The sequence below is a fragment of the Micromonospora sp. NPDC048898 genome (assembly GCF_043198035.1).
GTDB lineage: Bacteria > Actinomycetota > Actinomycetes > Mycobacteriales > Micromonosporaceae > Micromonospora.
The window spans coordinates 681,508-739,178 of record NZ_JBICUF010000002.1 but is presented as its reverse complement, the minus strand read 5'-3'; the positions used below and the strand labels follow the sequence as shown (position 1 = coordinate 739,178).

Here is a 57,671-nt window from a genome sequence, read left to right as displayed (position 1 = left end):
GCATCATCGCCTTCGAGTCGAGGCCCTCGGGCAGGGTGGCCCACACGAAGAGACCGCCGGCCGGCGTGGTCCAGCTGGTGCCCTCCGGCATCAGGTCGGCCATCGCGTCGAGCAGGGCGTCCCGGCGCTCCCGGTAGACCTCGCGATAGACCTTGAGTTGCTGCCGCCACGGCATCGTGCCGAGGTAGGTGGCCACCGCGGTCTGGGCGTAGACGCTGGGGCAGAGGATCTGGGCCTCGCTGGCGATGACCAGCTTGTCGCGGACCGCGTGCGGGGCCAGGATCCAGCCGACGCGCAGCCCCGGCGCGAAGGTCTTGGAGAAGGTGCTGAGGTAGAAGACCCCGTCGCGGCGTCGGGCCCGCAGCGGCGCCGGCGCGTCACCCTCGAAACCCAGCTGACCGTACGGGTCGTCCTCGACGACGAGCAGACCGGCGCGCTCGCAGATGTCGAGCACCCGTTCCCGGCGCTCCTCGCTGAGCGTCACACCGGCCGGGTTCTGGTAGGTGGGGATCGTGTAGAGGAACTTCACCCGTCGGCCGGCGCGGGCCAGGTCGGCGATGGCGGTTTCCAGCGCCTCCGGGATCAGCCCGTCCGCATCCATGGGCACGTGCACGACCTGCGCCTGGGCGGCCTGGAACACGCCGAGCGCACCCACGTAGGTCGGACCCTCGGCCAACACCACGTCACCGGGGTCGAGGAAGAGCCGGGCGACCAGGTCCAGGGCCTGCTGCCCGCCCACGGTGACCACGACGTCCTCCGGGGAGGCGCCGCACGCGGCGTCGATGCCGGAGAGCGACATCACCTCGCAGATGCGCTCGCGCAGCTCGAGGGTGCCCTGACCGATGCCGTACTGCAGGGTGGTCACGCCGTGCTCCGAGCCGAGCCGGCCGAGCATCTCACCGACCGCGTCCAGCGGAAGGGCGGCAATGTACGGTGCGCCACCAGCGAGCGAGACGACCTCTGGACGACTGGCGACCGCGAACAGTGCTCGGATCTCCGAGGCGGTCATTCCGCGTACCCGCCGGGCGTACCGGTCGGTGTAGTCGTCAAGAGTCGTGCCGGTCATGACCTCACCTCGATCGCTGCTCGGGTGGTTCCCGCCCCGGATACCCCATTTACCGATGACCATGGCAGTGGGACACCGATTGTCGATCCTAGTCCGCCAGGGCCACGTCGCCGGCCTGCGGAGACGGATCGACCACATGGCGGACCGCCGTCCGGGACGTCCCCCGGTGCGGTGGGCATCTGCGCGTCCCCTCCCGTATCGCCGATCGGCGGCGTACGATCGCTCGTCGGGGGCAGGAAGGCGGCGCTGTCGTTTCGTGCCGATCCTTCCACCGAGCCTATTGTGGGGATGCGCCGTATGTCGCGACGTCTGGTCAGCCTGACCCTCGACACGTTGGAAGACCTTCCTCGCCCGTGTCGGCAGTGCGTCTACTGGGAGCTCGATCCGGTCTCCGCGGATCGCGCCTGCGCCGCCGGTGATCCGGGCCTGGAGAAGGAGGCGTGGGTCTCGCAGACACTGCTGGAGTGGGGTTCCTGCGGCAAACTCGCGTATGTCGACGGCATGCCGGCGGGGTTCGTGACGTACGCACCGCCCGCCTACGTGCCCCGCTCGATGGCGTTCCCGACGTCGCCGGTCTCCGCTGACGCGGCGCTGCTGATGACCGCCAACGTGGTCGCTGCGTTTTCCGGGGGCGGGCTGGGCCGGATGCTGGTGCAGGGCGTCGCCCGAGACCTGACCAAGCGGGGGATCAAGGCCATCGAGGCGTTCGGCGACGCCAAGTTCGGCGACGCGGACGACCCCGCGGGCGGCTGCGTGGCGCCTGTCGACTTCTTCCTCTCGGTGGGGTTCAAGACCGTACGTCCGCATCCGCGTTTCCCCCGGCTGCGCCTTGAGCTGCGGACGGCGCTGAGCTGGAAGTCCGACGTCGAGTACGCGCTGGAGAAACTGCTCGGCTCGATGAGCCCGGAGACCCTGCTTCGTCCGGTGCGTCCCGCTCCGGCGACCCGCTCCACCAACACCTGATCGCCGAGCCGGCGGGTCAGTCGACCACCGTGCCGGCGGCCACGACGGCACGCAGCTCGCTGACGTCCAGCGAACCGGTCGGAACGTCCCTCTCGATCGGGTAGTACATCCGCTGTACCGCGGCCACGATGGCCTCCACCACCCGGTCGCGGAAACGGGGGTCGACCAGTCGGGCGCGGTCCGTGGGTGAGGTGAGGTAGCCGACCTCGACCCGGACGGCCGGCATCCGCGTCAGCCGCAGCAGGTCCCAGGTCTTGGCGTGGGTCCGGCAGTCGCGCAGCCCCGTGCGGGCGACGATCTCCCGCTGCACCAGCCCGGCCAGGCGTTCACCGGTCGCCGACGTCACGCCGTTGTCGGTGCCGTAGTGGTAGGTGGCGACGCCCTCCGCATCCGGGTTGGCGTGGCCGTCCACGTGCAGCGAGATGAACACGTCAGCGCCCAGCGAGTTGGCCAGCAGGGCCCGGTCGGTGTCCGGCAGGCATCTGTCGGGCGACGGGCCGCGGGTGAGCTGCACCCGCACCCCGGTCGCGGCGAGTCGCCCCTCCAGCCGGCTGGCCAGGTCATGCATCAGGTCGGCCTCCGTCCAGCGCAGCGACCCGTCGGGCACCACCATCCCCGGGTCGGTGCCGCCGTGCCCGGGGTCGATGACCACCGTCTTGCCGACCAACGCCGGCCCGGACTGCCGGATGGCGTCGGACTCGCGTAGCCACTGCGGTCGGCCACCGACCACCTTGCGGCCGATCCGGCGCAACGCGTTCATCGTGTGCGGGCCGCAGGAACCGTCGGGGGTGAGGCCGACCTCGCGTTGGAACTGGGCCACCGCCCGGGACGTCCGGATTCCGTAGATGGCGTCCGCCCGGCCTACGTCGTACCCCATTTCCAGTAGCCGCTCCTGCAGCGACCGGACATCCTCGCCGGTGAGTGGGTCGGGGACCGCGTGGTAGAGGGTGCGGGCGCCGAGCCGCCAGCGGGCGGCGTCCAGGGCGCGCCAGGTTTCCGCCCCGACCCGGCCGTCCACGCTGAGGCCCCGGGACTGCTGGAACGCGCGGACCGCCCGCTCGGTGGCGAGGTCGAACTCGTCGGCGTGCGGCCCGGCGATGGTGAGCAGGTCGAGGCCGGTCAGGATGCTGCGGATCTCCGTGACCGCGGGTCCCCGGTCACCGGATCGGATCGGACGCACGGCACGACCCCCTCTGCACGACGCTGGCTGGCCGGGCGGCCCAGGGTTGAGGCTATGCGTTCCGGGGCGGCGAGGTGGCCTGGCCGGGAAAAACGTCGACGGCGCGGCCGGAAGGACACCGAACCCCGCACCCGACGAGCGGGTACGGGGTTCGGTGGATGTTTCTGCTGGTCAGAGAGCCGACTCGATGAGCCGGACCAGCTCGCCCTTCGGCTTGGCACCGGCGATCGACTGCACCGGCTGGCCGTTCTTGAAGACGGTGAGCGTCGGCACCGACATGACCCGGTAGGCGCGGGCGGTCTCCGGGTTCTCGTCGATGTTGAGCTTGACGATGCTGACCCGGTCGCCCATCTCGCCGGCGATCTCCTCGAGCAGTGGCGACACCTTGCGGCAGGGGCCGCACCACTCGGCCCAGAAGTCCACCAGAACCGGCTTGTCGGCCTGCAGTACGTCAGCGACGAAGCTCTTGTCGGTGACCGCCTTGGTATTTCCCACTGTGCCCCTCCTCCGGGATGTGTTACTTGTTTCAGCTGAGCGTCGCGATGAACCGTTCGGCGTCGAGCGCGGCGGCACAGCCGGTGCCGGCCGCGGTGATCGCCTGACGGTAGGTGTGGTCGACCAGGTCACCGGCGGCGAAGACGCCGGGCACGTTGGTGCGGGTGCCGGGGGCCTGGACCTTCACGTAGCCCTCGTCGTCCATCTCGACCTGACCACGGAAGAGCTCGCTGCGGGGATCGTGACCGATGGCCACGAACACACCTGTCACGTCCAGCACCTTGGTGTCACCGGTGTGCACGTTGCGGACCCGTACGCCGGTGACCTTGCCGTCGTCGCCGAGGATCTCCTCGACGGCGCTGTTCCACTCGACCTTGATCTTCTCGTTGCTCAACGCCCGCTCAGCCATGATCTTGCTGGCCCGGAACGAGTCGCGGCGGTGGATGATCGTGACCGACTCCGCGAAGCGGGTGAGGAAGCTGGCCTCCTCCATCGCCGAGTCGCCGCCGCCGACGACCACGATGTGCTGGTTGCGGAAGAAGAAGCCGTCGCAGGTGGCACAGGAGGAGACGCCGTGGCCGAGGAACTCCTGCTCGCCGGGCACGCCCAGCGGACGCCAGGCCGAACCGGTGGAGAGGATGATGGATCGGGCCCGGTAGGCGGTCTCGCCGACCCAGACGGTGCTCACCGCGCCGGAACCAGCGTCGCCGGTGTCCACCAGCTCGACCCGGGTCACGTCGTCGGTGAGAAACTCCGCACCGAACCGCTCGGCCTGCTTGCGCATGTTGTCCATCAGCTCGGGGCCGAGGATGCCGTCGGCGAAGCCGGGGAAGTTTTCCACCTCGGTCGTGGTCATCAGCGCACCACCGGACTGCACGCCCTCGATGATCAGCGGCTTCAGGTTGGCGCGTGCGGCATAGACCGCCGCTGTGTAGCCGGCCGGACCGGAGCCGATGATGATCAGGTTGCGGACCTCGTCCACTGCCGTCTCCCGATTGTGTGTGTTTCAGCGTCGGTGTGAGCGCCGGTGCTGATCCGAGTTGCCGACGCCTGGATGGGGCCGACAGCTGACTTCCAGAACGTCATCGTACGAACCGGGGATTCCCGAAACCGGCATCTGGTGGGTCAGGTCACGTGGGTGCTCATCGTGCCATCGACCGTGGATTCACCCTACCCGCGCCGAATACCGGTTGTCCGAGCCGGACCCCGGCACTCCGCACTCCGGGCCGCTCACCCAGGCCCAGCGGGCCCCGGTCGCGTCGGTGAAACGGATGACGAGTGTCTGCTCGCCCTGGAACCGCGCGTAGTCGATCAACTCGACCGCCAGGGGGGCGGATCCGTGTTCCGCCGCCACGCTGGCCAGGCAGGTGGTCAGCGCGCTCTCGGTGGTCAGCCGGGCCAACTGGTCCGAGCCGTCGGGCGACGGACGTCGGTCCTCCTCGGCTTCCACCCCCGGCTGGGTGCCGGGCGTGTTACTGGTCGCCCGACCGGGAGACGATGCGGTCTGCGCGTCGCCGAAGGTCTGCGGGGTGTAGTTCGTACCGCTGTGCAGTGCCGGCCCGGTGGTGCGGACCGGTACGGGCGCCGCGACGATGTCGGGCGCGTTCATGGCGGTGGTGCCGGAGTCGTCGCTCGCGCGCATCGACAGCTGGTTGAGGCCCAGGACGAGCGCGCCGACGGCGAACGCGGCGGCGGCCACCGGTGCGCCACGGCGCATCCAGCCGCGCCGGCGACCCGGGCCGGTGGGCTCGCGACGACCAGCACCTGCCGGTACGCGGGCGGCTGGCCGACGACCGGCGCCGCCCTGCATCGGCACGACGGGCGGTGGCGCGGTGTCGCCGGGTCGGTCGGCCTCGAAACTTGCGGAGGAAACCTCGTCGGCCGAGGCGGCTGTCGGTGTCGGCCCCGCATCTGCCAGCGCGGCGCCGAGACGGTCGGCGATCGCCTGCGGCATCCGCGGCGACGGCTCAGCCCAGCGGCCCAGATCGGCACGGACCTCCGCGAGCGCGGGAGCCAGCAGCGCGTACGCCTCGGCCCAGGCCGGGTCCGTGGACACCAGTTCGGCGACCTCCTCCTGCCGCGGGGTGCCGTCCAACGCCCCGCCGAGGTAGTCAGCGAGGAGGTCGTCGTCGACCTCCCGGAACCCCTCGGTCGTCACGTGTCCTCCTGGTTGGCGTCCCGCCGGTACCGCCCCGACCCCGATCCGACGCCCTCGGCCGGGCTCGGGTTCCCCGGCGTGACGCCCGGCACCTCCCTGGTCGGACCGTTTGCGTGCGGGCGGGCAGACGGCGTCGGGGCGACGGCGGGGCGAAGATGCCCGAGCAGCACCGCCAGCCGGGCCCGGCCCCGGGCGCACCGGCTCTTCACCGTCCCCTCGGCGATGCCGAGGATCCGGGCGACCTCGGCGACCGGGTAGCCCTGGACGTCCACCAGCACCAGCGCGGCACGTTGCTCGACGGGCAGCGCGGCCAGCGCCTCGCGGACCACCAGCGCGGTGTCGTGGTCCGGTGCGGGTGCGACAGGTTCGATCCCGCCGATGCCCGAGCCGTCCCCCGCGCGGTTGCCGTCCGGCAGCGGCACGGTCGGGTGCGCCTGCCGGCGACGCATCCGGTCCAGGCAGGCATTTACCACGATGCGGTGCAGCCACGTGGTGACGGCGGAGTCACCACGGAACCGGGCGGCTGCCCGGTGCGCGGAGAGCAGCGCGTCCTGGAGCGCGTCGGCGGCCTCTTCACGGTCACCGAGCGTACGCAGGGCGACCGCCCAGAGCCGGTCGCGGTGCCGGTGGAACAGCTCGGCGAAAGCATGCCGGTCACCATCGACGTGGGCACGCAGCAGCTCCAGATCCGAAGCCGCGGCGTGCCCGTCCATCACCACGTCCTGCGAATGCGGCGCCACGGTGGGGGTACCAGGCTCACGACCCCTGGACCGTGATCTCCTGGACGTCGACCTGGAAGCCCCCCTCGGCGGGCGGCAACTCGGTGACCCAGAACAGCAGGTACTGGTATTTCCGGTCGGCGTCGAAGCCGTCGAACGCCATGGTGGTGCCGTCATGGTCCTCGAATGGCTGCCCGATGGCGTTCTTCGGGGTCCTGTAGTTGGCGATCACCTGCTTGTCGCCGTTGGAGGTCGACGGCGGATTGACGGTGCCGGTGAGAAGCTGGGCGGAGGCACCACGGGCCGAGAGCACCGCCTGCACCGACTTGACGGTGTGCGGCGCGCCGAGATCCAGCCAGATCCCCATGCCCTGCTTCGTGTTGCCGAACTTGGCGGTCGTGTACGTGTCGGTGCCCCAGCCCTTGTCCGGGTCGCCGTCGACCGCCTTGATGGCGCCGTCCAGCTCATCGCGCACCTTGCTGTCCGGGTCGATGATCCGGACGTCCTTCACGGGCAGCTTGCGGACCACGGCGGCGGCCGGGGTGGCAGCGCCGGCCGAGGCGCTCGCCGACGGAGTGGGGTTGGGGCTGGCCTGCGGGTCCTTGTCGCCAAGCGTGCTGATCCCGATCAGCAGACCGACCAGGGCGACCGCCAGCAGGCCGGCGATGCCCACGGCGACCTTGCGACCACCGGCCGCGGCCAGCGGCGACGGCTCTTCACCGGTCTCGGCGGCGAAGCGCAACGGGCCGCTGTTTTCGAGGTAGTGCTCCTCCTCGGCCGGCACGTCCAGTCGGGCCAGCTCGGCGGCGAGCACATCGGACGACGGCGGCGCGATCTCGGCGTCGAGCAGATCCATGGTCAGGTCGTCCAGGTAGGCGGGCACGCCCGCCCGGACCTGACGTGGCGCCGCGATGCCACCCCCGGCGTCCCGAACGGCGTCCGGGATGGCGGCACGGCCGTGACCGGCGGTGGCACCGTGCAGGGGTGCTTCGGCGTGCGGCCAGGAGCCGGTCAGGGCGAAGTAGAGGACGCCGCCGACCGCCCGGATGTCGTTCTCCTGGCTGTCGGCACCATCGGTGCGCGCGTCGGCCAGGACCACGCGACCCTCGTCGCTGATCATGACGGTGCCGGGGTGGACGTTGCCGTGCACCATGCCGGTGGCGTGCACCGCGGCGAGCGCGCTCGCGACGGCGTTGCCGATGGCGGTGGCGCGGGCCGGATCCAGTGGGCCGTCGGTCGCGAGGTCGCGCAGGGACTGCCCGTCGACCCACTCGCGCACCACGTACGCCCGCTCGGCCTCGTCGATCGCGTCGTAGACGCCGACCAGGTTGGGGTGGATGACCCGGCTCGCCGCGACGGCGGCCTGGAGCATCTCGGTGGCGGAGTCGCCACCCGGGTAACGCAGCACGACCGCGACGGGACGGCGCAGGATGACGTCGACCCCGCGCCAGACCAGCCGACCCGCGCTGTCGTTGTTGATGTGCTCAACCAGTTCGTAACGCTCGGCGAGGACTTCACCGGCCGTGGGAGCACCGAAGGTCATAACCGGAGGAGCGCTCTCGTCTGCCTCCTGACCCTCGCCGACCTGGGTCACCCGTCCTCCCTCGGTGATCGTGTCGATCGATGGACCCGAACTGCTGGGCATGTGGCTTCCCGCTCTGCCGTTGAAGGAACCGGCCGACGGTGTCGACGCGCCGCGTCGGCCCCTGCCGTACCCGTCGAGAGCGACCTTACCTGGGTTGCCCGTCTCCCCGACATGTCATCTTCCCGCCGTACCCGGCGGGTTCCCGGCAGTCGAGGAGCTCGTCCGGTTACGACCGTTGTCAGCCACGTTGCTGGCACATGTACTAGCTAATCTACGGCTTCACCGCAAGTGACCTACGCCGGGGCTGGGCTGGCGCAGCCCCTCCCCACACCTGGCATGTTCCCACCGATCGGCCCGGCACCCTCAGCCTTACGGTTGGTTATCCACAGGCTGATGCGGTGGTTGACCGGCGAATCGCGGAGTTATCCACAGGTGCATCCCCAGCCTGGTGATCCGCGGTCACGGTCCGTGTGGGTGTCAACTTTTTGTGACCAACCGCTGGCGGTCAGCGACCGAGGCGGCGGCGGACCATGCCGACCACCTCGGTGATCTCGCTGATCCGCAGCAGCATGGCCAGGCCCAGGTAGGTCCCGCCGATCACCGCACCACCGATCACGAGCTGCACCACTGCTTCCAGCCGGCTGGGCGTGTCGTCACCGGGCAGCAGCTTCACCACCAGCAGGCCGACAAGTGCCGAACCGAGCGCCGCGACCGCGACCCGGCCGCCGGTGCGCATGATGCCGCCGAGGCCGATCCGACCGACACGTGGCCGGAGCAGCCAGGCAGAGCCGATCGCGGCAGCCAGATAGGACACCGCGTTACCGATCATCATTCCGGCGCCGGCGAAGCTCGCCGAGAAGGCCACGAAGAGCACGATCTGCACCCCGATCCGGAGCGCCACCACCGGGATGTTGATCAACGCCGGGGTACGCGTGTCCGGCAGCGCGTAGAACGCGAAGGTGAAGAGCTGGCTGATCGCGAACGGGACCAGCGCGAGCGCCGCCGCGAGCAGCACGACGGCGGTGGCGGTGGCGTTGTCCTCGGTGAAGGCACCCACCCGGAACAGCGTGAACGCGATCGGGGTGGACAGGACGGCGTAGCAGACCGCGATCGGCGCGAGCACCGCGGTGACCGTGCGGGTGCCCCGGGACAGGTCGGCGGCGAGGTCGCCGTAGCGGCCGTCGGCCGCGGCCGCGCTCATCCGGGGCATCAACGCGGTGATGATCGAGACGGCGATGATGCCGTGTGCCGTCATCAGCAGCAGGAAGACGTTGTTGTAGATCAGCGGGCCGGCGGCGTTCTCCTTACCGGCCCGGTTGAGCAGGTTGATCAGCACGATCAGGCCGACCTGGCTGACCGCGACGTAGCAGATCATCCAGGCGCCGAGCCGGCCCAGCTCGCGCAGCCCGAGCGCTCGGAAGTCGAAGCGCATCTTCCAGCGGAAGCCGACCTTGCGCAGCGCCGGCAGCAGGCCGGTCGCCTGGACCGCCACGCCGACCAGGGTGCCCCCACCGATCAGGATGATCCGGCCGGCCGTCATGTCCTCCGGCTGGACTATCTTCGCGCCGAAGATGGCGATGTAGAGGCCGGCGGTGCCGATCACCACCAGGTTGTTGAGGATCGGCGCCCACATCGGGGCGGCGAAGTGACCCCGGGTGTTGAGCACCGCGCTGATCAACGCGGAGAGGCCGGAGAAGAAGATCATCGGCAACATCAGGTACGACAGGTGCCGGACCAGCTCGGAATAGTCCTTGGTCGACTCACTGCTGCCGTACAACCAGGTCAACGGCCAGGCCAGGGCCACCGCCAGGAGAGCCGCCGCGCCGAGGGCGAACACGGCGAGGGTCAGCAACCGCTGTGCGTACGCCTGCCCGCCATCCGGGTCGCTCTTGCGTCGGCGGACCAGCACCGGGATCAGCACGCTGGTGAGGACGCCACCGAGCAGGAACTCGTAGACCATGCCGGGCAGGATCTGGGCGGTCGTGTACGCGTCACCGACCAGTGCGCCACCGAGCGCCGCGCCGATCACCAGGTTGCGGAGGAAGCCGGTGCCGCGGCTGACCAGGCTGCCAACCGCCATCACCGCGCTGTTGGTCGCCGCGCTCGCCTCGGCCACCTGCTCCTGCGGCGGCGCGGTCGACTCCAGGGCCGGCTGGTTCAGCGGCTCGGCGGAGATGAATGTGGCGCCGTCACCCGGACGCGCGCCGGCCCCGGGCCCGCCGCCGTGCGCGGCGTTGGCGCTGCGGTAGAGCCCGCCGCTCATCTCCAGCCTCCCAGGGGTACGTCGGGCCGGACACCGACCCGCACGCCACAGACCATAGTCAACCCCCACCCGTTACCCACGCCCGGCGGATCGGATCACACCCCGGCCCGATAGGCTGGCGATCCCATGTCCGAAGCCTCCGCTCCTCACGCCGCCGACCGCCGCGAACTCACCGCCGCGCAGCGCAACGCCGTCGCCGAACTGCTCCGGGTCTCCCCGGTCGCCGACGAGTTGGGCCGCCGGTTCGTCCGCGCCGGTCACGAGTTGCACCTGGTGGGCGGTTCGGTGCGGGACGCGCTGCTCGGCCGGCTCGGTGACGACCTCGACTTCTGCACCGACGCGCACCCCGACGAGACGCTGCGGATCGTCAAGGGCTGGGCCGAGTCGATCTGGGAGACCGGTCGGGAGTTCGGCACCATCGGCGCTCAGCGCGACGGCCTCCGACTGGAGATCACCACCTTCCGCGCCGAGTCGTACGACCAGGTCAGCCGAAACCCGGTGGTGGTGTACGGCACCAGCCTCGACGAGGATCTCAAGCGGCGCGACTTCACGATCAACGCGATGGCGGTCAGCCTGCCGGAGCACCGGTTCACCGACCCGCACGGCGGGCTGGACGACCTCTCCGCCAAGGTGATCCGCACTCCGAGCACCCCGGGTGAGTCGTTCGGCGACGACCCGCTGCGGATGCTGCGGGCCGCCCGGTTCGCCGCGCAGTTGCGCTTCGCCGTCCACCCGGACGTGCACCGGGCGATGAGCGAGATGGCCGCCGACCTGGACCGGATCACCGCCGAGCGGATCCGCGACGAGTTCACCAAGCTGCTCTGCGGCGCGGACCCGATCACCGGGCTTCGGCTGCTCGTCGACACCGGCCTGGCCGACCGGTTCCTGCCGGAGCTGACCGGTCTGAAGCTGGAGATCGACGAGCACGCGCAGCACAAGGACGTCTACGAGCACACCCTGACGGTCGTCGAGAACGCGGTCTCCTACGAGGAGGAGGGCTGCGACTTCGTCCTGCGGATGGCCGCCCTCCTGCACGACGCGGGCAAGCCGGCGACGAAGGCGGTCGGGCCGGACGGTCGGGTCAGCTTCCACCACCACGAGGTGGTCGGCGCCCGGCTGACCAAGGCCCGGATGAAGGCGATGCGCTACCCCAAGGACGTCACCGCGCAGGTGACCGCGCTTGTCGCGCTGCACCTGCGCTTCTACGGGTACGGGCGGGGCGAGTGGACCGACTCGGCGGTGCGTCGTTACGTGGCCGATGCCGGTGACCTGTTGCCTCGGCTGCACAAGCTCACCCGTTCCGACTGCACGACCCGTAACCGGCGCAAGGCCGCCCAACTCGCGGCGGACTACGACGCGCTGGAGGACCGGATCGCCCGGATCGCGGCCGAGGAGGATCTGGCCCGGGTCCGCCCCGACCTGGACGGCAACGCGATCATGGAGTTGCTCGGCGTACCGCCGGGGCCGGTGGTCGGACGAGCCTGGAAGCACCTCAAGGAGCAGCGCCTCGAACACGGTCCGCTGGACCGCGACGCGGCCGAGGCGGAGTTGCTGCGCTGGGCTCGTGCCGAGGGCCTGATTCCCTGACGTCCGTTCCGCCCCGGCGGCTGCGGGCTAACGGGGTGCAAAATGCGCCCCGAATACCTTCGGAACCGTCGTCCTGATCTCTCTGTCGCTCTTTTTACAGCACCGAAGAATGTCGTTGCTGTCTGTTGTTACGAGTCTCCAGCCTGACCTACCGTGGTGTCCGGCCTGTCGGTCACCTCTATGGGGGCAGAATGGACGTCTCAGAGATCGCCCAACTAAGTGCTGCGGCACTGATTAGCGCAATGGCCAGTGATTCCTGGCATTTGGTCAGGTCCCGCCTCGCCGAAATGTTCACTCCGAGCGACATGATGCTGTCCCGCATCGACGACGTCCGGGCCGAGATCGTCGCGGACGTCCCTCGGGCGCGGTCCCGGCGCGATCTGCTGCAGGGCGATCTTGAGGATCGCCTGTTGGCGGACCTGGAGCTGCGTAACCGACTGAGCACGCTGCTGGCGGAGGTCCAGCCGTCCGTGACGCAGGACAGTCGGCGCACCATTCAGCACGCCACCGCGGATCGGGGCGGGACGACGATTCAGGCGGGCCGCGACGTCGTCTACCACTCCAGGTCCACGGCACCGGACAGATGAGTGACGACAGCCCGCAGACGGACTGGCCTCGACAGACCATGCTCGGCCGTCTACACGGTCACGCCCTCACCGAGATCTGCGCGGCGGGCACCCGGGTCGACATCGCGAGTGGGCGAGTGGTGTTCCGACAGGGCGACCAGTCCCGACACGTGCTGGTGCTGCTGAGCGGCTCGGTCAAGGTCGTCGCGCTCACCGAGGGCGGGTACGAGGCGCTGCTCGCCGTGCGGGTGGGCGGGGAGATCATCGGCGAGATGGCCGCCGTGGACGGAGAGCCACGTTCGGCGACGGTGATCGCCTGCGGCGCGGTGACCGGACGACGGATCGAGCCGGCCGAACTACACCGGATCGGCAAGCTGCACCCGGAGATCGACGCGGAGATACACCGTACGTTCAGCCGGAGACTGCGCTGGGCGAACCGACAACGTATCGACCTCCGCGCGTACGACGCGCCGACCCGAGTCGGCCGAATCCTCGTCTGGTTGGCGGAGATGCACGGCACGCCGAGCCCTCTTGGCCTGGAGTTGGGCTTTCCCCTTCGGCAGGGCGAGTTGGCGTCGATGGCCGGAGTGGCCCTCCCGACGGCCGAGAAAGCACTCCTCGGCCTCGATCAGCAAGGGCTGATCAGCCGTGGTTATCGGCAATTGGTGATCAGGGATCTGCCGGGTCTGCGCAAGGTCAGTCAGATGACAGACCAGATCCCGTACTAATACGGGATTCTCATCGCGCCCGCATCGCAGGGTAGAGATGTTGTCGTTTGTAGGGAGAGGTCGGTCAATTGATGTCTGCTGGATCCTTTGACCGCAGATTGTGCGTGTCTGTGGACGCGGAGAGTTACGGAAGACGGGACGACTGGGCGCAGGCGGAGCTACAGGGGCTCCTCGTCGGACTACTCGCTCGTGCCGCGGAAGCCGCTGGTGTGGACCGATCGAGGTGGGTCACCCAGCCCACCGGCGACGGAGAGTTGGCTCTGGTGCCGCCGGGCAGGAACGAGCCCAGAGTCGTCGACGACTTCGTCCGCCACGTCGACGCCGAGCTTGCTCGGCTCAATCGTCGGCGGGCCGACGCTGAGCGACTCCGGTTGCGGATCGCCTTTCACCAGGGGGTGGCCTATCCCAGCGCGAATGGCTTCGCCGGGCAGGGCGTGGTGACGGTCAGTCGGCTGCTCAACTCGGCTCCCCTGCACCGGGCCCTCACCGCCGCGCCGGCGGCCAACGTGGCGGTCGCCCTCTCCGACGACGTCTTCCGGACACTCGTACTCGGTGATCACACCACTCTCACCGAGCGGGATTTTCGCCCCGTCACGGTCGCGGAGAAGGAGTATCAGGCCACCGCCTGGGTGCGGGTGCCCGGCACCGACATGCGTCTCCTGGACCTGGGTGAGCACGGGGGGCACTCGGGCCAGGAGTCGCTGGCCACCAATGGCTCGACCGTCAACCAGGCGGGACGGGACATCGTGTTCGCTGGCGAGGAACGGCCGGTTCGCCGTGAGCCCGGTGTCATGAACGTGTTCCACGGCGCGGTCGACGCGAGCCAGGCGACCTTCGGGTTCTCCGGTGGCACCCGTGACTGAGGCGAATGGCACACAGACTGAGCCTTCCCCGGCGGGGACTTCGGAGCCCGATGTTTCGACGCCGGATCCGGCCATGCCCCCGGCAGCGCCGGCGGCGGAGCCGACCTCCGATCCGGACGAGCCGGATGCGAGCGATCAGCGACGTGACGCATGGGTCATCAACCAGTTCTACGGGCAGGTGCATGCCACCAGCGCGACATTCGGGGTGTCCGGCGCGGCGGTCGGCGGCGGACACGCATCGGTGGGGCGGCTCCCGGGCATCAACGTGGATCACGCTCTGCGCTACTTCGCCCCGCCGGACGGGTACGTCCGCGCCGCTGCTCTGCTGCGGGAACAGTGCCTCGTCTTCCTCACCGGGGACGAGGGCACAGGGCGGCGAGCCTCCGCCTTCGCCCTGTTGCGCGACCGGATAGGCACCGACGGCCGCATCAACGGGCTCTCACCCGCGGTCTCCCTCGCCCAACTGGTGGAGTCCGAATTCGTCAGCGGGCGTGGCTACGTGGTTCTCGACTGGCTCGGCGAAAAACGTGACGGCGTGGTGCAGGCGTTCGACGCGGGACGCCTCGCTGACCGGCTGAAGAGAGCCGGCGCTCACCTGGTCGTGACCACCGATCAGCGCGCCACCGCCCGGCGCGACCTGGGAAACTTTACGGTCCAGTGGTCCCCGCCAGATCCTTCGTCCATCTTCCAGGTCTATCTGGAGCGTGTGGGCACCCTCGACGAGGCGGAGATCGATCTCGTCGGGGCCAGGATCGCCGAGCTTCGCCTTCCCGGGGAGGTCGCCCGCCTGCTGGACCGTCTGCCGCAAGGTGTCGACGCCGCGCTGGCCGAGGTCGAGCACACGGAGCAGATCCGGGTGTCGAAGTGGTTCGCCACGACATCGTCGTGGGACGACCTGCTGTGGGTGGGGGCCCTGGCCTTTGCCCACGAGCTCCCCGAACGCACGTTTGAGGAGAAGCACGCTCGTCTGCGCGAGATCGAGCACGCCGAAGACCTCCGTCGGTCCACTCTCGGCGAGGCGGGCACGACAGTCGAGCCGTTGCAGGGACGGCGGACCCTCTACCGCGACGGCGGTCTGGTGGCACGTCGATACGGCGACGATCCCGTTGGCAACGTCGGCTGGGAGGAACGACGGGTCGTGTTCGTGGCCGACGGCATGCGGGAGCACGTGCTGCGCGAACTCTACGAATGTGACTATCGGCTCTGGCGCCCACTCCGAATCTGGATCAACGAGCTGGCCGGCAGTAGCAGCGTCGAGGTGCGGCTGCAACTGGCCCTCGCGGTGACGTTGCTGGCCCGCGACCGCAGTGCCGCCCCGGAGGTTTGGGACATGCTCGGGCAGTGGAGCAGGGGCCGAGCCGCCGAACGTTTCACCGCCGTGTCGGCGTTGTCCTTCATGGCCGGCGAAGACGCCCTGGCGCCGGCCGCGCTACGGCTGGTCCTCGACTGGACCGACGGGGCTGGACAGAGCCCGGCAGTGACAGCCGCGATGGCCCTGGGCGGGCCGCTCGGCATGCGTTACCCCACCGAGGCCGAGCGCTGGCTGTGGCACCTCTCCACCCGTGGACGGCCGATCCGCCTCCTCGCCGCCCGATCGCTGGGCCTGCTGTTCTGCACCGTCGCCGACGAGTTGGACTCCGCGACACTGCTGCTCAAGCGCCTTGTGCTGCGTCTGCGGCGCACGCTGGAGCAGGCGCCGGACCCACGGTGGGTGAGTTACGCCGTCGAGACAGTCCTGGAAGTGCTCTCCGCAGAACAGCTGGAACATTCGGAACCGGTGGTGGCCCGCCTTCTGCGGCTGTGCCCGAGCGCGGTCGAGCCGGTCGGGGTGCTCTGGGCGGAGGTTCTCCGTAGCCTGCCGCACCGCTCCACCGCCATGGACACGCTCAGCGCCACCCTGGAGTCGCTCGCGAAGCACGACGGCACCGAGAACGCGGTCCGCGCCCTCGGTGACGTCCTGTGCCGAGAGCTGACGAGCGCCGAGTGCGTACTCCTGCGACGAGAACTGAGCTGGGCACTGTCGTCGCCGGTAGATCCCTCCATCTCTCGCCCGGTCGTCGCCGCCCTGCTGGCGGCGCTGGCCGGAAAGGGCGCTCGTCCGGCCCTGGGCTGATTCCTTGTGCGCAGATCCGAAAGAAGGAAACGAATGGGATACCCCGTACTCCTGGAGAAGACCTTGCCGCCGGCGCCCCGTCGCCTGCTCGGACGGCGGAGGAACGTCACCGATCTGCCGCCGCTGCCCCCGGGTGCGGTGTACGTGTTCAAGGTCGACGGCCATCAACGGCTCTACGGCGATCGGCACATCGACTACGGCGACGAGATCGTGGTCGACGCGGTTGCGGTCAGCGTGGTGCAGCGACGCACCGCGACCCTGACCAGCCAGCTGCCAATTCCGTCGATCAGTGCGGCGGACGAGTTCACCGTGGTCACCACGTTCCGCTGCCAGGTGCTTGCTCCGGAGGTGGTCGCGGAGACCGGGTTGACGGATCTCGCCACGGTGCTCACCAACCACCTCTGGCAGGACCGCGAGCTGAAGAACCTCGGCCTGGACTACCGGATCGACGACATAAACGACGTCCGCCGGCTGGTGGACGCCCGGATAACCGCCTACTGCACCCTGGTGCCCCCGTCGGTTCCCGGAATGGCGATCGAGCTGACCTCGGTGATGGCACACCCCTCCACTGATCTGCGCGACCACGGGCGCAAACTGCGGGACAAACAGTGGGATCAGCAGTTGGGCCGGCTGGACGTGGCGTGGCAGAACGAGGACGTCGAGCGTGTGGCGTCCTTCCTCTCCGCCGGGCCCACGTACGCCGACGCGCTCGGCGTCAGCCGCAACGAGATCAACGTCGGCCAGGTCGCCGAGCGGATGCACGACGCGGAGTCGCTGCGCCGACAGCAGCTCAACGAGACTCTCCAGGAGATGGTCAAGCGTGGCTTCTTCGACCGGGTGTCGATAGACCCGGTGCGCCTGATGGACGAGGTGGTCGGGCTTGGCGCCGCCGCGGAGCCTCGTTCGGTTCCGGCCGCCGACGAGCCCGCCCAGCTGCCGCACCGTCGACGGAGCGTTTCTCAGCTGGGTGAGGACGCTGAGCCGGACTTCATCCCGAACGAGGCCGACATTGACTGACGAGGACATGCGAGCGCCGCGTCACCAGCCCGGCGAGGGCTCGCGGCGCTCGGTCCGGGATCCGTCCCGGCTCCTACGGGCGCTGGCGGGCGTGGACGAGGCGCTGCTGCGGAAGGTTTGGCACGAGCGGGCCCGACACACCGCGCTCGGTGGGGTTCTGGTCGGCACGTCGTTGATCGCCGGCTTTTCCATGTTCATAGCGATCAACCAGGCGATGGGGCGGACGTCGGCGCTGCACCTGATCCCCGCTCTGCTCTGGTCGCTGTTCATCCTCAACCTGGACCGCCTGCTGGTGACCAGCATGGCCGGCAACGCCAGGCGAATCGGCCCGTTGTTGATGCGGCTGGGCGTCGCCCTGATGTTCGGATTCATCATCGCGGAGCCACTCGTCATGCGGATCTTCGAGACGGCCATCGAGGAGCACATCAAGGCCGACCGCAGCAAGCAGATCGACACGCTGCGGAGCCGTCTCATGGCCTGCAACGGTGAGCAGAGCGCCACCGCCGCCAACACCACGATCACGCCGGAGTGCCGGGAGTACACCCTGTCGTTCCAGACGACCCCGGCATCGACGAGCCGGGAACTTGCCGGTACCCGGGCCGAGGCGGCAAGCCTCCAGGACATCATCAATCGGGATGGGGCGCAGCTCAACCGCCTGCGGGACAACGCGGCCAAGGAGTGTGCCGGTGGTCGCGGCACCGGTTTCACCGGGCGGCCCGGCGACGGACCACGTTGCAGGCAACGCACCGCGGACGCGAACGAGTTCGCCCGCACCCACCCCATCGCCGAACAGGGGCAGAAACTCAGCGAGTTGCGCGGTCGAATCGCGGAGTTGGAGCGCGGGCTCGGTAGCGCGGTGCTCACCTTCGAACAGGCACGAAACGGTCTCGTCGAGGCCCGGATCGAAGAGGAACGCAGTCATCAGGGGCCCATCGGGTTCCTTGAGCGGATGGATGCCCTGCACGTACTGGCGGGAAGCAGTTCCGCGCTCTTCGTGGGCACCTGGGCGGTCCGGCTGTTCTTCGTCGCCATCGACTGCCTGCCCGTCGTGATCAAGTTCTTCGGCGGCAGCAGCACCTACGACAACCTCTACCGGATCAAGAGCGAAAGTTCCCATCGGGTCTTCGCCGACCAGGTGAACACCGAGGAACGCAGAGTCACCGACGCGTACGCTGCCGAGCGCGACGGCATCGACAACCAGGCGAGGATGCGGCGTGCGGAGCACGACCTGCACCTCCAGGAACACCAGGTCGAGCTCAAGGCACGCCTAGGAGCCGCGGTCAGCGCGTACGCCGCCGACCTGCTCCGCGAGCCGACCTCCCCTTCGGCGAAGGCACCACCAAGGACGGCCGAGGAGGCCACTGCCGGTACGGGCTCGGCTGGCGTCAACGGGCGTTCGCTGATCTGACCCGTACCGACGTGACGGGTGCCGCCCACGAGAGGGGCGGCACCCGTTGTCGGAGGAGACGGGTCAGCGGGTCTCGACGGCCGTCCCGTCCACGGACGCGCCCTTGCCGGACGCGGCGCCGTTGCCGGCGGAAGGCGACGCGGAGCCGAGCCGGGCCAGCAGACCGGCCAGGTCGATCCCGGTCAGGTCGCTGCCGAGCTGGAGCCCCTGGGCCACGTTGCCGGCCACCGACTTGGTCAGCGACGACGCACCGTCGGTCGAGATGACAGTCATCTTGTCGATCGCCCCGATCGGCGCGCTGGCCGCCTCCACCACCTGCGGCAGCACCTTCACCAGGAGGTCCAGGACCGCTGCCTCCCCGTACGCGGCGAACGCCTCGGCCTTGCGCGCCATCGCGTCCGCCTCGGCCTCGCCCCGGGCCAGGATGGCCGCCGCCTCGGCCTGACCCTCGCGCTCCACCGCCTCGGCGATCGCGGAACGGCGGCGCTGCTCGGCCTCGCCTTCCTTGGCGCCCTCGATCGCGTTCGCCTCGGCCAGTGCGGCACGTCGGGCCCGCTCACCCTCACCGGTGAGCCGCGCCTGCTCGGCGGAGGCCTGTGCGGCGGCGATCACGGACTGCCGCTGCGCGTCGGCGTGCAGCACCGCCGCGGCGCGGGACGCCTCGGCCTCCTGCTCCACCTTGTACCGGGCCGCGTCGGCGGGCTTGCGTACCTCGGTGTCGAGTTGGCGCTGCTTGAGTTCGGCGTTGCGCTCGGCGACCTTCTGCTGCTCGGAGAGGATCGCCTGGTCCCGCTCCGCCTGGGCGAGCGGCCCGGCGGCGGCGGACTTCGCCTTCGCCGCGTCGATCTCGGCCTGGATGCCGGCCTGCTTGAGGGCCAGGTTGCGGTTGGCCTCGGCGATGGCCTCCTCGGCGAGCAGTCGTTCCTGCTCGGCCTGCTGTCGGGCCCGCGCCTCGGCGATGGCCGCGTCCTTGAGCACCCGGGCGGCCTCGGGTCGACCCAGGTCCTGCAGGTAGGACCCTTCGGCGAGGATGTCCTGGAGCTGGAAGGTGTCCAGCACCAGACCCTGGTTGGTCATCGAGTGCTCGGCCTCCTCGGCGACCGCGCTGGCGAACGCCGCCCGGTCCCGGATGACCTCCTCGACGGTGAGCCGGCCGACGATCGAGCGCAGCGCGCCGGCCAGCACCTCCCGGGTGAAGTTGTCGATCTCGTCCTGTTGGTGCAGGAACCGCTGGGCGGCGGCCCGGATCGCGTCCTCGGTGCCGCCGACCTTGACGATCGCCACCCCGTGCAGATCGGCGCGGATGCCCTGCTTGCTCACCGCGCCCCGGATGCCGACGTCGATCCGCCTGCTGGACAGGTCGAGTGACTGGAGCTTCTGCACCACCGGCAGCACGAAGACCGAGGCGCCCAGCACGACCTTCTGCCCGGAGTTGTCGGTCGACCGGCCGCCGTCGGCGGTCTGCGTGGTGCGGCCCTTGCGGCCGGTGACGATGAACGCCTCGTTCGGCCCGGCCACCTTGATCCGGGAGAGCACGAAGAGCACCAGGATGAGCGCGAGGACAACCGCGCCACCGATGGCGATGAGCAGGGCCATGTAAAGGAGTCCCGTCTACGAGGAGGAGATCAGTAGGTCTCGACGTGCACGCTTGTCTCGCTGAGCGCCTGCACGACGAAGACCTGGGCGCCGATCGGGATCGGCTGGTCCGCGCGGGCGCTGAGCTTGACCGGTTGGCCGGCGAGGCGCACCCGGACCTCGCCGTAGCCGTCGACCGGCACCGGGGTGACGACCAGGCCGAGCGCGCCGACCAGGTCGTCGCGGGTGGGGGTGGGATCGGTGCGCATGTTCCGCGCCGCCCGGCTGAGGCGGGACGCCAGCCAGCCGGTGGGCACGGCCGCGAGCACGCCGCCGACCGCCGCACCGACGATCATGCCGGGGGTACGCGCACCGAGCAGTTCGTTGACGATGGCCCCGCCGAAGCCGAACGCCCCGGCGAAGCCGGCAACCGTTTCGACCGAGATCGGACCATCCACGTCGGCGTGCCCGAACTGGAACAGTTCGGTGCCGAGCAGGGCGAGCGCGAGCACCCCGATGCCCGCCCCGCCGATGATCAGAAAGATGAGCGTCCCCGTTGCCACGACCTGCACGGTATCGACGCCGCGCAACGCGGACCGGCTGCTGCCGGCGGGGCTCGCCCGGTCGCCCGGGTCGGGGAGAATGGGGCGATGCGCTGGACCGTGCTCGACTCCCCGATCGGCGAGTTCTCCGTCGCCACCGATGGCACGGCTGTCCGCGGCACCCACTTCGGTCGGGTCGAGGCAGCCACCGAGGAGCCCGGCGACGCGCTGTCCCGGCAGGCCGTCGCCGAGCTGCGGGCCTACTTCGCCGGCGAGTTGACCGCGTTCACCGTCCCGGTGTCGATGCCGCGTGGCTCGGACTTCGAGCGGGCCGTGTGGCGGGAGATGACGCGCATTCCGTACGGCGAGACGCTGACGTACGGCGAGGTGGCACGCCAGGTCGGCGATGCCGGGGCGGCTCGGGCGGTGGGGGTGGCCTGCAACCGCAACCCGGTGCCGGTGATCGTGCCGTGTCACCGGATCGTCGGTGCGGGCGGCAAGCTGGTCGGCTTCGGTGGCGGTCTGCCCCGCAAGGTCAAACTGCTGGAGTTGGAGGCCGTGGTCGCCCTGCGCCATGCCTGGTCCTGACCGTTCGCGGTCGGTTGGCCCGCCCGAGGGGGGACAAATCCTGACTATCAGCCGACCGGTCGATGTGGATACGTCGCCGCAACGGTCATGATCAAGCGTCATTTCCACTTTCGCGGGGGTACTCATGACCGAAAACCAGGACAAGACCGTCGGCCGGCGTCAGCTGCTGCGCCGCGCGGGCACCGTGGCCGCCGGTGTCGCCGGCACCACAGTGGTCGGCGCCGCCGCGGCCGGCTCGGCCCAGGCCGACCCTGGTCAGCCGGTGGTCCAGGCCGCCAACAACGTCGTCACGGGCGGCGGCACCACCGCGCTGGTCAACCCGGCGAACGTGCCGACCCTGCGGCTGGAGAACACGAACCTCGAAACGGACGCGTTCAACGTCAAGTTCGCCGGCCCACAGCTCATGCTGACGCCCAGCGGTGACCAGCTGAGTAAGAAAGCGCCGATCGGCTCGATGGGCGTGGACGAGGACGGCAACTTCCAGGTGGTGTCCGCCAAGGACAGCGCCAACAACTCCATCACCGACTACGTGTACACCACCGGCAACTCGAACCAGATCGTGCCGATCATCCCGCAGCGGGTCATCGACACCCGCGATCCGTCCTTGCGCGCCCGGATCCACAATGCCTCGTCGACCACCCTGGATTCGGCGGGCCGGCTGCGTGGCGGCCAGACGATCCACGTCCTGCTCGACGACTTCGTCTACTACGGTGACGCGCTTTTCGGCATCGTCACCGCGACGACCGCGGTCAACGCGGGCTTCCTGCAGATCTTCCCCTACGACACCCCGCGGCCGGCGAACTTCGCGTCACTGAACTACTCGGCCAACCAGGTCAACTCGAACGCGTTCATGTCGGGCATCGGCTGGACCGCCGACGCCGTTTCGATCTACGCGCTCCAGACCACGCATGTCGTCCTCGACGTGACGGCGTTCGTGGTCGGCTACGGCAGTGTCCACGAGGACATCCTGCCGTACTCCGTCAACGCCGCGGCGCGCGGCGCCAAGTCGCTTGCCGAGCGCAAGGCGGAGCGGGCGGCCAAGGCCAAGCAGGGCAAGCCGAGCTGGAAGTAACTCGAACGCCGTACCCACGGCGAGGCACCGAACGCGGCGAGGGCCGGGTCCCAACGGACCCGGCCCTCGGCCGTACCTGGTGCTCAGCGGGTCAGCGCTCGACCTCGCCGGCGATGAACTCCTCGACGGCCTGGTGGGCGTCGTGGTCGGCGTACTGCACCGGCGGGGACTTCATGAAGTACGACGAGGCCGACAGGATCGGGCCGCCGATCTTCCGGTCCAGCGCGATCTTCGCAGCCCGGACCGCGTCGATGATGACGCCGGCCGAGTTCGGAGAGTCCCACACCTCGAGCTTGAGCTCGGCGTTCAGCGGGGTGTCACCGAACGAGCGGCCCTCCAGGCGGATGTACGCCCACTTGCGGTCATCCAGCCACGGCACGTGGTCCGACGGGCCGATGTGCACGTCGCTCTTGCTCATCTCGTGCGGGATCTGCGAGGTGACCGACTGGGTCTTCGAGATCTTCTTCGAGACCAGCCGCTTGCGCTCCAGCATGTTCATGAAGTCCATGTTGCCGCCGAAGTTGAGCTGGTACGTGCGCAGCAGCTCGACGCCGCGGTCCTCGAAGAGCTTCGCCAGCGCGCGGTGCACGATGGTGGCGCCGACCTGGCTCTTGATGTCGTCACCGACGATCGGCAGGCCCGCGTCGGTGAACTTCTGGGCCCACTCCGGGTCGGAGGCGATGAAGACCGGCAGGGCGTTGACGAACGCGCAGCCGGCGTCGATCGCGGCCTGGGCGTAGAACTTGGCGGCCTGCTCGGAGCCGACCGGGAGATAGCAGACGACGACGTCGACCTGCGCGTCGCGCAGTGCCTGCGCCACGTCGACGGGGGTCGCGTCGGACTCCTCGACGATCTCGCGGTAGTACTGGCCCAGACCGTCGAAGGTCGGACCGCGCTGCACGCTGATGCCGGTCGGCGGCACGTCGCAGAGCTTGATGGTGTTGTTCTCGCTGGCGACGATCGCCTCCGCGAGGTCCATGCCCACCTTCTTGGCGTCCACGTCGAACGCCGCGACGAACTCCACGGAGTTGACGTGGTAGTCGCCGAAGGCGACGTGCATGAGACCCGGGACGCGGTCGTTCGGGTCGGCATTCCGGTAGTACTCGACGCCCTGAACAAGGGACGAGGCGCAGTTACCCACACCGACGATGGCGACGCGGACGGAGCCCATAGCGTCTGCCTCCTTCTTTTCTGTCACGGCCGCTCATTCCTGGTCTCTCCAGGCGGAGGCGGGCTGTTGTCTTCTCGTCGGCCACCGGCCGTCCCGATGTTCGGGACCGTCGGGGCTCGGCCGGAGCGCTCGTTGGCGATGAGCTCCTCCAGCCAGCGGACCTCGCGCTCACAGGCGTCGAGGCCGTGGCGCTGTAGTTCCAAGGTGTAAGCGTCGAGGCGCTCGGCTGCCCGGCCCAGCACGTCACGAAGCCCTTCGCGACGCTCCTCGATCTTGCGGCGGCGACCCTCCAGAATGCGCAGGCGGGTCGCCTGGTCGGTCCGGGCGAAGAACGCGAAGTGCACCCCGAAGCCCGTGTCGTCATACGTCTCGGGCCCGGCCTGTGCGATCAGCTGGGCGAAGCGTTCCTTGCCGTCCGCGGTGATTTTGTAGACCACCCGACCTCGTCGGCTGGTCAGCGCGGGAACCTCCTCGGCAGTGGCGGGTGTCTCAGCAGCTTCGGTGATCCATCCCGCCGCCTGCAGCCTGCGCAGGGTTGGATAGAGCGAGCCGTAGCTGATCGCCGCCCGGATCGCGCCGAGTTTGGCGGTCAGCTCCTTGCGCAGCTCGTAGCCGTGCATCGGAGACTCCTGCAGGAGGCCGAGGATGGCGAACTCGAGCACTGGCCATCCTCTCTTTACCCTCCGGCGTGAAGCGGTAACCGCCGCGATGTATCGGTCCGATACATCGCACGTTAGCGGGTCGCGCCAGCCAGGGCAAACCCCCGTTCCGAGACGTCGTCGTCACGGATTGTGAGCATGGTCGCCTGGTCGGGCCGGACCGCGTACCCTTCTCCGCATGCGTACGCAGCGCCAGGTCGTCGACTACTCGCTTCAGAAGCGAGCAGTGCTGCGTGAACTCCTGGCCGGGCGGGTCGGCACGTACGACGTCTGCGACGCATCGCCGTACCTGAAGAACGCCGCTCGGTTCCACGGAGAGCCGACCGACCGGCGCTGCCCGATCTGCCGCAGTGAAAACCTGACCCTCGTCCACTACATTTACGGCGACGAGCTCAAGCAGTCCGCCGGGCAGGCACGGACACTTACCGAGCTGCCCGTCCTGGCGATGACGCTGCGTGAGTTCCAGGTCTTCGTGGTGGAGGTGTGCCTCGGCTGTGACTGGAACCATCTCGTCGAGCAGTACCTGCTCGGCCGGGACGGTCTGACCGGCGACAGCGACGGCACCGGCGAGCAGGACGTGGCGGCCGCCGAAGGTGCGGGTCGGCGGAGGCGAGAGGCGCAACGGTGATCGCAGCTGGTTGGACCGGCCCCGGGGCCATCGACAAAGCCCGGGACGGACGACCGCTCGTTGGTCCGATTGGCCCGATTGATACGGCATTGACCTCGGTGAGGTGGCACTCTCGTGCCACCGTCCCGGGTGAAGCAACTCACGGCAACCCGGTGGCGGCGCAGTCGCGCCCCACCGCGACCGGCAGGGTGTGAGGAATGAACTCGTACGGCGATCCCAGTTCTGCGCGCGGCCGGGCCCAGTACCCGGGTGCGAACGGCAACCCCGGGTCGGGCGCGGACGACGCGCACCGCAGACCCGGCGGTGACTCCCCCGGGAGTGGCTGGTCGGCCTCGGAGGGCGGCGCGGCAACCCCGGGTCGCGCCTCGGTGCCGCCGCGAGCCGCCGGTGGGCGGGCCACGGTAGGCGGTTCCGCCTCGGTGCCGCCGCGTGGCACCGCGGCGGCCGGATCGGCCTCGGTGGGTTCGGCGACCCCGGGCCGAGCGGGGCGGGCCTCGGTGCCGGTGTCGCCGGCGCCGGGTGTGGCCGCGGGTCGCGCCGGCGCGGGCCGGGCCTCGGTGCCCGTGTCCCCGGCGCCCGGAGCGCCGGCAGGTCGGGCCACGGTCGGTGCCGCCGCTGTCGGCGCCGCCTCGGCGGGCCGGGCCAGTGTCGGCTCCGCGTCGGTGGGTGGCCGTGCCGCGGTGGCCCGGGCGAGCGTCTCGCCGGTCTCCGGCGGTCCCGGTGGCCCGGGTGGGCCCAACGGTCCGGGCGGACCCAACGGGCCGGGCCGGGGCGGTCGTGGTGCGGGCGGCCCGGGTGCGGCGCGGGCGAAGAAGCGCAAACGGATGAACCTGCTGATCGCCGGGGTCGCGGTCTTCATCATGCTGGCCGGTGTCGGCGTGGTCGGGTTCACCTACTACTCGACGAACGTGGTCATGCCCAACGAGTTGCCGCTGCCGCTGTCCACCACGGTGTACGCCAAGGACGGCAAGACCCCGTTGGCCAAGCTGGGCAGCGAGAACCGCACGTTCGTCACCATCAACCAGATCCCGGAGTTCGTGCAGCACGCGGTGGCGGCAGCCGAGGACCGCAACTTCTACCGGCACTCCGGCGTCGACTACAAGGGCATCGTCCGGGCCGGATGGAACAACATCTCCGGTGGCGACAAGCAGGGTGCCTCGACCATCACCCAGCAGTACGCCCGCAACGCGTTCGAGAATCTCCAGGACGACACGTACGGCCGGAAGGTGAAGGAGGCCATCCTCGCCTCCAAGCTGAACGAGAAGTACGACAAGCCGGAGATCATGCAGCACTACCTCAACGTGATCTACTTCGGCCGCGGCGCGTACGGCATCGAGGCGGCGGCACAGACCTACTTCGGCAAGTCGGCGAAGGACCTCAACGTGGCCGAGGGCGCGGTCCTCGCGGCGGTCATCAAGCAGCCGGTGGCCAGCGACACCCACAAGGGGTTCGACCCCGCGGTCAACCTTCCGGACGCCAAGGCGCGGTGGGACTACGTGATCGCCGGCATGAAGAAGGAAGGCTGGGTGGACTCCCCCGGCAAGCCCGTGTCGCCGACCGAGTACCCGAAGGTGCTGGCACCGAAGAAGGGCGGCAACGGGTTCGGTGTCGACAGCCCGCGCGGCAACGTCATCAACTACGTCCGCCAGGAGATGGACGCGATGGGCCTCTGCTCCGACAGCGGTGCGGAGGGCAAGACGAGCTGCGTGGACGCGCTGCGCGACGGCGGTTACCGGATCACCACCACCATCGACCCCAAGTTGCAGACCGCCGCGGAGAACACGGCGATGCAGTCGAAGAAGGGCTCCGAGCTCAACGACCAGCCGAAGAACCTGATGGCTGCGGTGGTGTCGATCGACCCGTCGAAGGGTCGCGTGCTCGCCTACTACGGCGGTGACAGCGGCGCCGACTTCGACTACGCCGGCAAGAACACCGACAAGAACGGCGACCTGACCGGTGGGCACCAGCCGGGCTCGTCGATGAAGGTGTACACGCTGGCCGCCGCGATCGAGGCCGGCATCTCGGTCAAGTCGCACTGGGACCCCACGCCGTACAAGCCCGAGGGTTCCTCTGTCGCGATCGGCAACGCCGGCCGCACCAACCTCAAGTGCGGCAAGTACTGCACCCTCGAAGAGTCGACGATCCAGTCGTACAACGTGCCCTTCTACTGGGTTGCCGACAAGATCGGCGCGGACAAGGTCGTCGACATGGCCCGGAAGGCCGGCGTGACCACCATGTGGGGCGTCGACCCGCCGCAGGCCTTCGACCTGTCGAAGAAGGGTCCGAACCCGTTCGACAACTACACCGGTTTCGGCAAGTACCCGATCACCGTGTTCGACCACGCCAACGCCATGGCGACGTTCGCCAACGACGGCAAGTACATCAAGGCCCACTTCGTCCTCAAGGTGGAGCAGCAGGACAAGGACACCGGCAAGTGGAAGGTCGTCGGCAGCGAGCGCATCAAGCCGGAACAGCGGATCCCCAAGAAGATCACCGACGAGGTCACCGGTGTCCTGAAGCAGATCCCGCGCCCCAACGACATCTCCCTGGAGAACGGCCGCCAGGCCGCCGCCAAGACCGGCACCTGGGAGTACGACAAGGACGACAACTCGCACGCCTGGACTGTCGGCTACACCCCGCAGAACGCCACAGCGGTGTGGGTGGGCAGCCGCGACCCGAAGAAGCCGCAGATCCGCCTCGCCAGCGGCAAGGACATCGGTGGTTCGACGCTCCCCGGCCCGATCTGGGAGAAGTACATGAACTTCGCCCTCAAGGGCCTGGAGGAGATCCCCCTGCCCAGCGTCACCGGTGAGGGTGACGTCACGAAGGGCAACGGCAAGGAGCCGCCGCCGACCATCCCAGGTCTGCCGGGTGGCCCGGGAGGCCCTGTCTGTGACCCGCTGACCGACCCGTTCTGCACGGTTCCGGGCGGTAACCCCGGGGGCAACCCGGGCGGTAATCCCGGTGGGCCTGGCGGGCCCGGCGGGCCAGGTGGTGGGCCCGGTGGTGGCGGCGGTGGAGTGCTGCCCGGCCTACCGCCCAACCAGGACTGACCCGCAGCTCCGCACGACGCCGCCGCCGGCCGGACGACCTGTCCGGCCGGCGGCGGCGTTTTCGTACCCAGATCTCTCCGCGTCGGGACGGGACGGGTACCCCCGTCATACGGCAGGATGCCTTTTCATGAGCACCCAGTCGACGCCCGGCATCGACGACGCCGGCACCACCGACCACCCGTCCCGCTCCGACGGGTTCGTCCGCGGCCTCTCCGGTGCGATCGGCGGCCCGCTGGGCGACCACGCGACCGCGCTGGACCGGCCGGCCGGCCAGGAGCGGCGGTTCTGGACCGCCGTCCGGATCGTGCTGGCCCTGGTCTGCCTCACTCTCGCGCTGCACTGGGTGCAGAAGTCGCCCTGCCAGGACGGCGCCTGGCAGAACAACGTCCAGTACACCCGGTTCTGCTACACCGACGTCCTCGCCCTCTACTACGCCGAAGGGCTCAACGAGGGCAAGGTGCCCTACCGTGACCACCCGGTCGAGTACCCGGTGCTGACCGGCTACTTCATGGGCGCGTTGGGCCTGCCGGTGCACGCGGTCGGCGAGGGCGACCCGGGCATCAACCAGGGCCAGTGGTTCTACAACCTCAACGCGCTGGTGCTGGGCTCGCTCGCGGTGGCCACGGTGGCGGTGATCCTGGCGCTGCGCCGCAGACGACCCTGGGACGCCGCGTTGTTCGCACTCGCCCCGGCGTTGGTGCTCACCGCCACCGTCAACTGGGACCTGCTGGCCATCGGGCTGGCTGCCTTCGGCCTGCTGGCCTGGGCCCGAAAACGACCGGCGGTCGCCGGCGTGCTGCTCGGGCTGGCCGGCGCGGCCAAGCTGTGGCCGTTGTTCGTGCTCGGGCCGATCCTCATTCTCGCGCTGCGGGCCAACCGGCTCCGTGCCGCGCTCACCGCCATCGGCATGGCGATTGCCGCCGTGGTGCTGGTGAACCTGCCCGCCGCGCGGGCGTACCCGGACAACTGGGACCGATTCTTCGAGCTGAACACCACTCGGCCGATCGACTGGGGCACGTTCTGGTACATCGGGCGCTACCTGGACGGCAAGGTGGGCAACGACCCCGCCCGGCTCGGCCCGTTCGAGTGGCTGAACGCCAACATCCCCACCCTCAACACCCTCTCGTACGCGCTGTTCGGGCTGGCCTGCCTCGGCGTGGCCGTGCTGGCGTTGCGGGCACCACGCCGCCCGCGGCTGGGCCAGCTCGCCTTCCTGGTGGTGGCGGCGTTCCTCATCTTCAGCAAGGTCTGGTCGCAGCAGTTTGTGCTGTGGCTCCTGCCGCTGGTGGTGTTGGCCCGCCCCAAGTGGGGAGCCTTCCTGGCCTGGCAGATCGCCGAGGTCTGCTACTTCGTCGCCTTCTACGGTGAGCTGCTTGGCGCGGCGACCAGCCGCCCGGTCTTCCCCGAGGGGGTGTTCGTGCTGGCCTCGACGTTGCGGCTGACCACCGTGGTGGTGCTCTGCGTGCTGGTCGTCCAGGAGATCCGGCACCCCGAGCGGGACGCCGTGCGGGCCACCTATCCGGACGACCCGGACGGTGGCGTCCTCGACGGCGCACCAGACGCGCCCTGGCTGGACCGCTGGCGCCGCAAAGAGACGAGCAGCGAACCCCGACCCGAGCCCGTCGCAGCTACCTGACAGTTAGGCCGAACGCGGCCCGCACCACGTCAGGGTTTGCGGGGGAGCCCACCCGGCGCAGGGATCAAGCCTGACCGCCCGGAGCCGGGTGGGCTCCCCCGAAAACCCGCCCTCAAGCTTCACAGGCGATAGACGACGGCGTTCCCGACATCCTGGCGGGTGATGCCGAGCGACTCGACAGGTGCGTCGATGGTGATCTCCCACGGCGTACCGGGCACCCGGTCGCGCAGCAGCACCACCGTCCGGACGCCGAGCGTGCGCAGGTAGTCGATGCTTGTCTGGTTGGGGAACGCCTGGCTTACCCGACGGACGTCGTCCAGCTGGCGTGGCGTGAAGCCACTGCCGCCGTTGACCACGTCGGGGAACCCACTTGTCGACCAGAGCATCACGTGCTGGTCCAGGTTCTGGCTGCTGGGCAACACCAGCAGGGGCCCCTCGGCCGTACGCATCGCGGCCGGCTGTCTCGGCACCACCGGGTGCGGGGTGTTGTTCAGGCCCTCGACGGTGACCAGCAGCAGCGGCAGCAACGTGGCCATCCGCAGCCACGGCCCCGGCCACGACGGGATCCGCTGCGCGGTCAACTCGCGGACCCGGTCGGTGAGCGCGGTGACCGCTCCCGCCGCGAGCAGGCCAAGCAACAACGTGGTCCAGAGCATCAACCGACCAGGGGTACGCAGAGCACTCCAGCCCGGCACGTGCTCGAAGAGTGGCACGTAGGTGAAGGTGCCGTCGAAGAAACGGGTGCCCATCGCGAAGGCCATCGTCACCAGCACCCCGACGAGCAGCAGCAGTCGGTGCCGCAGCCGCCACACCGAGAAGAACAGCCCACCCAGGGCGAGCGCGTAGAGCACGTAGCCCGGCAACAGGGTCATCTCCGGGTGCCACGGCAGTGCCGCGCGGGCGCCCTCGTGCAGTCCACCCCAGATCCACGACTCGGCGGGCGCCGTCACGAACCCCGACGCCGGCGGCGAGAAGACGTCGACGTCGTCGATGGTGCGCTCGGCGTACGGGTGCAGCTCGGTCACCCGGAAGAACGGGAACGCCATCAGCAGCCCCACACCGGCGAACAACAACCCGCCGAGCACATTGGCGACGAACAACCGGCGACCGAACGGCACGGCCTGGCGGGTGCGCACCCGCCGCACACAGAAGAGGACGACGGCGACCAGCACCGCGACGCCCAGGAGGTACGCGAACGGCAGCCCGATGCCGAAGCCGAGACTGAGCTGCCAGGCCGCCACCAGCCAACCGCCGTAGACCCAACCGTCGTGCCGCCGCTCGGGCCGGTAACCGTGCCGCAGTGACCAACCGTGCCCGCGTGCCAACATTGCCAGCGCCAGCGGAATCCCGCCGTTGGAGAGCACGTGCAGGTGCCCGGCCTGGGACAGCAACCACGGCGCGTAGGTGTAGGTGACGCCGGCGACGGCGGCACCGATCCGACCAGCGCCCAACTGTCGAGCCAGGGCGTACGCCCCGAACGTGGCGAGCGCGTGCGCCAGCACGAACATGATGTTGTAGCGCAGGACCGCGTCCTCGGGGCCGCTGCCGAGCATCCCCGCCGGGGCGTAGCCCAGCAGGGTGTCGGAGAACGCGAAGCTCCACAGCTCGGGGAAGAACGTGTTGGACTGCCACAGGCGCGCCGGATCGGTCAGCAGGATGTGCCCCGACCAGGCCATCTGCCAGGCTTGCAGGCTCGGATCCCAGTAGTCCTGCGGAAGTGTGTAGCGCGGGTAGCGCAGCGTCGGCCAGGTCATCAGCACGGCCAGCGCCAGCGAGCCGAGGGCGGCCAGGGTCCACTCGTGGATCAGGAATCGGCCCACGGCCCGGCCGGACCGGGTGAGGATGGACGGCTTCGGCTCCGGAGCGGAAGCGAACGCCTCCCAACGATCCGGGTCAGCCGGTTTCGTCTCGCCATCGGTCGGTGCCTGACCGTTGGCGTCGCCCGGCTTCGCGCCCTTGGTCGTGCCATCGCCCTTGGTCGCGCCATCGCCCTTGGTCGCGTCGTCCTTCGGGTCGCTGTCCTTGACCGGGTCACCGACCTTGGCGGCGTTGGCCTTGGCGTCGTCGGTCTCGGCGTCGTCGGTCTCGGCGTCGTCGGTCTTGGCCGGGTCGTCGGCCTTGGTGTCGTCGGCCTTGACGGCACCGGCCTTGGCGCTGTCGGTCTTGGCCGCTTTGCCGCGCTTGGTCAGGCGGCTGAGCCAGCCCCGTTTCGGCGTGTCCGTACCGCTGGTATCGGCCGTACCGCTGGTATCGGCCGTACCGCTGGTATCGGCCGTACCGCTGGCTTCGGCTGTGTCGCTGGTTTTGGCCGTACCGCCGGCTTTGCCCGTACCGCTGGCTTCAGGTACGTCGTCCTTCGCGGGACCGGGTTCGATGTCACCGGTGGCGACGCTGGCACCCGTGGGCCTGCCGTTCGTCGCCGCTGCGGGCTTCGCCTCGTCGGTCGATCGCGGCTCGGGGCTTTCCCCGGTCGTCGCAGCCGATGCTTCGGCGGAGTCGGGCGCCTGGTCGGTGCCCGAGGTGTCGGACGGCCGGGTCGGGCTGCCCGTCGTGGACGCGGTGGCGGGTTGGTTCTCGGCTTCCGCGCCGGCGGGGGCGGGCCGGGCCGCACCGGTCCCGGGCTGTCCGGTTGTCATGCTGCCCGGCTCTCCGTCCCGAGCTGCTGGCGGAGAAAGTCGATGTCGGCGGCCTGACCGGCCACACCTCCCGGTGTCTCGACCACCACCGGCGCCCCGGCCGCCCGGATCACCGCCACCACCAGTTCCGGGTCGATCGTCCCGCCGCCCAGGTTGTCGTGCCGGTCCTGGCCGGAGTTGAACGCGCCCTTGGAGTTGTTGGCGTGGATCAGGTCGATCCGGCCGGTGATCGCCTTGACCCGGTCGACGAGCCCGAGCAGGTCCTCGCCGCCCGCGTACGCGTGGCAGGTGTCCAGGCAGAAGCCGACCTCGTGGTCGCCGATGGCGTCCCAGAGTCGGGCCAGCGCGTCCAGTCGACGGGCGCACGCGTTGTCGCCCCCGGCGGTGTTCTCGATCAGAACCGGCACGCCGAAGCCACCGGAGTCGGCGGCGTACGCGAAGGTCTTGCGCCAGTTGTCGAAGCCGACGGCCAGGTCGTCACCGGCGTTGACGTGCCCGCCGTGGACGATCACGCCCTTGGCGCCGATGGCGGCGGCCGCGTTGGCGTGCCCGAGCAGCAGCTTCCGGCTCGGGATCCGGATGCGGTTGTTGAGGGTCGCCACGTTGATGACGTACGGCGCGTGCACGTAGAGGTCGACCTCGGCCGCGCGCAGTAGTTCGGCGTCCTCCCGAGGCTTGGGCGCCTTCCACCCCTGAGGGTCGGAGAGGAAGAACTGCACGGTGTCGGCGGACCGGGCGGCCGCCTCCGCCAGCGGGTCGGTCGAGTCGACGTGGGCTCCGATACGCATGCGAGCGAGCCTACGTCGCGACCCTGACTGCCGCCGCGACGGTCGGGGCGGTGTCGCGGGGGGTCACACGTCACCGCTGGGACCGACGGTCGTTGATGGGATTGAACCGGCGACCAGCGCCCGGTCCGGTTGGTGGTGTGAGCGCCACGTGCGGCGACCGGGGTCGACGGCCGACAGCGAGGTTGCCTCCGCCACGCGGCCCGGCGCGGCGGGGGCGGCCCCTTCACATCCCGGATCCCCACCGATGAAGAATCTCGGAAATTTGTACTTTTTCCTCCGACAAGGTACGAGTGCTGTTGTATCGTCAGATAACAACACGATAAAGCTCCGCGGGGCGTCTTCCGTCCAACCTCATCGGTGTGGTCGTTCCTCCCCAGGTCCCACCCAAGGAATGCGGACGGGACGCCCCGCGGCCTCGTTGGACGGGGGTCCACCACCGATCGCTACACGGTCGGGCGGTGGGCCCCCGTCAGCGTGTCCGGGTGCTGACCCGACCGCCCCGGGCATGATCGTTCGGACCGGGTATCCTGGTCAGGTTGTCCGCGTCCGGCCGGGTTCCCTCGGCGCGTGCGGGCAGCGACACAAGACCTCCTGCCACGGAAGGACCGTGGCCGCTTAGCCCACAGGAGGTGAGCACGTCTTGCGTCACTACGAACTCATGGTCATCCTCGACTCCAGCCTCGAGGAGCGCACCGTCGCACCGTCGCTCGACACGTACCTGAACGTGATTCGGACCGCGGGTGGCTCGGTTGAGAAGACCGACGTGTGGGGCCGCCGGCGCCTCGCGTACGAGATCAACAAGAAGGCCGAAGGCATCTACGCCGTCATCGACCTGCAGGCCACGCCTGCTGCGGTGGCCGAGCTGGACCGTCAGTTGCGCCTCAACGAGTCCGTGCTGCGCACCAAGGTCATCCGACCGGAAATGCGCTAGAGCATCCAACCCCGGTTCGTCCGGATCAGCCTCCGTGACTCTGTCGTACGGCTCTGCGAGCCTGTACGACGAGACGCTGAGTGCGCGAGGAGATGGTCATGGCAGGAGACACCACCATCACGGTCATCGGCAATCTGACCGATGACCCCGAGTTGCGGTTCACCCCCTCCGGGGCTGCGGTCGCCAAGTTCCGAGTCGCTTCGACGCCCCGCTTCATGGACAAGGCGTCGAACGAATGGAAGGACGGCGAGCCGCTGTTCCTCGCATGCACCGTGTGGCGGCAGGCCGCCGAGCACGTCGCCGAGTCGCTGCAGCGTGGCGCCCGGGTGATCGTGTCGGGCCGGCTGCGTCAGCGGTCGTACGAGACCCGCGAGGGTGAGAAGCGCACCGTCATCGAGCTTGAGGTCGACGAGATCGGCCCGTCGCTGCGCTACGCCACGGCGAAGGTGCAGAAGATGTCCCGCTCCGGCGGCGGTGGCGGCGGCTTCGGTGGCGGCGGTGGCGGCGGTCAGGGTGGCGGCGGAGGCAACTTCGACGACCCCTGGGCCTCGGCTGCGCCCTCTCCCTCTCCCGCGCGTGCCGGTTCGGGCGCCAATTTTGATGAGGAGCCACCGTTCTAATGGCGCCTAGCGCTCGCGATCGCAAACCAGGAGCACGTGCAACGGCCAAGGCTGCGGCACTGCGCAAGCCCAAGAAGAAGGTGAACCCGCTCGACAAGGACGGGATCGCCTACATCGATTACAAGGACACCGCGCTGCTGCGCAAGTTCATCTCCGATCGCGGCAAGATCCGCGCTCGTCGGGTGACCGGCGTGACCTCGCAGCAGCAGCGGCAGATCGCCCGTGCAGTCAAGAACGCCCGTGAGATGGCGCTCCTGCCGTACACGGCCACCACCCGCTGAGAGGAGGCACCGATATGAAGATCATCCTGACTCAGGAAGTGTCCGGCCTCGGTGCCCCGGGCGACGTCGTCGAGGTCAAGGACGGCTACGGCCGTAACTACCTGCTGCCGCAGGGCTTCGCGATCGCCTGGACCAAGGGCGCGGAAAAGCAGGTCACGGTCATCAAGCGGGCCCGTGGGGCTCGCGAGATCCGCGACCTCGACCACGCCAACGAGGTCAAGGCTCAGCTCGAGGGTCTCAAGGTCAACCTGAAGGTCCGCGCCGGCGACGGCGGACGGCTCTTCGGCTCGGTCACTCCGGCCGAGATCGTCGACGCCGTCAAGGCGGCCAGCGGCCCGGTCCTCGACCGGCGCCGGCTGGAGGTGCCCGGTCACATCAAGTCGACCGGCAGCTACCCGGTGAAGATCAAGCTTCACCCCGAGGTGACCGCGTCGTTCAACCTGAACGTCCTTCAGGGCTGACGTCCGCAACACCACCACGAGGGCCCGCATCGAGCAGTCGGTGCGGGCCCTCGTGCGTACGTCATCGGATCCTGACCAATGCCTCGCCACCGGTGCCGCTGACGATCACCCCGCGCAGCAGCGGCGAGACAGCCCGGGCACTCGGCTCCCGCGCTCGCCGGCGAACCCACCCGGCACAGCCTCGACCGGCCGGTCGGTCACCCGATCGGTTGACCGGTCACCGCGCTGATCAGCACCGTGGAGAGGCCGCCGCCCACCACCGCGGCGGCGAGCGCGATGGTGGCCGAACGCCACGTCGTGCCCACCCGGCGCAGCAGCGCCGCCACCACCAGACTGCTCACCAACGCCAACCCGAAGCGCGGTGAGCCGGCCAGCAGCGACTCCAACGCGCGGGACCGCGGCGAGTCGCACCCACCCCCGCTGATGTCGGTCACACAACCAGCCGGCGCCTGACTGTCCAACGTCAACAGCCACACGAAGATCAGAACCGCCGGCGTCAGATAACAGGCAGCCGTGTACAGCAACGGCCGGAAGGGCCCACCCGGATCCGGGTCGAGCAGATCGTCCTCCAGGCGGCGAGCCCAGGCACCCGTGGCCGCCGACTCGACCCGACGCCGCACCGACGCCGCCCCGACCGCCGCCCGGTCCGCCCGACGCCGTGGCGCTGCCCGAGGGGGCACCGGCGCACTGCGCGGCCGAGGAGCCGTGTAGCCCACCACCGGCGAGCGGGGCGCCGACGGCAGCGGATCCGTCCATCTGGGATCGTCGCCCGCCAGCCGGGTGCCGGACCAGAACCCGTCGTCCCGCGTCGGCCAATCCTCCGTCGCGGCAGCCCGGTCGGAGGGCGGCGGCAGCGCACGCTCCCACTTGTCGTCCTCGATCGCGGACCGCTCCCACTGGCCGGTGCGGTCGGACCGCTCCCAGCCACCGACGCCATCCACCGCCGACCACTGCTCGCTCAGATCCGTGCCGTCAGCACCGGCACCGGGCGGCCACGCGTGCACGCCCGAGGAGTCCCACGGATCCACCGCGGGCGGGTACGACGGCTCGGGCTCGGCCACCCGCTCCGACCCACGTGCCCACGGGTCGGCCGCCGGCCGGGACCACGACTCCTCCGCCGCACGCCGGCTGCGCCGGGTGGGGCGGCTCACGTCCGGCACCGGCTCGCTCGGAGCGGGCTCCAGATCCCCGCCCGACCAGATCACCTGCGGACGGCCAGCGGGCGCACGGCGGGGACGGCGGTCCGGGACGGCACCGGAGACCGGCTCGTCCTCCCCGGCATCCGCGCGTCGACGCCCGGCGTACCCCTGCTCCTGCGGACGGTCGAGCGTCCACTCCCGGGTGTGGTCCGACTCGGGGGCCGCGCCGATCGCCGCCTGCTCCCGCCAACTCGTCTCGCTGCCCCGCCGTCGGCTGCCCGACGACTCGATGGACCGCCGGCCGGCACCGGAAGTCGGCCGTTCGGGCTCGTCCTCGTCCGGTGCCGCGTGGCGACCGCCACCGTCGGCGTGCCGAACACCCGACTCCAGCGCCCATCGGGGCAGGTAGGCGTCGACCGGCTCGTCCTGGCCGCGGTCCAACGCACGCCGCCGACTGGACGTCCGGTAACGGCCGTCCTCGTCGTACGGCTCAACCGGAAGAGACGCCGCGCGCTCACCCCACGAGGCGGTCGGCTGGCGCTCGCGCGGGCTGCCATCCCCGCGTCCCCAGTCCCGGTAACTCACGGCCGGAGTGTGACCCTTCTGAACCGAAAGCGGAATCCGCTGTCCAGGTGTAGCCGTTCGCTGGAGATAGTACGGGACGATCGTGTCACAGACCCGACCGAAATATTCTCCTCCACAGGCTGGGGAGCATGTTTCCGCAGGTCAAAGAGCTAAGGCCAAGAATTCCCCAGTGGTTATCCACAGGCTGTGCACACACTGCGCACACCATGTCCACCGGCATCCACAGGTTGTCCCGAGGCTCGTCCACCGGCGTTGTTGAGTCTCTGACCTCGGGGTCCGTATGGTTGGCCCCCGACCGCCGGCGCGATGGCCCCCGATCGACCGGCCCGGTCGGACGGAGTTGTCAGACCCCAGCGGTAGAGCTGGAACAGATCCGACGCAGTGGAGGGGGGACCCGTGTCGGTCACCGACGACATGCGGGCGGAGTCACGGTCGGGTGGCGGTCAACCACCCGCGCCACGAGACGGCCAGTTCGACAAGACCCCGCCCCAGGACGTTGCCGCCGAGCAGTGCGTCCTCGGCGGCATGCTGCTCTCCAAGGACGCCATCGCCGACGTCGTCGAGATCCTCAAGACCAACGACTTCTATCGGCCGGTGCACGCCACCATCTTCGACATCATCCTCGACATCTACGGCCGGGGTGAGCCGGCCGACTCGATCACGGTCGCGGCGGCGCTCGCCGACTCCGGCGACCTGGTCCGCATCGGCGGCGCGCCCTACCTGCACACCCTCATCGCCAGCGTGCCCACCGCCGCGAACGCGGCCTACTACGCGCGCATCGTCAGCGAACGCGCGGTGCTGCGCCGGTTGGTCGAGGCCGGCACCAAGATCGTGCAACTGGGCTACGGCACCGCCAGCGGCGGCGCCCGGGACGTCGACGATGTCGTGGACCTCGCCCAGCAGGCCGTCTACGACGTCACCGAACGGCGGGTCAGCGAGGACTTCGCGATCCTGGCCGACATGTTGCAGCCGACACTCGACGAGATCGAGGCGGTGGGCGCGCAGGGCGGCATGATGACCGGGGTGCCGACCGGCTTCAGCGACCTGGACCGACTGCTCAACGGCCTGCACGCCGGACAGTTGATCATCGTGGCTGGAAGGCCTGGTCTTGGAAAGGCGCTCGCGCTCGACACCCCGCTGCCGACGCCGGACGGCTGGACCACCATGGGCGAGGTCAGGGCCGGCGATCAACTTCTGGCGGCCGACGGCAGACCCACCACAGTCACACACGCCTTCGACGTCATGCACGATCGCCCCTGCTACGAGGTCGAGTTCTCCGACGGCACGGTCATCGTGGCCGACGCGGAGCACCTGTGGAAGACGACGAGCCGACGACAGGGGCCGGCGCGGCAGCGGCGCCACTGGCCCGAGTCGTCGCTGGCCAATGTGCGTGCGGCACACGAAAGGCTCGGTGCCGCGCACAACCAGCCGAGCACACTCTTCGACACGATCGCGCAGGTCGGCCCGGAGTTCCGACACGTCCTGCACACCGTCGCCCACGAGGTCGGGTCGGTTGGGCGGATCAGCCGTCCCACCGTCCGCAGCGGTAGGACGCGGAACTGGACCGCGCCCGGCTATCCGGTCGGTCCCCTCCTGACTGCGCTCCTCGAACGGGCCGAGCGGGAGGTCAACGCTGGCAGTCGGGCCGACCACGACGGAGTCGTCACCACCGCCGAGATCGCGGCCACGCTGCGTACGGGCACCGACCAACGGCTCAACCACGCGGTACGAAACAGCGCTCCCCTCCACCTTCCGGATCGGGACCTGCTGATCCCGCCCTACACCTTGGGGGCGTGGCTCGGTGACGGTCACTCCGGGGCAAGCCGCTTCACCACTGCGGATCCGGAGATGATCACGCTGGTCGAGGCGGACGGTTTCGCCGTCCGCCCCAGCGGCCCGATGGTCTACACCATCCTGCCGCCCCAGCCCGCTGCCGTCGGCAACGGCGTCTGCGCGGACTGTGGCGTTTCCACGCGGGCGTTGCGGGAGAATCCAGCGACCAGGAAGTGTGCCGACTGCCGTCACCGGAACGGTTCCTTCCTCGGGCTGCTGCGTCAGGTCGGAGTGGCAGGGGCCAAGCACATCCCGGGCAGCTATCTGCGCGCCTCCGAGGCCCAGCGTCGGGCATTGCTGGCTGGCCTGATGGACACCGATGGCACCGTCGCCCCCACCGGAAACCTCCAGTACACGTCGACCTCGAAGCGGTTGGCCGACGACGTCCGCGAACTCATCGTCAGCCTCGGTTACCGCTGCACGGTCAACGTGAAGCCGGTCCGCGGTCGCACCCCCGAGTCGTCGACGGCGTACACGTTGAACTTCTCCACACCGGATGTCGTCTTCCGACTCAAACGGAAGCAGGACGCGCACGCCGAGCGCCGCCGCACCACCTCCGACGTGCGGACGACCTCGCGTTTCATCGTCGACGTCCGGCCGATCGCCAGCGTGCCGGTGCGGTGCGTGACCGTCGACAACGACGAACACCTGTACCTGGCCGGCCGGGCCATGATTCCGACGCACAACAGCACGGCGAGCATGGACTTCGCCCGCAATGCTGCTATTCGCGCCAACCAGGCTGCCGCGATCTTCTCGCTGGAAATGAGCAAGGTCGAGATCGTCATGCGGCTGCTCTCCGCCGAGGCGCGGGTGCCTCTGCACGTGCTGCGCAGCGGTCAGCTCTCCGACGACGACTGGACCAAGTTGGCCCGGTGTATGGGCGAGATCAGCGAGGCGCCGCTCTTCGTCGACGACACGCCGAGCATGAACCTGATGGAGATCCGGGCGAAGGCCCGACGGTTGAAGCAGCGGCACGACCTCAAGATGATCGTGGTCGACTATCTCCAGCTGATGACCTCACCGAAGCGCACCGAGAGCCGCCAGCAGGAGGTCGCCGACCTGTCCCGTGGCCTGAAGCTGTTGGCCAAGGAGGTCGAGTGCCCGGTCATCGCGGTCAGTCAGCTGAACCGTGGCCCCGAGCAGCGCACCGACAAACGACCCCAGTTGTCCGATCTGCGGGAGTCGGGTTGCCTTACGGCGGAGACTCGAGTGGTTCGCGCGGATAACAATACCGAGATCACGCTCGGTGAGTTGTTGTCAAACAACGTTAAAGACATCCCGGTCTGGGCGTTGGACGAGAGCCTTCGGTACACGCCACGCACGATGACCCACGTCTTCCCGAGCGGTAGCCGCGAGGTGTTCCGACTGACCCTCGCCTCGGGCAAGCAGATCGATGCCACTGCCAACCACCCCTTCCTCGCGTTCACCGGGTGGGTTCCGCTCGGCGAGCTGTCACCCGGGGATCGCCTTGCCACACCACGTCACCTGCCGCCGCCAATGGCCACCCGCCCATGGGCCGACGCGGAGGTCGTCATGTTGGCGCACCTGTTGGGCGACGGCTCCTTCGTGCGGCGCCAACCGATCCGATACGCAAGCTGCGATGAGCTGAACCTGCAGGCTGTGGCGGAAGCCGCGAAGCATTTCGGGATCACCGCCGTTCGCGACGACTATGCGGCCGCGAGGGTGACCACCCTCCGGCTGCCTGCGCCCTACCGCCTGGCACGCGGTCGGCGTAACCCGATCGCGGCTTGGCTGGACGACCTGGGCCTCTTCGGGCTGAGGTCACACGAGAAGTTCCTTCCTTCGGCCGTTTTCAGCCTGCCCAAGGAGCAGATCACCGCCTTCCTGCGGCACCTGTGGGCCACTGATGGTTCGGTGACCGTCAACAGCGCGGGCCGCGGAGGGCGCGTCTATTTCGCGTCCACAAGCCGACGAATGCTCGAGGACATTTCTCGACTGCTCCTGAGGTACGGCATTACGGCCCGGCTGAGGGTCGTACCAGTCGTGAGACACCGCCCTCAGTACACGCTCGACATCTCCGGCCGGGATGACCAGTTGAGGTTCCTGCGCGAGATCGGTGTCTACGGGCAGCGGTCGGAGGGCTGTTCCGCTCTGCTCGCCGCATTGGAGTTGACGGAGAGCAACACCAACGTCGACACCGTGCCCCGAGAGGTGTGGACCAGAGTCAAGGAGATCCTGGTCGAGCAGGGCATGACTCACCGTGAGTTCGCCGAGGCCATCGGCACCCAATTCTGCGGCAGCACCCTCTGGAAGCATGCGCCCAGCCGCTCCCGGCTGGCGGCGATCGCCACCGTTCTTGATGCGGCCGACCTGGACCTGCACGCCACCAACGACATCTTCTGGGACTCGATCGTGTCCATCGAGTCGATTGGTGAGCAGGAGGTGTTCGACGCGACTGTGCTCGAGAAGCACAACTTCATCGCCAACGGCATCGCCACCCACAACTCGATTGAGCAGGATGCCGACGTTGTCATCCTTCTGCACCGTGACGACTACTACGACAAGGAGTCCCCTCGGGCCGGGGAGGCGGATTTTATTGTTGCCAAGCATCGAAATGGCCCCACCGACACGGTGACCGTCGCGGCCCAGCTACACCTGTCCCGCTTCGTCGACATGGCCATCGGCTGACCGGCAGGGCACCCGCCGTCGATCAGCCGAGCAGCGGAAACCAGCCCGCCGACTCACCCAGTTCCAGCCGGTCCCGGTCGGTCAGCGGGACGCGCCCGGTGGCCTTCAGCAGGAAATCCTGGTCGTCCCACGCGGTGGGCCGCACCGTGTCGTCGCTGAGCAGGCCGTCCATGGTCGCCACCGCGACACCCACGGCCAGTGGGCCGGGCAGCGGTGCGTCGGGCAGGGCCGGGGTCAGGTCCAGGTGGTGGATGACCGCCTCGGTGGTGAGGGTGGCGAGGAAGTCCGGCACACGCAGCACGTGCCCCTGCGTGGTCACGTACCCCTCGGGGTTTGCTGACCTGGCGGCGCGAACCGCCGCCGGGGCGGTGTCCCGCCAGAGCCGGACGATCCCGCCCGGACTGTCGAACGCGGCGGCCGATCGGCGCACCCACCAGGCGTGCCGGGTGCTCGCTTCGTCGTCGGCGGGGAAGTCGCGCCAGTAGCTGACGTCGTCGACGTCGGCCGGCCCGTCGGCGGGGCTGGCCAGTGCGACAAGCGCACGCTGGGCGTCGCCGAGCACGTGCAGGAGCAGGTCCGCGACGAGCCAGCCCTGGCAGCGGGTGGCTCGTTGCAGGCCGGCGTCGTCCAGGTCGCCGACCACTGCGGTGATCCCGTCGTACGCCTGGGCCAGCGCCTCGTCCGCTCGGATCGTGGTCATGCGATTCAGCCTCGCATGGACCATCCGCCCGCCAACCGGCGAGCTGCTGCCCGGGTCGACGCGTGATCGACCCGGGCGGGTTGTCGGTCCTGGCTCAGCCGAACATCTCGTCGAGGAAGCCCTTGCGCTTCTTCTGGCGGTAGTGCCCGTGGTAGCCGTGGTGCTGTTGCTGCTGGTGGCCGTAGGCCGGCGCCGGCGGGTAGCCGGGCGGGGGCGGCGGCGGGACGGCACCGTAACCGGGCTGGTGCGGCGGAGGCGGCGGAGGCGGGTAGCCGGCCGGCTGATGGCTGGGTTGCTGCGGCGCGCCACCGGGCTGTTGGCGGCTCCAGTTGGCCTCGGCCTCGAACAGCTTCTCCAACTCGCCGCGGTCCAGGAAGATGCCGCGGCACTCCCCGCACTGGTCGATCACGACGCTGCTGCGCTCGTACTGGCGCATCTCTCCGTGGCACTTGGGACAGGTGAGACTATTCATCGCCCGACGGTACCTGGTCCACCTAAGCAGTTGCTGTGAGCGCCTCGCTGACCTCTGCGTCGGAGACCTCGTGGAAGTCGTCGTAGTAGACGCTCACGGCGCCGAACTCGGGTGGGCGTTGGGCACAGATGACCTGGTCGGCCTCGGCGGCGAGCAGTTCGTACGCCTCCTGTGCGCCGACCGGGACGGCGACCACGACCCGGTGTGCCCCGAGTTGGCGGGCGACCTCCACGGCGGCGCGGGCGGTCGCGCCGGTGGCCAGGCCGTCGTCGATGATCACGGCGGTCCGCCCGGTGAGGTCCAACTGGGCGCGACCTCCTCGGTAGAGCCGCTCCCGACGGGCCAGTTCGGCCTGCTCCCGTTGGCTGACCTCGGCGATGTCGTCGCTGCTGAGTCGGCTGGCCACCGCGTCGTTGAGCACCTGGACACCGCCTGGTCCGAGCGCACCGAAGGCGACCTCCCGGGCCCACGGCATGCCGAGCTTGCGGACGACAAGCACGTCCAGTGGTGCGCCGAGTCGTTCGGCGACGACGCGGGCGACCGGTACGCCGCCACGGACGAGGCCGAGGACGACCACGTCCGGGTCGCCGACGAGTGCGGTGAGCCGCTCGGCGAGCACCCGGCCCGCGTCGGCCCGGTCGCGGTACGTCGTCATGCCTTCAGGTCTACGCCCTGGCGGGCCGTTCCGCCCGGCAGTTACGCCGATGCGGTCCGACTGGTCAGCTCGGGGACCGGGGTGGCCGGCGGGTGGACCGGGCGGTGCAGGGCGGGTGCCCAGGTGAGCAGGGCCATCGGGTAGAGCAGGTAGCCGAAGCGCGTCGAGGGCATCAGGGCGATGGCGGCGAGTAGCCCGTACCCGCAGATCAGCGCCGTGGCGACGGCGGTGCGGGGCGGGCGGCGGGCGAGCCGGACGGCGATGACCACGCCGGCGGCGACAAGCAGCGCGGCGGCGACGACCCGGCCGGCGGGTAGCGCGTTGGCGATCAGGTAGCCGGGGAAGGGGGACTGTGCGGGGCTGGTGACCAGGCCGTGGCCGAGGGGGAAGCGCAGCACGTTCTCGGTCAGCGCGTCGTGGTCGACGAGTATCGCCGGCAGCAGGGCCGCGACGGGCAGGCCGATCGCGCCGGCGGCGACCCGGGTGCCGGCGCGTCGGGTCAGGCCCCAGACGATCAGGACGAGCGCGACCGGCCAGGCGAAGAGCTTCAGTGCGCCGGCGAGCCCGACCGCGAGGCCGGCGCGGCCGGGTCGGTCGGTGGCGGCGAGCGCGAGGGCCAGCAGGCAGAGCGCGAGTACGGGTAGGTCGTCGCCGCCGGTGGCGAGGGTGAGGGCGCAGACAGGCAGGACGGTGGCGGCCTGCACGCCGCGCAGCAGCGTGGCGTCCGGTCGGTGGCCCCTGTCGGTCTGGCCGGCGGCAGCCGGTGGTCTGCGCAGGGCGGCGACGGCCAGGGCGAGCGCCAGTGCGGTGCCCACCGCGAACCAGACCCGGGAGTCGGTCCACCAGGTGTCGGCAAGTGCTCTGGGCAGGCCGAACATCGCCATGCCGGGCTGGTACGGGGTGTATCCCAGCAGTTGTTCGCCGGGGGGTAGGGCGGCTATCGCGTCGCGTCCGAGGTACGGCGTGCCGTGTTCCAGGAGGCGGGTGCCGGCGTGCTCCACGACCAGCACCTCTTCCTGTGCGCGGTCGGTGCGCCCGCTGGCCCGCTCGATGCTCTGCCAGAGCAGGGGCAGCAGTGCGGTGCTCGCCCAGGTGAGGCCGGTGATCGTCCACCGGGCGCGCAGACCGGTCAGCGGTGTGCTCGGGTGGTGCCGACGCAGCAGGAGTTGGGTGATCACCACAAGTGTCGCGGCCAGGTACCCGACGGCGGCGACCGCGCCCCAGGCCCGGTGCGGTGACAGGGTCGACGTGACGGCGGTGATCGCGGCGAAGATGGTCGACACGGCGTAGAGGCCGAGGTCGACGGCGAGTCCGTCGGCGGCGGTGTCGAGCGTGCGCCAGTGCCAGGGGCGGCGGCGGGCGGTCGGGGCGTCGGCGATCACGCGAGCCAGTCTGGCAGACCGGGCCGTACCTGCACCGGACCGTGTCGGGTGGGCGGTTGGTGCCCGGTCAGGCGGGCAGGTGCGGGAGGCGGGTGCGGCCGGGTTGGCGGCGGGTCTGGCTCAACCGGATCACCGCGCCGGCGTTGTGCAGTGGCGTCACGAGGGCGCCGGGACGCCCGCCGGAGCCGCGTTGCATGGCCGCGAGCAGGGTGCCGGCTGGCACCGGCCGGGCGAACAGGTGGCCCTGGCCGGCGACGCAGCCCAACTCCCAGAGGGCCCGCCGTTGTGGCTCGCTCTCCACCCCCTCGGCGACCACTGCCAGGTTGAGGCTGCGACCCAGGTCGAGGGTGGAACGGATGACCGCGGCGGCCTCCGCTGAACTCTCCATGGTCGTGACGAAGCTTCGGTCGATCTTCAGCTCGTGCACGGGGATGCGGGAGAGCAGGGAGAGCGAGGAGTAGCCGGTGCCGAAGTCGTCCAACGCCAGCCGGACGCCCTCGTCGCGCAGCCGGCTGAGCACGCGGTCGACCACGTCGAGCTGGCTGAGCGTGAGCGTTTCGGTCAGCTCCAGCACCAGCCGGTCCGCCGGTAGGTCGTGGGCGCGCAGACGGGCCAGCACCGAGCCGGGGAACCGCGCGTCGAGCAGGCTGCGGGGGGAAACGTTGACCGCGACGGGTATGTCGAAGCCGGCGTCACGCCAGGTGGTGGCCGCGATCAGTGCCTGGTCGAGGATCGCCTCGGCGAAGGCCGGCAGCAGGCCGGAGCGCTCCACCGCCTCCAGGAAACGCAGTGGGTCGATCATGCCGTGGGTGGGGTGGCGCCAGCGGGCCAACGCCTCGGCGCTTGTCACCTCGCCGGTGCCCAGGTCGACGATCGGCTGGAAGTTGACGATGAACTCGTGGTCGGCGACCGCACGGGGCAGGTCGCCACCGAGGGTGAGGCGGCCCAGGTCGGCGGTGTCGCGGGTGGTGGCGTAGGTGGAGAGTCGCTGCCCGGCACGCTTCGCCTGGTACATGGCCACGTCGGCGCGGCGCAGCAGCTCGGTCATGCCACCGGTCGACGGGGCGACGGAGATGCCGCCGCTGGCTTCGACGCTGATCCGCATGCCGTCCAGCTCGAACGGCTCGTGCAGGGTGGCGAGGAGCGTCTCGGCTCGATGCGCGGCCACCGCCGGGGCCGGCAGCCCACGCAGGAGTACGGAGAACTCGTCACCGCCGAGGCGGGCCACCAGGTCACTCGCCTGCGCCGCGTCCCGTAGTCGGTCGGCGACCTGCACCAGCACCTGGTCACCGGCGGCGTGGCCGAGTGTGTCGTTGACCTCCTTGAAGTGGTTGAGGTCGATCAGCACCAGCGCGGTCACCCCGTCCGCGTGTCGGGTGCTCAACTGTTTGGTGCCCTCGTCGAGGAGGTGCCGGCGGTTGGCCAGCCCGGTCAGCGCGTCGTGGGTGGCGGCGTACGCGTGCTCGTCGGCCACCCGGGCCAGTTCGGCGTACGCCTGGGCGTTGCGCACGGCCGTGCAGAGCGCGGAGGCGAAGGTGCGCAGGGTGTACTGCTCGCGCTCGGAGAGTTGCACCGGGCCGCGGAAGCGTAGTCGGAGGACGCCGACGTCGACAGTGCGGTCGTGCCCTTCGAGCGGGGTGGGGACGATTGTGCCGTCCACGTCGGTGGGCTTGCCGATGGGGCCGTCGAAGGTGATGCCGCCGGTGTTGCCGCGGACGGTGCGGTCGCCGTCACGCAGTTCGATTTCGACCTCGTCGGCGGAGAACAGCTCGGCGGCCTGGGTGACGGCGGTGGTGAGAACGGTGTCCAGGTCGACGACGTTGAGCGCGTCGGTGGTGCGGGCGAGTCGTTGCCACGCCTGCTGTTCGGTCCTGGAACGGATCCTCGTGGAGTAGGCCAGGTGCAGGCTGAGAACCAGGGGCGGAACGGCCAACAGGAGTTTGAAGTTCGCGTCGAGGATCAGCAGCGTGCAGACCGCCACGACGAACCGTACGGCGAAGCCGGCGAGTCGGAGGTCGAGGTTGGTCCGGAACTGCCTTGAAATCTTGGTGTTGGAGGCCAGCGCGATGACCGGGATGGCCAGTAGGTCGTCCAGCAGTGCCGCGACCAGGTACGAGGCGGCGACCGGCATGATCAGGGCGACGGCGCTCTCAGGTGGCCAGGTCCAGGTCGTGATTGCCAGCGTGATGCCGGCACCCCAGGCCACGATAACGTTCTTGCCCACACTGAAGGCCATCTTGATCGGCGACAGCCGCAGCGAGGCAAAGGTGATGCCGACCGCGGTGCAGAGGACCACCGAGTGGGCCGGGGCGATGGCGAGGCCGACGATGATCGCGGCCTCGGTCCAACTGATCGAGTGGGTGGTGGACCGGATTCGCACCCTTGCTTTGACCAGGGTTCCCAGGGCGATCGCGACGGTGAGCGCGACGAGGATCGCGATGTTGGTCGGCGGGGCGGTCATCGCCGAGCGCGCCGCGCCCGGTAGCGACGTGGCCGTGATGATGGTTGCTACAACGACGACGAGACCGACGAGCAGCCGTAGCCGCTGATCGGTCTCAATCTCTCGTCGCTGAGGAAGGGTCATGCGACTCCCGAAGGCCTGCTTCTGCCGTGCGCACAGCCTACCGTTCGAGGCTCGTGCACGTCCCCGGTCGAGGGGTCAGTTCCACTCGCTGCCGCGCATCGCGTTGCCCCCTTCTCGCTGAGCCAATTCGAGGGCCTACCCAAAGGGGAGGTCTTCCTCGGAAAGGCAGCTTAAGAGAAGGATCGGCAGCTTAGAAGAAATAAATGTCGGTATGCGCAACATTAGCCAAGTTGGAGAGCGTTTGTGACGTTGTGTCCATCACTGCTGAACGGAGTGCGGTCGAACCCACCGTGTTGGATTGGTGGGACAGTTGGCAACTGCAGACGGTATCCGACGAGGTAATGGATGCGTTATTCGCCAGACGCGCCCGGGGTGTCGGGAGGCGGGGTAAAGGTGTCAGGTTCGAGTGGCGCTAGGGGGGCGGGGTGGAATTTGCATCCCGGCCGGTGTCGATGCAAGTTGCGACCGACACGGTACGGGTGTGGAGAGTCGTGAAGCGGCCTCCACACGGTAATCCTCAGGTCACCAACGGCCATCCTCCCTCGCTCCGTGCGCAGCACGTCACCGGAGAATGGTCGTAGACTCCGTTGCGTGATCGACTGAGTACCTAGCATGGCTGGAACAGGGGGCCGGTGGAGATTCAGGTTCTGGGCGGCCTTGCGGTGCAACTGTCTACCCGCATGCTGCGCCTCGGTACACCCAAGCAGCAGACAATCTTCGCGATGCTCGCAGTGCAGCCCGGGCGGCTGGTGACATTGGGCGACCTCGTCGACGAGTTATGGGCTGATTGCCCACCGCGATCAGCTGTGGCTAATGTGCGGACCTATGCGGCCAATCTGCGCCGGATTTTCGAGGCTTTCCCTGCCGGTCACGGTGCGATCGAACGCCAACGCAACGGCTATCGACTCGTTGTGGACCCGGAACAGGTCGACGTCTTTTGCTTCGAGCTGGAACGGAACGCGGGTCGGGAAGCGCTGACGGCCGGTCACCTGGACCGTGCCCGTGAGCTGCTGGAGCGCGCCTTGGCCCGGTGGCGGGGTCCGATGCTCGCCGGCGTCCCGCTTGGGCCCGTCCTCACCTCCCGAACCGTCGCCGTCGAAGAGGAACGGCTGCTGACCGTGGAGCTTCTCGCCGACGTCCAGCTGAGGTCGGGGCGGAACGACTCGGTGATACCGCTGCTGCGGGAGGTCATTGTTCGTCACCCCCTCCGGGAACCGGCGCACCTCCTCCTCATGCGGGCGTTGTACAAGCGTGGCGATCACGCCGGGGCTCTTGTCGTGTACGACGCGGTCCGAACGACGTTCGCCGAGGAGTTGGGCGTCGAACCGGGGCCAGACATCCAGGGCCTGTACTTGGAGATCGTCACCGAGGCTCCCGCGGGCGAGCCGGCGATCAACGTGTCACCCCGTCCGACCCCAGCGCGTTGGCTCGCCGCAGACGCGCCCGTCCCAACGGATGAATGGCATCGGCGTGGGCCTGTCGATCACCTTCCTCGAGCGGTGACCGACTTCGTTGGTCGGGAGGAGGTGGTGTCGCGGTTGCTGGCAGAGACCCGCCGGGTCGAGGAACGGGTCTCGCCAGTGCACGTGATCGACGGCATGGCGGGCAGCGGAAAGACCACTCTGGCCGTTCATCTGGCTCGCCGCTTGTCGAAGCGATACCCGGACGCGAGCTTGTTCGTCGACCTGTGCGGTGACGGCGAGACGACTCGGATCGAGCCGTCGGCGGCACTTGTCACACTGCTCCGGCAGCTCGGAGTTCCGGCGGAACGGATACCTGTCGAGTTCGACGACAAGGCGGAGCTGTGGCGCCGCGAACTCGAGAGCCGGAGATCGGTAGTCGTGTTCGACAACGCGGCGAGCAGTGACCAGATCCGCCCTCTCCTGCCCGCGTCGCCGGGCGCGGTCGTCCTGGTGACCTCTCGTCGACGATTGGCTGACCTGGACGTCGGCCCACCGGAGTCGTTGCCCCTGATGACTCTCGACGAGGGGCTGAAACTGCTCGCGCAGACTGCCGGCGTCGAGCGGATCGCCGAGGAGCCGGCGGCTGCCGCAGAGGTCGTGCGTCGCTGCGGGCACCTCCCGTTGGCGATCCGGCTCGCTGGGTCACGTCTTGCCCTTCGACCGGCGCGCAGGGTCGCGGATCTGGCAGCTCTCCTGGCGGCCGACTCTCCAACGCTGAACCAGCTGAAGGTCGGTGATCGGACTCTGGCACGAGCCTTCGCCACGTCGTACGGGCCCTTGCCGGTGCCTGCCAAAAGGGCCTTCCGGATGTTGAGTCTTCATCGCGGTGAGCACAGCGTGGAGATGGTCGCGGCCCTGCTCGACCTGCCGCTCGATGTCGCCGCCAGGTTGCTCGATGATCTGGTCGACCTGCACCTGGTTGACGAGGTCGAGGGAGGTCGGTATCGACTTCACGACCTCCTGCGGCAGTACTCGCGAGCACAGTGCCTGGTTTCCGAGACGCCCGAAGCCATGACGTCGGCCGTGGCGCGTCTCCTGGACTTCGCCCTGCACGCCACCTTGCAGGCCGCCTCGAAGCTGCACCAGTCCATCGACGTCCACAAAGAGATTGGTGCCGGTCCGCCCCGACGTCCCGATCTGATCGGCCCGGAGACGGTGTCCGGGGTTGACTGGCTTGAGCGGGAGCGCCCGAATCTCGGCATGCTGGTGGGCCTCGGCGCCGAGCACCGACTCCACGACCAGGTGTGGAAGCTCGCCCGGTCCCTCTGGCGCTTTCTTCATGTAAGGGGACATTTCGACGATATTCTTGCCACCCATCGCGCGGGTCTAGCCTCGGCGATGGTGCTCCAACACCGATCCGCCATCGTCTCGATGCACAACTATCTCGCATCGGCACTGGTGAAGACGGGCTCTCACCGTCTTGCGTCAACTCATCTCGACGAGGCCATAGCGCTGTGCCGCGAGTCTGGCGACTGGCGGCAGTTGGCCCGACTCCGTTCGAATCTGTGCGTCGTCTACCTGCTCAGCGGGCACCTTGAATTGGCTGTCGCGACGGGACGGCAGAGCCTGGCCGGGCGCCTCTACGACAACCGCGTGCCGTTGGCCTTGCCGAATCTGGGTATCGCGCTGGCATTGCTGGGCCGATGGGACGAGGCACTCAAGATCCATCGACAGCACCTGTTCCAGGCACGGCTCAATCAGGATTACTACCACCTGGCGAACGCTCTGAGCCATCTCGCGGCGGTGCGCGTCCGGCTCGGGCAGTACCGGCGCAGTGTGGCGTTACTGAACTCCTCGCTGTCGCTGTTCCACCGTACCGGTCATCGGTACGGCGAGGCCGAGGCGCGTAACGTTCTGGGAGTCGCGTACCGAGGGCTCAACAAGCTCCACCTCGCCCGACGACACCACCTGGCTGCCTTCGAGTTGGCCGTTGAATCGGGCGAGCGGCACGCGCAGTGCATCGCCCTTAATGATCTTGGGTCGACTCTGTTGGCGAGCGGGGATGGGCCGGCAGCCCTTGCGGCTCACCGCCAGGGCCTGCAGCTTGCTGAACGCGTCTCCAACCCGTACGAGCAGGGGCGGGCCCTGGCCGGGCTCGCCGAACACTTCGTCCGCGCCGATCCGGCCGAGGCCAGACGGCACTGGGAGCGGGCGTTGGCGATCTTCAAGCGGATGGGCGTGCCGGAGCGTTTCGAGACCGAGCGCCGTCTCGCCGAGTTGAGTGACGAAGACACGGAACGCCGACCAGGCTGAACGGCACTTATCGATTTCTTATCGCGAGGCCCGGTAGCTTCTGCGCCGTGACGACGAACGGGGAGGTTCTGCCCAAGCGCAGGATCTGGTCGCCGCACGTACCCGTTGCCAGGCTTCCCCAGCGGCCTCGGCAGCAGGTCGGTGAGGGAGGAGCGGCGTCCCGCCGGTGCGCCGTCTGCACCGCGGCGCGGCGGGCAGAGCGACGCCGCTCCTTCCGAGCGCCGTCGTACCGCACCGATAGGCTCACGGTCGTGACCGAACCCGCGCAGCTCAGCCATGTCGACCGTGCTGGCGCGGCCCGCATGGTCGACGTCTCCGACAAGGCGGTGACGGGCCGGCTGGCCGTCGCGGCCGGCCGTTTGCGCACCACGCCCGAGGTCGTCGACCTGCTGCACCGCGACGGGCTGCCCAAGGGCGACGCGTTGGCGGTCGGTCGGCTGGCCGGGATCATGGGCGCCAAGCGCACCCCCGACCTGATTCCGCTGTGCCACCCGATCGCCCTGCACGGCGTCACCGTCGACCTGCGGCTGACCGCCGACACCGTGGAGATCACGGCCACCGCCCGCACGGCGGACCGGACGGGCGTGGAGATGGAGGCGCTCACCGCCGTGGCCGTCGCCGGTCTCGCCCTGATCGACATGGTCAAGGCGGTCGATCCGGCGGCCTCGGTGGAGGCGGTCCGGGTGTTGCGCAAGGAGGGCGGCAAGACCGGCGAGTGGGTCCGGCCGGAGGACCGGCAGTGATCCGGGCCCGGGTGATCGTCGCGTCCAACCGGGCCGCCGCCGGCGTCTACGCCGACACCAGCGGTCCGCTGCTCGTGGCCGGCCTGCGCGAGTTGGGGTGCCAGGTCGACGAGCCGGTGGTGGTGCCCGACGGCGAGCCGGTCGGCGCGGCCCTACGGGCCGCCCGCGCCGACGGTGTCGACGTGGTGCTGACCAGCGGTGGCACCGGGGTGACCCCGTCGGACCGCACAGCGGACGTGACAGGCGCTCTGCTGGACTACGAGATCCCCGGCATCGCCGAGGCGATCCGCGCGCACAGCCGCGACCGGGTGCCCACCTCGGCGCTGTCCCGGGGTCTGGCCGGGGTCGCCGGCCGGATGCTGGTGGTCAACCTGCCCGGCTCGACCGGTGGCGCCCGGGACGGGCTGGCCGTGCTCGGGCCGATCCTCGGGCACACCGTCGACCAGCTTCGCGGCGGAGACCACTGATTCCCCGGCGGAGACCACCGATTCTGCGGCGGAGACCACCGACGGGTCCACGCCAGGCTCGGGCGGGTGTCGGTCCGTGCCGATAGGCTCGGCCGGTGAGCACGGAAACCGCACCCACCGCGGATCGGGTCGCCGCACCTCCGCCAGCCGGGTGGGAGGAGGCGCGGTCCCGGGTCTACGCGGTCGGCCTGGCCGCCGCGCTGCCCGCCGCCAACCGACCACTCGTCGACACCGACGGGTCGACCCTGGCCGAGCCGCTGACCACCCGCACCGACCTGCCCGCGTTCCCCACCTCCAGCGTGGACGGCTGGGCGGTGCGCGGCGGCGGCCCGTGGCGCATCGTCGGCCGGGTGTTGGCCGGCAGCACCCCCGCGCCGCTCACCGAGGACGACACGACAGTCGAGATCGCGACCGGGGCCATGGTGCCCGAGGGTGCCACCGCCGTGCTGCGCGTGGAGGAGTCCACGACTGTCGAGGGCCTGGTCAGCGGCGTTCCCCGACAGACACCCGAGTGGCGCAATCCCGGCGAGGAGGCGTACGCCGACGAGGAGTTGTTGCCGGTCGGCACGCCTGTCGACCCGGCGGTGATCGGCCTGGCCGCCTCCTGCGGGCACGACACGCTGCGGGTCCGGCGGGCGCCGCGCGCCGCGCTGCTGGTCTTCGGCGACGAGTTGCTGACCACGGGCCCGCCCGCGGCCGGTCGGGTCCGCGACGCGCTCGGCCCCGCGGTGCCGGCGTGGCTGCGGCGCTACGGCTGCCAGATCCGCCCGTCGGACGTGGTCGGCCCGGTGGCCGACACGCTGCCCGCGCACGTGGCGGCCCTGCGGGCGGCGCTGACCAACGCCGACCTGGTCTGCACCACCGGTGGCACGATGAACGGGCCGGTCGACCACCTGCACCCGACCCTGGAAGCGCTCGGCGCCGACTACGTGGTCAACACCGTGGCGGTCCGTCCGGGTTTCCCGATGCTGCTGGCCCGGGTGGCCGGCCACGACGGGCGGGTCCGGTTCGTGGCCGGGCTGCCGGGCAACCCGCAGTCCGCCATCATCGCGCTGGTGTCGCTCGTCGCGCCGCTGCTCGCCGGCCTACAGGGCCGCTCGATGCCGGTGCTGCCGCACGCCACGTTGGTCGAGGCGGTGCCCGGCCGCGGTGACCACACCCACCTGGCCCTGGTTCGGCTGGACCAGGCCGCCGGGACCGCGTCTCCGGTGCGACACGTCGGCTCCGCGATGCTGCGTGGCCTGGCCGGGGCGGACGGCTTCGCCGTCATCCGACCCGGCACCAGGGGCGAGCCGGGCGACCGGGTGCCGATCGTGCCGTTGCCGCTGCTTCCTGGGGAGCGTTCGTCATGACCGCACCGACGATCACCTTCGGTGAGATCACCGACCAGCCGCTCGACCTCGCCGCACACGAGGCAGCGGTCGCCGACCGTCGGGCCGGCGCCGTGGTCTCCTTCCAGGGCGTGGTCCGCGACCACGATCACGGCCGGCAGGTCACCAGCCTGGAGTACGAAGGGCACCCGAGCGCCGCGCAGGTGCTGCGCGAGGTGGCCGCCGAGATCGCCGCGGAGCCCGACGTCTACGCGGTGGCGGTCTCGCACCGGGTCGGCCCCCTGGCGATCGGTGACGTGGCGCTCGTCGCCGCGGTGAGCACCGCCCACCGGGCGGCGGCCTTCGCGGCCTGCGCTCGACTCGTCGACGAGGCCAAGGCGCGCCTGCCGATCTGGAAGCGGCAGGTCTTCACCGACGGCACCGACGAATGGGTCAACTGCCCCTGACCGCTCAGCGGCGGCCGTTGACCAGCACTGGCCGGGAAAGCCGGTCACCGTAGAACGCCGGCTCCGCACCGGGACGCCACGGCAGCGCGGCGACCAGCACGATCAGTGCGAGTGCAAGCGAGTTTTCCATCAGGGCCCCGAAGAGGCCGTCCTGGTAGTGCGACATCTCCGGCAGTTGGTGCTCGTACGGCCAGATCGGGGAGATCAGGAACAGCAGATAGAGCCCGATCGCCGCGGCACCGTGCCGAAGCCCGGTCAGCGTGGGATACCAGATCGGCGGGCGGAGCCCGTTGACCCCGGGCAACCCGCCGAACACCGGGCCCTGGCCGGTGCGCTGCGGCATCGCCCGGGTCGCCTCCCGGCGGCGTACGGCGGCGTCGGCCAGCACGATGATCGCCGGGATCACCCAGACCAGGTGGTGCGTCCAGGAGATCGGGCTGATCACGTTCGCGGTGAGACCGACAAGTGTGAACGCGGTCAGCTCGTCACCGTCGGCGCGGGAACTGGCCGCCCGGGACAGGCCCAGCGCCAGGATCAGCACCGAGAAGGCGAGCCAGAGCAGCCCCGGGGTCTCGATCGAGTCGTACAGGCGGGCGAGTAGGCCGGCGAGCGACTGGTTCGGCGTCATGTCCGCCGCGCCGACCCGTTCGGTCTGCCAGAGCACACTGCCGAAGTACGTTCGCGACTCGTCACCGACGATCGCGAAGGTCGCCACCGTCACGCCGATCGTGGTGCCGATGGCGGTGGCCGCCACCCGCCACTGACGGGTGATCAGCAGGTAGAGGATGAAGAGTGCCGGGGTGAGCTTGACCGCGGTGGCCAGGCCGATGCCGGCGCCGGCCCAGGCCCCGCCGTAGAGGAAGCGCAGCAGGGGGCCGTCCGTCGCGGCGTAGTGGGTGCCGCGGCGGGAGCGCCAGCGAAGGCCGATCAGATCAGCCATGATCAACGCGAACAGCAGGATGTTGACCTGGCCGTAGCCGAGAGTCTCCCGACCTGGCTCGATGGCGATCGCGAGTGGCACCGCCACGGCCACGGTGAACCACAGCGGCCACCCCAGCCGGTCCACGATGGGGCGGAGTAGCCCGGCCAGCACCAGCGCCAACGCGGCGATGCTGGCGACGGCGTTGACCATGCCGGCCACGAAGATCGGCAGCTGGGCCATGGGCAGCATGACCAGCCCACCGAACGGCGGGTAGGTGAAACCGAGGGTGGTCCCGGGCGCGATGAACTCGTAGAGCTCGTGACCGCTCGCCCACCACACCACGGCACCGTGGTAGATCTTCATGTCGAAGAAGTTGTACGGCCGCCCGAAGGCGCCGATGGCGAGCCATGCGGCGTAGGCGACGGCGGCGACGATGGCGCCCCGTACGACGTTCTTGCGATCGATCCGACGCGTGACGCGTTGGAGACGCGTTAAGCGTCGGATTGGGGCGAGGCGGTCCGCCCGACTACCGACAGTCGTCGGCATGGCGTGGCCACCCCCGTACCAAGGTCGTCCTACCCGTCCAGGTCCTGCAGGGAGCCTAGAACGGCGCCTCACGTAACTGCCTCCCGCGTTATGCGACCGTGTCCGATCCCACACATGTTTTTGACATTTCCACCGCGTTAACGCCTACCGGGTGGTTCAGGTAATTCGCGGCCTTAGCGGGGGGTGGGGGTGGCACAGAGAGGCATCGACGCAGGTCAGCCGGGCAGTCGACGTGCGGTGGACGCGGACCGGGCGGCGATCCTGGCCTCGCGTCGGGCGGTGCGGACGGCGCGCTGCACGGAACGTCGAGAGTGGTCGATGCGATGACCGGCGCGCCACCGCAGACCCGGCTTGCCGCCGGTGTCGGCCGCAGCGAACAGGAGACCGCCGAAGAGGCCGAGGTTCTTCAGCGCGTGGATCTCGTTGTTGTTCTTGGCGATCGGGTCGTCGTTGTTCCAGAAGGGATGACCGGCGATGGTCACCGGCACCAGCGTGCCGGCCAGGACCAGCGCAGCCGGCCGGCTGAACCGCCCGGTGGCCAGCATCAGCCCCGCGCCGACCTGCACCGCCGCGTTGATCCGGATCAACGCCTCGGTCTCGGTGGGAATGCTCGGGTGTGCCTTCTTCAGCATCGGCGCGACCCTGTCGGTCACCGGTTTGGCGGCCACGGCGAGCCGGCCGGGGTTGCGGAGGTTGCGATACCCGCTGACCACGAAGATGCCGCTCAACATGGCGCGGGCGAGGGAGCGTACGGGCGTCATGGATCAGTCATACCCCGTCGCGGCGTTTGCTACCCCGGCAACCGGTGGATCCGGTTCGGTCTCCGCACACGCGCGCCACGCCGAATCGAACGACAGTCACGGATGGACGGGCCCCGGCGGGTAACGTCGCGCGGGTGACCACGCTGCGGCTACGCCCCGAGGACGCGGCCGACGCCGGTCCGGTACGCCGCGTGCTGGCCACCGCCTTCGCCCGCCCGGACGTGGCGACGCCACCCGAGGTGAGCCTGGTCGACGAGTTGCGCGGCACCGCCGCCTGGCTGCCGGAGCTGGCGATGGTCGCCGAGTACGGCGGCGAGGTGGTCGGGTACGCGCTGCTCACCCGCGTGCGGCTGCGGCCCGAGCGGGGGTCGGACGTGCCCGCCCTGGCGCTCGGTCCGGTGGCGGTCGCGCCGCATCGACAGCGCGTCGGGCACGGCACGGCGGTGGTGCAGGCGGCCCTGGACGCCTCCACCGAGCTGGGTGAGCGGCTGGTCGTGGTCCTCGGTGACCCGGCCTTCTACCGCCGGTTCGGGTTCGGCCCCGCGACCGAGCTGGGCCTGACCGGTCCGTGGGCGGGTCTCGGGGAGCCCTGGCAGGCGTTGGTGCTGCCGCCGTCGACGAGCGAGGAAGGGCCCCCGCCCCGCGGCGAGGTGCTCTTCCCGGCCCCGTGGTCGAAGGTCTGACCGCGTCGACACCCCGGTCGGTGGTCAGGCCGGCTGGGTGCGCAGGTACCTGCCGAAGTGCGGAACAGTGAAGGCGACGGTGCCCCGCTCGCCGGAGTAGATCAGGCCCTTCTTGATCAGTGCGTCCCGTGCCGGGGACAGGCTGGCGGGCTTGCGGCCGAGAGCGCGGGCGATCTCCGCGGTGGGCACCGCGGCATCCATGTCGTCGCGGGTCACCTCCCCCGGCTCCCCCTCGACCGCGGACATCATGGCCATCGCCCGCATGTACTCGCGCTCGGCGGGCGTGGCTCGCTCGAACCGGGAGCCGAAGAACCCGACCGCCAGCTCGGCCTCCGCCTCGGGCGCGGCGACACGCACGTCCGCAGCGGTGATCGGCGAGCGCGGCGCGTGGTCCCAGGTCGCCTTGCCGTACGCCTGGACGAAGTAGGGATAGCCGCCGGACTTCTCGTAGAGCAGGTCGAGTGCCTTCTGCTCGTACTCGACCTCCTCGCGCTCGGCCGGCGCGCAGAGCGCCTGGTCGGCGGCGATCCGGTCCAACCGGTCGATGCGTTGGTAGCGGAACAGCCGTTCGGAGTACGACTTGGCCGCGCTGAGCACCGCCGGCAGGTGCGGGAGGCCGGCGCCGACGACGATCAGCGGCGCGCCGAGTTGGGACAGCTCGTGGCAGGCCGCGCAGAGCGCCGACACGTCCTCCGGGCCGAGATC

Annotated in this window: 48 protein-coding genes (2 of these 48 only partly in view); 24 read left to right on the top strand and 24 right to left on the bottom strand. The window is 69.8% G+C overall.

Annotation, left to right across the window (positions count from 1 at the left end; all coding sequences use genetic code 11):
* Positions 1 to 1,066: the 5' portion of a PLP-dependent aminotransferase family protein gene (locus ACGFIQ_RS10135; RefSeq protein ID WP_393242067.1), read on the bottom strand. It extends 248 nt beyond the left edge of the window; only the first 1,066 of its 1,314 coding nucleotides appear in the window; the start codon lies at positions 1,064 to 1,066; the stop codon falls past the left edge of the window.
* A 297-nt stretch (positions 1,067 to 1,363) separates the two neighbouring features.
* Here ACGFIQ_RS10135 and ACGFIQ_RS10130 point away from each other — a divergent pair, with 297 nt between their 5' ends.
* The gene (locus ACGFIQ_RS10130) at positions 1,364 to 2,029 is read left to right on the top strand and encodes a GNAT family N-acetyltransferase (RefSeq protein ID WP_357066114.1); all 666 of its coding nucleotides are present in this window, start codon (positions 1,364 to 1,366) and stop codon (positions 2,027 to 2,029) included.
* Positions 2,030 to 2,045: 16 nt separating this feature from the next.
* Here ACGFIQ_RS10130 and ACGFIQ_RS10125 read toward each other — a convergent pair whose 3' ends face one another.
* The 7 genes from ACGFIQ_RS10125 to murJ form a co-directional block, all read right to left on the bottom strand.
* Positions 2,046 to 3,209: an N-acetylmuramoyl-L-alanine amidase gene (locus ACGFIQ_RS10125; RefSeq protein WP_393242064.1), complete on the bottom strand. Its 1,164-nt coding sequence runs from the start codon at positions 3,207 to 3,209 to the stop codon at positions 2,046 to 2,048.
* A gap of 171 nt (positions 3,210 to 3,380) precedes the next feature.
* Complete coding sequence (gene trxA, locus ACGFIQ_RS10120; protein ID WP_053651673.1) at positions 3,381 to 3,704, bottom strand: thioredoxin; 324 nt, start codon at positions 3,702 to 3,704, stop codon at positions 3,381 to 3,383.
* A gap of 31 nt (positions 3,705 to 3,735) precedes the next feature.
* Positions 3,736 to 4,686, bottom strand: coding sequence for a thioredoxin-disulfide reductase (gene trxB, locus ACGFIQ_RS10115; RefSeq protein ID WP_357109810.1), 951 nt, complete (start codon positions 4,684 to 4,686; stop codon positions 3,736 to 3,738).
* A 183-nt stretch (positions 4,687 to 4,869) separates the two neighbouring features.
* Complete coding sequence (locus ACGFIQ_RS10110) at positions 4,870 to 5,862, bottom strand: hypothetical protein (protein WP_393242060.1); 993 nt, start codon at positions 5,860 to 5,862, stop codon at positions 4,870 to 4,872.
* On the bottom strand, positions 5,859 to 6,575 hold the full coding sequence (gene sigM, locus ACGFIQ_RS10105; protein ID WP_393242057.1) for an RNA polymerase sigma factor SigM: 717 nt from the start codon (positions 6,573 to 6,575) through the stop codon (positions 5,859 to 5,861). Before sigM ends, ACGFIQ_RS10110 begins: the two co-directional genes overlap by 4 nt.
* Before the next feature lie 43 nt (positions 6,576 to 6,618).
* Positions 6,619 to 8,226 (bottom strand): protein kinase family protein, encoded by a 1,608-nt coding sequence (locus ACGFIQ_RS10100; protein WP_393242054.1) that lies wholly within the window; start codon positions 8,224 to 8,226, stop codon positions 6,619 to 6,621.
* 445 nt (positions 8,227 to 8,671) lie between these two features.
* On the bottom strand, positions 8,672 to 10,429 hold the full coding sequence (gene murJ / locus ACGFIQ_RS10095; RefSeq protein ID WP_393242051.1) for a murein biosynthesis integral membrane protein MurJ: 1,758 nt from the start codon (positions 10,427 to 10,429) through the stop codon (positions 8,672 to 8,674).
* Between the two features lie 126 nt (positions 10,430 to 10,555).
* Between murJ and ACGFIQ_RS10090 the strand changes: the two genes are divergently transcribed.
* The 7 genes from ACGFIQ_RS10090 (at position 10,556) to ACGFIQ_RS10060 (ending at position 18,711) form a co-directional block, all read left to right on the top strand.
* Positions 10,556 to 12,016: a CCA tRNA nucleotidyltransferase gene (locus tag ACGFIQ_RS10090; RefSeq protein ID WP_393242048.1), complete on the top strand. Its 1,461-nt coding sequence runs from the start codon at positions 10,556 to 10,558 to the stop codon at positions 12,014 to 12,016.
* A gap of 191 nt (positions 12,017 to 12,207) precedes the next feature.
* On the top strand, positions 12,208 to 12,603 hold the full coding sequence (locus tag ACGFIQ_RS10085; protein ID WP_393242045.1) for a hypothetical protein: 396 nt from the start codon (positions 12,208 to 12,210) through the stop codon (positions 12,601 to 12,603).
* Entirely contained in the window at positions 12,600 to 13,310 is a 711-nt protein-coding gene (locus ACGFIQ_RS10080) for a Crp/Fnr family transcriptional regulator (RefSeq protein ID WP_393242042.1), read from the top strand. The genes ACGFIQ_RS10085 and ACGFIQ_RS10080 overlap by 4 nt, the downstream gene beginning before the upstream one ends.
* A 209-nt stretch (positions 13,311 to 13,519) precedes the next feature.
* Positions 13,520 to 14,173, top strand: coding sequence for a hypothetical protein (locus tag ACGFIQ_RS10075; RefSeq protein WP_393242039.1), 654 nt, complete (start codon positions 13,520 to 13,522; stop codon positions 14,171 to 14,173).
* A gap of 73 nt (positions 14,174 to 14,246) precedes the next feature.
* Complete coding sequence (locus ACGFIQ_RS10070; protein WP_393242036.1) at positions 14,247 to 16,286, top strand: hypothetical protein; 2,040 nt, start codon at positions 14,247 to 14,249, stop codon at positions 16,284 to 16,286.
* Between the two features lie 33 nt (positions 16,287 to 16,319).
* The gene (locus tag ACGFIQ_RS10065; RefSeq protein WP_393242033.1) at positions 16,320 to 17,303 is read left to right on the top strand and encodes a hypothetical protein; all 984 of its coding nucleotides are present in this window, start codon (positions 16,320 to 16,322) and stop codon (positions 17,301 to 17,303) included.
* Entirely contained in the window at positions 17,296 to 18,711 is a 1,416-nt protein-coding gene (locus ACGFIQ_RS10060; protein ID WP_393242030.1) for a DUF4407 domain-containing protein, read from the top strand. Before ACGFIQ_RS10065 ends, ACGFIQ_RS10060 begins: the two co-directional genes overlap by 8 nt.
* A 63-nt stretch (positions 18,712 to 18,774) precedes the next feature.
* Here the strand turns inward: ACGFIQ_RS10060 and ACGFIQ_RS10055 are convergent, their stop codons facing one another.
* On the bottom strand, positions 18,775 to 20,307 hold the full coding sequence (locus tag ACGFIQ_RS10055) for a flotillin family protein (RefSeq protein ID WP_393242027.1): 1,533 nt from the start codon (positions 20,305 to 20,307) through the stop codon (positions 18,775 to 18,777).
* 29 nt (positions 20,308 to 20,336) lie between these two features.
* Positions 20,337 to 20,858 (bottom strand): hypothetical protein, encoded by a 522-nt coding sequence (locus tag ACGFIQ_RS10050; RefSeq protein ID WP_393242203.1) that lies wholly within the window; start codon positions 20,856 to 20,858, stop codon positions 20,337 to 20,339.
* A gap of 78 nt (positions 20,859 to 20,936) precedes the next feature.
* Here ACGFIQ_RS10050 and ACGFIQ_RS10045 point away from each other — a divergent pair, with 78 nt between their 5' ends.
* Entirely contained in the window at positions 20,937 to 21,416 is a 480-nt protein-coding gene (locus ACGFIQ_RS10045; RefSeq protein ID WP_393242024.1) for a methylated-DNA--[protein]-cysteine S-methyltransferase, read from the top strand.
* A 124-nt stretch (positions 21,417 to 21,540) separates the two neighbouring features.
* Positions 21,541 to 22,488 (top strand): hypothetical protein, encoded by a 948-nt coding sequence (locus tag ACGFIQ_RS10040; RefSeq protein ID WP_393242021.1) that lies wholly within the window; start codon positions 21,541 to 21,543, stop codon positions 22,486 to 22,488.
* 91 nt (positions 22,489 to 22,579) lie between these two features.
* On the opposite strand, the gene ACGFIQ_RS10035 is transcribed toward ACGFIQ_RS10040, so the two are convergent.
* The gene (locus ACGFIQ_RS10035; protein WP_357066083.1) at positions 22,580 to 23,659 is read right to left on the bottom strand and encodes an inositol-3-phosphate synthase; all 1,080 of its coding nucleotides are present in this window, start codon (positions 23,657 to 23,659) and stop codon (positions 22,580 to 22,582) included.
* 23 nt (positions 23,660 to 23,682) lie between these two features.
* A complete protein-coding gene (locus tag ACGFIQ_RS10030; protein ID WP_357066080.1) occupies positions 23,683 to 24,321 on the bottom strand; it encodes a PadR family transcriptional regulator in 639 nt (212 codons plus the stop codon).
* Between the two features lie 175 nt (positions 24,322 to 24,496).
* Here ACGFIQ_RS10030 and ACGFIQ_RS10025 point away from each other — a divergent pair, with 175 nt between their 5' ends.
* Complete coding sequence (locus ACGFIQ_RS10025) at positions 24,497 to 24,946, top strand: DUF5318 domain-containing protein (RefSeq protein ID WP_110564820.1); 450 nt, start codon at positions 24,497 to 24,499, stop codon at positions 24,944 to 24,946.
* A gap of 139 nt (positions 24,947 to 25,085) precedes the next feature.
* Here the strand turns inward: ACGFIQ_RS10025 and ACGFIQ_RS10020 are convergent, their stop codons facing one another.
* On the bottom strand, positions 25,086 to 25,808 hold the full coding sequence (locus ACGFIQ_RS10020; RefSeq protein WP_393242016.1) for a hypothetical protein: 723 nt from the start codon (positions 25,806 to 25,808) through the stop codon (positions 25,086 to 25,088).
* Between ACGFIQ_RS10020 and ACGFIQ_RS10015 the strand changes: the two genes are divergently transcribed.
* Entirely contained in the window at positions 25,771 to 27,999 is a 2,229-nt protein-coding gene (locus ACGFIQ_RS10015; protein ID WP_393242013.1) for a transglycosylase domain-containing protein, read from the top strand. The two genes, ACGFIQ_RS10020 and ACGFIQ_RS10015, sit on opposite strands and share 38 nt — an antisense overlap.
* Before the next feature lie 127 nt (positions 28,000 to 28,126).
* Positions 28,127 to 29,635 (top strand): glycosyltransferase family 87 protein, encoded by a 1,509-nt coding sequence (locus ACGFIQ_RS10010; RefSeq protein WP_393242010.1) that lies wholly within the window; start codon positions 28,127 to 28,129, stop codon positions 29,633 to 29,635.
* Between the two features lie 119 nt (positions 29,636 to 29,754).
* Here the strand turns inward: ACGFIQ_RS10010 and ACGFIQ_RS10005 are convergent, their stop codons facing one another.
* On the bottom strand, positions 29,755 to 32,271 hold the full coding sequence (locus tag ACGFIQ_RS10005; RefSeq protein WP_393242006.1) for a hypothetical protein: 2,517 nt from the start codon (positions 32,269 to 32,271) through the stop codon (positions 29,755 to 29,757).
* Positions 32,268 to 33,059 carry a deoxyribonuclease IV gene (locus tag ACGFIQ_RS10000; RefSeq protein ID WP_393242003.1) on the bottom strand — a complete coding sequence of 264 codons (792 nt, stop codon included), beginning with the start codon at positions 33,057 to 33,059 and terminating at the stop codon, positions 32,268 to 32,270. Before ACGFIQ_RS10000 ends, ACGFIQ_RS10005 begins: the two co-directional genes overlap by 4 nt.
* Positions 33,060 to 33,699: 640 nt before the next feature.
* On the opposite strand from ACGFIQ_RS10000, the gene rpsF reads away from it, so the two are divergent.
* The 4 genes from rpsF (at position 33,700) to rplI (ending at position 35,352) form a co-directional block, all read left to right on the top strand.
* A complete protein-coding gene (gene rpsF, locus ACGFIQ_RS09995) occupies positions 33,700 to 33,990 on the top strand; it encodes a 30S ribosomal protein S6 (RefSeq protein WP_036391391.1) in 291 nt (96 codons plus the stop codon).
* Between the two features lie 80 nt (positions 33,991 to 34,070).
* On the top strand, positions 34,071 to 34,610 hold the full coding sequence (locus tag ACGFIQ_RS09990; protein ID WP_030487687.1) for a single-stranded DNA-binding protein: 540 nt from the start codon (positions 34,071 to 34,073) through the stop codon (positions 34,608 to 34,610).
* Positions 34,610 to 34,891, top strand: a complete 282-nt coding sequence (rpsR, locus tag ACGFIQ_RS09985; RefSeq protein WP_051723758.1) for a 30S ribosomal protein S18 — start codon at positions 34,610 to 34,612, stop codon at positions 34,889 to 34,891. Before ACGFIQ_RS09990 ends, rpsR begins: the two co-directional genes overlap by 1 nt.
* Before the next feature lie 14 nt (positions 34,892 to 34,905).
* Entirely contained in the window at positions 34,906 to 35,352 is a 447-nt protein-coding gene (gene rplI, locus ACGFIQ_RS09980; protein ID WP_355028584.1) for a 50S ribosomal protein L9, read from the top strand.
* Positions 35,353 to 35,549: 197 nt separating this feature from the next.
* Here the strand turns inward: rplI and ACGFIQ_RS09975 are convergent, their stop codons facing one another.
* Positions 35,550 to 37,076, bottom strand: coding sequence for a hypothetical protein (locus ACGFIQ_RS09975; protein ID WP_393241999.1), 1,527 nt, complete (start codon positions 37,074 to 37,076; stop codon positions 35,550 to 35,552).
* Between the two features lie 414 nt (positions 37,077 to 37,490).
* On the opposite strand from ACGFIQ_RS09975, the gene ACGFIQ_RS09970 reads away from it, so the two are divergent.
* Complete coding sequence (locus ACGFIQ_RS09970) at positions 37,491 to 41,558, top strand: replicative DNA helicase (protein ID WP_393242200.1); 4,068 nt, start codon at positions 37,491 to 37,493, stop codon at positions 41,556 to 41,558.
* Between the two features lie 22 nt (positions 41,559 to 41,580).
* On the opposite strand, the gene ACGFIQ_RS09965 is transcribed toward ACGFIQ_RS09970, so the two are convergent.
* The 5 genes from ACGFIQ_RS09965 to ACGFIQ_RS09945 all read right to left on the bottom strand — a co-directional run bounded on the left by ACGFIQ_RS09965 (position 41,581) and on the right by ACGFIQ_RS09945 (position 47,351).
* Positions 41,581 to 42,258: a maleylpyruvate isomerase N-terminal domain-containing protein gene (locus ACGFIQ_RS09965; RefSeq protein WP_393241996.1), complete on the bottom strand. Its 678-nt coding sequence runs from the start codon at positions 42,256 to 42,258 to the stop codon at positions 41,581 to 41,583.
* Positions 42,259 to 42,352: 94 nt separating this feature from the next.
* Entirely contained in the window at positions 42,353 to 42,730 is a 378-nt protein-coding gene (locus ACGFIQ_RS09960) for a zf-TFIIB domain-containing protein (RefSeq protein WP_393241994.1), read from the bottom strand.
* Positions 42,731 to 42,752: 22 nt separating this feature from the next.
* Entirely contained in the window at positions 42,753 to 43,385 is a 633-nt protein-coding gene (locus tag ACGFIQ_RS09955; RefSeq protein WP_393241992.1) for a phosphoribosyltransferase, read from the bottom strand.
* A 41-nt stretch (positions 43,386 to 43,426) separates the two neighbouring features.
* Entirely contained in the window at positions 43,427 to 44,767 is a 1,341-nt protein-coding gene (locus ACGFIQ_RS09950) for a glycosyltransferase family 87 protein (RefSeq protein WP_393241989.1), read from the bottom strand.
* Positions 44,768 to 44,834: 67 nt separating this feature from the next.
* Positions 44,835 to 47,351: a putative bifunctional diguanylate cyclase/phosphodiesterase gene (locus tag ACGFIQ_RS09945; RefSeq protein ID WP_393241986.1), complete on the bottom strand. Its 2,517-nt coding sequence runs from the start codon at positions 47,349 to 47,351 to the stop codon at positions 44,835 to 44,837.
* A gap of 632 nt (positions 47,352 to 47,983) precedes the next feature.
* Between ACGFIQ_RS09945 and ACGFIQ_RS09940 the strand changes: the two genes are divergently transcribed.
* From ACGFIQ_RS09940 to ACGFIQ_RS09920, 5 genes are all read left to right on the top strand, one after another.
* Positions 47,984 to 51,067 (top strand): BTAD domain-containing putative transcriptional regulator, encoded by a 3,084-nt coding sequence (locus ACGFIQ_RS09940; RefSeq protein WP_393241983.1) that lies wholly within the window; start codon positions 47,984 to 47,986, stop codon positions 51,065 to 51,067.
* A gap of 251 nt (positions 51,068 to 51,318) precedes the next feature.
* Positions 51,319 to 51,810, top strand: a complete 492-nt coding sequence (gene moaC / locus ACGFIQ_RS09935; RefSeq protein ID WP_393241980.1) for a cyclic pyranopterin monophosphate synthase MoaC — start codon at positions 51,319 to 51,321, stop codon at positions 51,808 to 51,810.
* Positions 51,807 to 52,277 carry a molybdenum cofactor biosynthesis protein B gene (locus ACGFIQ_RS09930; RefSeq protein WP_393241977.1) on the top strand — a complete coding sequence of 157 codons (471 nt, stop codon included), beginning with the start codon at positions 51,807 to 51,809 and terminating at the stop codon, positions 52,275 to 52,277. The genes moaC and ACGFIQ_RS09930 overlap by 4 nt, the downstream gene beginning before the upstream one ends.
* A gap of 95 nt (positions 52,278 to 52,372) precedes the next feature.
* Positions 52,373 to 53,629 carry a molybdopterin molybdotransferase MoeA gene (locus ACGFIQ_RS09925; protein WP_393241975.1) on the top strand — a complete coding sequence of 419 codons (1,257 nt, stop codon included), beginning with the start codon at positions 52,373 to 52,375 and terminating at the stop codon, positions 53,627 to 53,629.
* Positions 53,626 to 54,054 carry a molybdenum cofactor biosynthesis protein MoaE gene (locus ACGFIQ_RS09920; RefSeq protein WP_357554984.1) on the top strand — a complete coding sequence of 143 codons (429 nt, stop codon included), beginning with the start codon at positions 53,626 to 53,628 and terminating at the stop codon, positions 54,052 to 54,054. Before ACGFIQ_RS09925 ends, ACGFIQ_RS09920 begins: the two co-directional genes overlap by 4 nt.
* Positions 54,055 to 54,058: 4 nt before the next feature.
* Here ACGFIQ_RS09920 and ACGFIQ_RS09915 read toward each other — a convergent pair whose 3' ends face one another.
* Both ACGFIQ_RS09915 and ACGFIQ_RS09910 read right to left on the bottom strand, forming a co-directional pair.
* Positions 54,059 to 55,522, bottom strand: coding sequence for a glycosyltransferase 87 family protein (locus ACGFIQ_RS09915; protein ID WP_393241972.1), 1,464 nt, complete (start codon positions 55,520 to 55,522; stop codon positions 54,059 to 54,061).
* A gap of 215 nt (positions 55,523 to 55,737) precedes the next feature.
* The gene (locus tag ACGFIQ_RS09910; RefSeq protein ID WP_393241970.1) at positions 55,738 to 56,283 is read right to left on the bottom strand and encodes a DoxX family protein; all 546 of its coding nucleotides are present in this window, start codon (positions 56,281 to 56,283) and stop codon (positions 55,738 to 55,740) included.
* 134 nt (positions 56,284 to 56,417) lie between these two features.
* On the opposite strand from ACGFIQ_RS09910, the gene ACGFIQ_RS09905 reads away from it, so the two are divergent.
* On the top strand, positions 56,418 to 56,966 hold the full coding sequence (locus tag ACGFIQ_RS09905) for a GNAT family N-acetyltransferase (protein ID WP_393241968.1): 549 nt from the start codon (positions 56,418 to 56,420) through the stop codon (positions 56,964 to 56,966).
* A gap of 24 nt (positions 56,967 to 56,990) precedes the next feature.
* On the opposite strand, the gene ACGFIQ_RS09900 is transcribed toward ACGFIQ_RS09905, so the two are convergent.
* Positions 56,991 to 57,671, bottom strand: the 3' portion of a protein-coding gene (locus tag ACGFIQ_RS09900) for an ATP-binding protein (RefSeq protein ID WP_357066015.1). The gene runs 561 nt beyond the window's last position; only the last 681 of its 1,242 coding nucleotides appear in the window; the start codon falls outside the window, past its right edge — the gene reads right to left on this strand; it ends in the stop codon at positions 56,991 to 56,993.

Coding starts and splice junctions, on each gene's coding strand:
- ACGFIQ_RS10130 (WP_357066114.1), top strand. CDS start 1,364: ATGTCGCGACGTCTGGTCAGCCTGACCCTCGACACGTTGGAAGACCTT.
- sigM (WP_393242057.1), bottom strand. CDS start 6,575: ATGGACGGGCACGCCGCGGCTTCGGATCTGGAGCTGCTGCGTGCCCAC.
- ACGFIQ_RS10100 (WP_393242054.1), bottom strand. CDS start 8,226: ATGCCCAGCAGTTCGGGTCCATCGATCGACACGATCACCGAGGGAGGA.
- murJ (WP_393242051.1), bottom strand. CDS start 10,429: ATGAGCGGCGGGCTCTACCGCAGCGCCAACGCCGCGCACGGCGGCGGG.
- ACGFIQ_RS10090 (WP_393242048.1), top strand. CDS start 10,556: ATGTCCGAAGCCTCCGCTCCTCACGCCGCCGACCGCCGCGAACTCACC.
- ACGFIQ_RS10085 (WP_393242045.1), top strand. CDS start 12,208: ATGGACGTCTCAGAGATCGCCCAACTAAGTGCTGCGGCACTGATTAGC.
- ACGFIQ_RS10080 (WP_393242042.1), top strand. CDS start 12,600: ATGAGTGACGACAGCCCGCAGACGGACTGGCCTCGACAGACCATGCTC.
- ACGFIQ_RS10070 (WP_393242036.1), top strand. CDS start 14,247: ATGCCCCCGGCAGCGCCGGCGGCGGAGCCGACCTCCGATCCGGACGAG.
- ACGFIQ_RS10065 (WP_393242033.1), top strand. CDS start 16,320: ATGGGATACCCCGTACTCCTGGAGAAGACCTTGCCGCCGGCGCCCCGT.
- ACGFIQ_RS10055 (WP_393242027.1), bottom strand. CDS start 20,307: ATGGCCCTGCTCATCGCCATCGGTGGCGCGGTTGTCCTCGCGCTCATC.
- ACGFIQ_RS10045 (WP_393242024.1), top strand. CDS start 20,937: ATGCGCTGGACCGTGCTCGACTCCCCGATCGGCGAGTTCTCCGTCGCC.
- ACGFIQ_RS10040 (WP_393242021.1), top strand. CDS start 21,541: ATGACCGAAAACCAGGACAAGACCGTCGGCCGGCGTCAGCTGCTGCGC.
- ACGFIQ_RS10035 (WP_357066083.1), bottom strand. CDS start 23,659: ATGGGCTCCGTCCGCGTCGCCATCGTCGGTGTGGGTAACTGCGCCTCG.
- ACGFIQ_RS10025 (WP_110564820.1), top strand. CDS start 24,497: ATGCGTACGCAGCGCCAGGTCGTCGACTACTCGCTTCAGAAGCGAGCA.
- ACGFIQ_RS10015 (WP_393242013.1), top strand. CDS start 25,771: ATGAACCTGCTGATCGCCGGGGTCGCGGTCTTCATCATGCTGGCCGGT.
- ACGFIQ_RS10020 (WP_393242016.1), bottom strand. CDS start 25,808: ATGATGAAGACCGCGACCCCGGCGATCAGCAGGTTCATCCGTTTGCGC.
- ACGFIQ_RS10010 (WP_393242010.1), top strand. CDS start 28,127: ATGAGCACCCAGTCGACGCCCGGCATCGACGACGCCGGCACCACCGAC.
- ACGFIQ_RS10005 (WP_393242006.1), bottom strand. CDS start 32,271: ATGACAACCGGACAGCCCGGGACCGGTGCGGCCCGGCCCGCCCCCGCC.
- ACGFIQ_RS10000 (WP_393242003.1), bottom strand. CDS start 33,059: ATGCGTATCGGAGCCCACGTCGACTCGACCGACCCGCTGGCGGAGGCG.
- rpsR (WP_051723758.1), top strand. CDS start 34,610: ATGGCGCCTAGCGCTCGCGATCGCAAACCAGGAGCACGTGCAACGGCC.
- rplI (WP_355028584.1), top strand. CDS start 34,906: ATGAAGATCATCCTGACTCAGGAAGTGTCCGGCCTCGGTGCCCCGGGC.
- ACGFIQ_RS09970 (WP_393242200.1), top strand. CDS start 37,491: ATGCGGGCGGAGTCACGGTCGGGTGGCGGTCAACCACCCGCGCCACGA.
- ACGFIQ_RS09965 (WP_393241996.1), bottom strand. CDS start 42,258: ATGACCACGATCCGAGCGGACGAGGCGCTGGCCCAGGCGTACGACGGG.
- ACGFIQ_RS09960 (WP_393241994.1), bottom strand. CDS start 42,730: ATGAATAGTCTCACCTGTCCCAAGTGCCACGGAGAGATGCGCCAGTAC.
- ACGFIQ_RS09955 (WP_393241992.1), bottom strand. CDS start 43,385: ATGACGACGTACCGCGACCGGGCCGACGCGGGCCGGGTGCTCGCCGAG.
- ACGFIQ_RS09945 (WP_393241986.1), bottom strand. CDS start 47,351: ATGACCCTTCCTCAGCGACGAGAGATTGAGACCGATCAGCGGCTACGG.
- ACGFIQ_RS09920 (WP_357554984.1), top strand. CDS start 53,626: ATGACCGCACCGACGATCACCTTCGGTGAGATCACCGACCAGCCGCTC.
- ACGFIQ_RS09915 (WP_393241972.1), bottom strand. CDS start 55,522: ATGCCGACGACTGTCGGTAGTCGGGCGGACCGCCTCGCCCCAATCCGA.
- ACGFIQ_RS09910 (WP_393241970.1), bottom strand. CDS start 56,283: ATGACGCCCGTACGCTCCCTCGCCCGCGCCATGTTGAGCGGCATCTTC.